51 protein-coding genes, 1 tRNA gene and 6 pseudogenes (1 of these 58 cut by a window edge) are annotated in these 57,671 nt (G+C 48.6%); 47 read left to right on the plus strand and 11 right to left on the minus strand.

Features of this window, described 5'->3' with window-relative positions; translation table 11 throughout:
* On the plus strand, nt 1-2,129 hold the 3' portion of the coding sequence (locus tag B0W44_RS03940) for an efflux RND transporter permease subunit (RefSeq protein WP_077718869.1). It extends 1,315 nt beyond the left edge of the window; 2,129 of the gene's 3,444 nt are visible here — the last part of the coding sequence; its start codon lies beyond the left edge, outside the window; its stop codon occupies nt 2,127-2,129.
* A 38-nt stretch (nt 2,130-2,167) separates the two neighbouring features.
* A complete protein-coding gene (locus tag B0W44_RS03945) occupies nt 2,168-2,383 on the plus strand; it encodes a YhzD family protein (RefSeq protein WP_149026921.1) in 216 nt (71 codons plus the stop codon).
* Between the two features lie 294 nt (nt 2,384-2,677).
* Here the strand turns inward: B0W44_RS03945 and pckA are convergent, their stop codons facing one another.
* The gene (pckA, locus tag B0W44_RS03950) at nt 2,678-4,261 is read right to left on the minus strand and encodes a phosphoenolpyruvate carboxykinase (ATP) (RefSeq protein WP_077718871.1); all 1,584 of its coding nucleotides are present in this window, start codon (nt 4,259-4,261) and stop codon (nt 2,678-2,680) included.
* Nucleotides 4,262-4,478: 217 nt separating this feature from the next.
* Here pckA and B0W44_RS03955 point away from each other — a divergent pair, with 217 nt between their 5' ends.
* Genes B0W44_RS03955 through bshB2 form a run of 6 tightly spaced genes read left to right on the plus strand, consistent with a single transcriptional unit; the run spans nt 4,479 to nt 9,773 of the window.
* On the plus strand, nt 4,479-5,636 hold the full coding sequence (locus B0W44_RS03955) for a DUF2515 family protein (RefSeq protein ID WP_169835410.1): 1,158 nt from the start codon (nt 4,479-4,481) through the stop codon (nt 5,634-5,636).
* A 6-nt stretch (nt 5,637-5,642) separates the two neighbouring features.
* Complete coding sequence (gene rnz / locus B0W44_RS03960) at nt 5,643-6,563, plus strand: ribonuclease Z (protein WP_077718873.1); 921 nt, start codon at nt 5,643-5,645, stop codon at nt 6,561-6,563.
* Nucleotides 6,532-7,050 (plus strand): acyl-CoA thioesterase, encoded by a 519-nt coding sequence (locus B0W44_RS03965; protein WP_335582651.1) that lies wholly within the window; start codon nt 6,532-6,534, stop codon nt 7,048-7,050. The genes rnz and B0W44_RS03965 overlap by 32 nt, the downstream gene beginning before the upstream one ends.
* Nucleotides 7,051-7,088: 38 nt before the next feature.
* Nucleotides 7,089-8,738 (plus strand): transglutaminase domain-containing protein, encoded by a 1,650-nt coding sequence (locus B0W44_RS03970; protein ID WP_077718875.1) that lies wholly within the window; start codon nt 7,089-7,091, stop codon nt 8,736-8,738.
* Between the two features lie 20 nt (nt 8,739-8,758).
* Nucleotides 8,759-9,085: a YojF family protein gene (locus B0W44_RS03975; protein WP_077718876.1), complete on the plus strand. Its 327-nt coding sequence runs from the start codon at nt 8,759-8,761 to the stop codon at nt 9,083-9,085.
* Nucleotides 9,086-9,110: 25 nt separating this feature from the next.
* On the plus strand, nt 9,111-9,773 hold the full coding sequence (gene bshB2 / locus B0W44_RS03980) for a bacillithiol biosynthesis deacetylase BshB2 (RefSeq protein WP_077718877.1): 663 nt from the start codon (nt 9,111-9,113) through the stop codon (nt 9,771-9,773).
* Between the two features lie 48 nt (nt 9,774-9,821).
* Here the strand turns inward: bshB2 and thpR are convergent, their stop codons facing one another.
* Nucleotides 9,822-10,403 carry an RNA 2',3'-cyclic phosphodiesterase gene (gene thpR / locus B0W44_RS03985; RefSeq protein WP_077718878.1) on the minus strand — a complete coding sequence of 194 codons (582 nt, stop codon included), beginning with the start codon at nt 10,401-10,403 and terminating at the stop codon, nt 9,822-9,824.
* Between the two features lie 502 nt (nt 10,404-10,905).
* Here thpR and B0W44_RS03990 point away from each other — a divergent pair.
* The 14 genes and pseudogenes from B0W44_RS03990 (at nt 10,906) to B0W44_RS04060 (ending at nt 20,772) form a co-directional block, all read left to right on the plus strand.
* On the plus strand, nt 10,906-12,204 hold the full coding sequence (locus tag B0W44_RS03990) for an ABC transporter permease (RefSeq protein ID WP_077718879.1): 1,299 nt from the start codon (nt 10,906-10,908) through the stop codon (nt 12,202-12,204).
* 7 nt (nt 12,205-12,211) lie between these two features.
* Nucleotides 12,212-13,135 carry an ABC transporter ATP-binding protein gene (locus tag B0W44_RS03995; protein ID WP_077718880.1) on the plus strand — a complete coding sequence of 308 codons (924 nt, stop codon included), beginning with the start codon at nt 12,212-12,214 and terminating at the stop codon, nt 13,133-13,135.
* A complete protein-coding gene (locus tag B0W44_RS04000; RefSeq protein ID WP_077718881.1) occupies nt 13,110-13,835 on the plus strand; it encodes an ABC transporter ATP-binding protein in 726 nt (241 codons plus the stop codon). The genes B0W44_RS03995 and B0W44_RS04000 overlap by 26 nt, the downstream gene beginning before the upstream one ends.
* Entirely contained in the window at nt 13,835-14,521 is a 687-nt protein-coding gene (locus B0W44_RS04005) for a TetR/AcrR family transcriptional regulator (RefSeq protein ID WP_077718882.1), read from the plus strand. Before B0W44_RS04000 ends, B0W44_RS04005 begins: the two co-directional genes overlap by 1 nt.
* Nucleotides 14,512-14,587 (plus strand) — tRNA-Arg (locus B0W44_RS04010). Before B0W44_RS04005 ends, B0W44_RS04010 begins: the two co-directional genes overlap by 10 nt.
* 833 nt (nt 14,588-15,420) lie before the next feature.
* Nucleotides 15,421-15,657 carry a helix-turn-helix transcriptional regulator gene (locus B0W44_RS04020; RefSeq protein ID WP_228441498.1) on the plus strand — a complete coding sequence of 79 codons (237 nt, stop codon included), beginning with the start codon at nt 15,421-15,423 and terminating at the stop codon, nt 15,655-15,657.
* Nucleotides 15,654-15,938: a DUF2178 domain-containing protein gene (locus B0W44_RS04025; protein WP_077718885.1), complete on the plus strand. Its 285-nt coding sequence runs from the start codon at nt 15,654-15,656 to the stop codon at nt 15,936-15,938. Before B0W44_RS04020 ends, B0W44_RS04025 begins: the two co-directional genes overlap by 4 nt.
* A gap of 192 nt (nt 15,939-16,130) precedes the next feature.
* Nucleotides 16,131-16,991, plus strand: a complete 861-nt coding sequence (locus B0W44_RS04030; RefSeq protein WP_077718886.1) for an AraC family transcriptional regulator — start codon at nt 16,131-16,133, stop codon at nt 16,989-16,991.
* Between the two features lie 203 nt (nt 16,992-17,194).
* A complete protein-coding gene (locus tag B0W44_RS04035) occupies nt 17,195-17,596 on the plus strand; it encodes a nuclear transport factor 2 family protein (RefSeq protein ID WP_169835411.1) in 402 nt (133 codons plus the stop codon).
* 361 nt (nt 17,597-17,957) lie between these two features.
* On the plus strand, nt 17,958-18,974 hold the full coding sequence (locus tag B0W44_RS04040) for an EmtA family 23S rRNA (guanine(2470)) methyltransferase (RefSeq protein WP_169835412.1): 1,017 nt from the start codon (nt 17,958-17,960) through the stop codon (nt 18,972-18,974).
* A gap of 186 nt (nt 18,975-19,160) precedes the next feature.
* A pseudogene (locus B0W44_RS04045) lies at nt 19,161-19,495 on the plus strand (DUF6359 domain-containing protein); the annotation flags it as partial.
* A 226-nt stretch (nt 19,496-19,721) separates the two neighbouring features.
* Entirely contained in the window at nt 19,722-20,072 is a 351-nt protein-coding gene (locus tag B0W44_RS04050; RefSeq protein ID WP_077718889.1) for a DMT family transporter, read from the plus strand.
* 1 nt (nt 20,073) lies between these two features.
* Nucleotides 20,074-20,388 carry a DMT family transporter gene (locus B0W44_RS04055; RefSeq protein WP_077718890.1) on the plus strand — a complete coding sequence of 105 codons (315 nt, stop codon included), beginning with the start codon at nt 20,074-20,076 and terminating at the stop codon, nt 20,386-20,388.
* A 177-nt stretch (nt 20,389-20,565) separates the two neighbouring features.
* Nucleotides 20,566-20,772, plus strand: a complete 207-nt coding sequence (locus tag B0W44_RS04060; RefSeq protein ID WP_077718891.1) for a hypothetical protein — start codon at nt 20,566-20,568, stop codon at nt 20,770-20,772.
* A 149-nt stretch (nt 20,773-20,921) separates the two neighbouring features.
* Here B0W44_RS04060 and B0W44_RS04065 read toward each other — a convergent pair.
* Nucleotides 20,922-21,263: pseudogene (locus tag B0W44_RS04065) on the minus strand (NAD(P)-dependent oxidoreductase); the annotation flags it as partial.
* A 133-nt stretch (nt 21,264-21,396) separates the two neighbouring features.
* On the opposite strand from B0W44_RS04065, the gene B0W44_RS04070 reads away from it, so the two are divergent.
* Genes B0W44_RS04070 through B0W44_RS04100 form a run of 7 tightly spaced genes read left to right on the plus strand, consistent with a single transcriptional unit; the run spans nt 21,397 to nt 29,112 of the window.
* Nucleotides 21,397-22,041 (plus strand): GntR family transcriptional regulator, encoded by a 645-nt coding sequence (locus B0W44_RS04070; RefSeq protein WP_228441501.1) that lies wholly within the window; start codon nt 21,397-21,399, stop codon nt 22,039-22,041.
* 38 nt (nt 22,042-22,079) lie between these two features.
* The gene (gabT, locus tag B0W44_RS04075; protein ID WP_077718894.1) at nt 22,080-23,435 is read left to right on the plus strand and encodes a 4-aminobutyrate--2-oxoglutarate transaminase; all 1,356 of its coding nucleotides are present in this window, start codon (nt 22,080-22,082) and stop codon (nt 23,433-23,435) included.
* Nucleotides 23,436-23,460: 25 nt separating this feature from the next.
* Nucleotides 23,461-24,723: a peptidase gene (locus tag B0W44_RS04080; protein WP_149026924.1), complete on the plus strand. Its 1,263-nt coding sequence runs from the start codon at nt 23,461-23,463 to the stop codon at nt 24,721-24,723.
* Between the two features lie 30 nt (nt 24,724-24,753).
* On the plus strand, nt 24,754-26,184 hold the full coding sequence (locus tag B0W44_RS04085) for an NAD-dependent succinate-semialdehyde dehydrogenase (protein ID WP_269466623.1): 1,431 nt from the start codon (nt 24,754-24,756) through the stop codon (nt 26,182-26,184).
* Between the two features lie 24 nt (nt 26,185-26,208).
* Complete coding sequence (locus tag B0W44_RS04090) at nt 26,209-27,261, plus strand: DctP family TRAP transporter solute-binding subunit (RefSeq protein ID WP_077718896.1); 1,053 nt, start codon at nt 26,209-26,211, stop codon at nt 27,259-27,261.
* A gap of 34 nt (nt 27,262-27,295) precedes the next feature.
* Nucleotides 27,296-27,784 (plus strand): TRAP transporter small permease, encoded by a 489-nt coding sequence (locus B0W44_RS04095; RefSeq protein ID WP_228441503.1) that lies wholly within the window; start codon nt 27,296-27,298, stop codon nt 27,782-27,784.
* Nucleotides 27,785-27,831: 47 nt separating this feature from the next.
* Entirely contained in the window at nt 27,832-29,112 is a 1,281-nt protein-coding gene (locus B0W44_RS04100; RefSeq protein ID WP_077718897.1) for a TRAP transporter large permease, read from the plus strand.
* Nucleotides 29,113-29,128: 16 nt separating this feature from the next.
* Here the strand turns inward: B0W44_RS04100 and B0W44_RS04105 are convergent, their stop codons facing one another.
* Nucleotides 29,129-30,490 (minus strand): IS4 family transposase, encoded by a 1,362-nt coding sequence (locus tag B0W44_RS04105; protein WP_077718657.1) that lies wholly within the window; start codon nt 30,488-30,490, stop codon nt 29,129-29,131.
* Between the two features lie 219 nt (nt 30,491-30,709).
* Between B0W44_RS04105 and B0W44_RS04110 the strand changes: the two genes are divergently transcribed.
* The 7 genes and pseudogenes from B0W44_RS04110 (at nt 30,710) to B0W44_RS04140 (ending at nt 36,807) form a co-directional block, all read left to right on the plus strand.
* On the plus strand, nt 30,710-31,777 hold the full coding sequence (locus B0W44_RS04110) for a tartrate dehydrogenase (protein WP_077718898.1): 1,068 nt from the start codon (nt 30,710-30,712) through the stop codon (nt 31,775-31,777).
* Between the two features lie 88 nt (nt 31,778-31,865).
* Nucleotides 31,866-32,509, plus strand: a pseudogene (locus B0W44_RS04115) (SDR family oxidoreductase).
* Between the two features lie 133 nt (nt 32,510-32,642).
* Complete coding sequence (locus B0W44_RS04120; RefSeq protein WP_077718899.1) at nt 32,643-32,927, plus strand: IDEAL domain-containing protein; 285 nt, start codon at nt 32,643-32,645, stop codon at nt 32,925-32,927.
* 128 nt (nt 32,928-33,055) lie between these two features.
* Nucleotides 33,056-34,051, plus strand: coding sequence for an ABC transporter permease (locus B0W44_RS04125; RefSeq protein ID WP_077718900.1), 996 nt, complete (start codon nt 33,056-33,058; stop codon nt 34,049-34,051).
* Complete coding sequence (locus B0W44_RS04130; RefSeq protein WP_077718901.1) at nt 34,041-34,991, plus strand: iron chelate uptake ABC transporter family permease subunit; 951 nt, start codon at nt 34,041-34,043, stop codon at nt 34,989-34,991. Before B0W44_RS04125 ends, B0W44_RS04130 begins: the two co-directional genes overlap by 11 nt.
* Nucleotides 34,985-35,743 carry an iron ABC transporter ATP-binding protein gene (locus tag B0W44_RS04135; protein ID WP_077718902.1) on the plus strand — a complete coding sequence of 253 codons (759 nt, stop codon included), beginning with the start codon at nt 34,985-34,987 and terminating at the stop codon, nt 35,741-35,743. Before B0W44_RS04130 ends, B0W44_RS04135 begins: the two co-directional genes overlap by 7 nt.
* A gap of 74 nt (nt 35,744-35,817) precedes the next feature.
* Nucleotides 35,818-36,807, plus strand: coding sequence for a siderophore ABC transporter substrate-binding protein (locus B0W44_RS04140; RefSeq protein ID WP_169835663.1), 990 nt, complete (start codon nt 35,818-35,820; stop codon nt 36,805-36,807).
* 123 nt (nt 36,808-36,930) lie between these two features.
* On the opposite strand, the gene B0W44_RS04145 is transcribed toward B0W44_RS04140, so the two are convergent.
* Nucleotides 36,931-37,251 carry a DUF3021 domain-containing protein gene (locus B0W44_RS04145; protein ID WP_237087447.1) on the minus strand — a complete coding sequence of 107 codons (321 nt, stop codon included), beginning with the start codon at nt 37,249-37,251 and terminating at the stop codon, nt 36,931-36,933.
* A gap of 72 nt (nt 37,252-37,323) precedes the next feature.
* Nucleotides 37,324-37,794, minus strand: a complete 471-nt coding sequence (locus tag B0W44_RS04150) for a LytTR family DNA-binding domain-containing protein (protein WP_077718904.1) — start codon at nt 37,792-37,794, stop codon at nt 37,324-37,326.
* A gap of 218 nt (nt 37,795-38,012) precedes the next feature.
* Between B0W44_RS04150 and B0W44_RS04155 the strand changes: the two genes are divergently transcribed.
* Nucleotides 38,013-38,210 carry a CDGSH iron-sulfur domain-containing protein gene (locus B0W44_RS04155; protein WP_077718905.1) on the plus strand — a complete coding sequence of 66 codons (198 nt, stop codon included), beginning with the start codon at nt 38,013-38,015 and terminating at the stop codon, nt 38,208-38,210.
* Between the two features lie 40 nt (nt 38,211-38,250).
* Here B0W44_RS04155 and B0W44_RS04160 read toward each other — a convergent pair whose 3' ends face one another.
* Nucleotides 38,251-39,180, minus strand: coding sequence for a DNA-binding domain-containing protein (locus B0W44_RS04160; protein WP_077718906.1), 930 nt, complete (start codon nt 39,178-39,180; stop codon nt 38,251-38,253).
* Between the two features lie 235 nt (nt 39,181-39,415).
* Here B0W44_RS04160 and B0W44_RS04165 point away from each other — a divergent pair, with 235 nt between their 5' ends.
* The 3 genes from B0W44_RS04165 to B0W44_RS04175 all read left to right on the plus strand — a co-directional run bounded on the left by B0W44_RS04165 (nt 39,416) and on the right by B0W44_RS04175 (nt 44,839).
* Nucleotides 39,416-42,022 (plus strand): M14 family metallopeptidase, encoded by a 2,607-nt coding sequence (locus B0W44_RS04165; RefSeq protein WP_077718907.1) that lies wholly within the window; start codon nt 39,416-39,418, stop codon nt 42,020-42,022.
* Between the two features lie 184 nt (nt 42,023-42,206).
* Nucleotides 42,207-43,463 carry a sensor histidine kinase gene (locus tag B0W44_RS04170; RefSeq protein ID WP_077721249.1) on the plus strand — a complete coding sequence of 419 codons (1,257 nt, stop codon included), beginning with the start codon at nt 42,207-42,209 and terminating at the stop codon, nt 43,461-43,463.
* A 140-nt stretch (nt 43,464-43,603) separates the two neighbouring features.
* Nucleotides 43,604-44,839, plus strand: a complete 1,236-nt coding sequence (locus B0W44_RS04175) for a dicarboxylate/amino acid:cation symporter (protein ID WP_077718908.1) — start codon at nt 43,604-43,606, stop codon at nt 44,837-44,839.
* 107 nt (nt 44,840-44,946) lie between these two features.
* On the opposite strand, the gene B0W44_RS04180 is transcribed toward B0W44_RS04175, so the two are convergent.
* Nucleotides 44,947-45,447 (minus strand): Hsp20/alpha crystallin family protein, encoded by a 501-nt coding sequence (locus B0W44_RS04180; protein WP_077718909.1) that lies wholly within the window; start codon nt 45,445-45,447, stop codon nt 44,947-44,949.
* Between the two features lie 190 nt (nt 45,448-45,637).
* Between B0W44_RS04180 and trxA the strand changes: the two genes are divergently transcribed.
* Complete coding sequence (trxA, locus tag B0W44_RS04185; protein WP_077718910.1) at nt 45,638-45,955, plus strand: thioredoxin; 318 nt, start codon at nt 45,638-45,640, stop codon at nt 45,953-45,955.
* Nucleotides 45,956-46,414: 459 nt separating this feature from the next.
* Nucleotides 46,415-47,826 (plus strand): annotated as a pseudogene (ltrA, locus tag B0W44_RS04190) (group II intron reverse transcriptase/maturase).
* A gap of 62 nt (nt 47,827-47,888) precedes the next feature.
* On the opposite strand, the gene B0W44_RS04195 reads toward ltrA, so the two are convergent.
* Nucleotides 47,889-48,845 carry a hypothetical protein gene (locus tag B0W44_RS04195; protein ID WP_077718911.1) on the minus strand — a complete coding sequence of 319 codons (957 nt, stop codon included), beginning with the start codon at nt 48,843-48,845 and terminating at the stop codon, nt 47,889-47,891.
* 169 nt (nt 48,846-49,014) lie between these two features.
* On the opposite strand from B0W44_RS04195, the gene uvrC reads away from it, so the two are divergent.
* The 5 genes and pseudogenes from uvrC to sdhB all read left to right on the plus strand — a co-directional run bounded on the left by uvrC (nt 49,015) and on the right by sdhB (nt 55,483).
* Nucleotides 49,015-50,793: an excinuclease ABC subunit UvrC gene (gene uvrC, locus B0W44_RS04200; protein ID WP_077718912.1), complete on the plus strand. Its 1,779-nt coding sequence runs from the start codon at nt 49,015-49,017 to the stop codon at nt 50,791-50,793.
* A gap of 100 nt (nt 50,794-50,893) precedes the next feature.
* Nucleotides 50,894-52,128: pseudogene (locus tag B0W44_RS04205) on the plus strand (aspartate kinase).
* Nucleotides 52,129-52,307: 179 nt separating this feature from the next.
* Nucleotides 52,308-52,970 carry a succinate dehydrogenase cytochrome b558 subunit gene (locus tag B0W44_RS04210; RefSeq protein ID WP_077721250.1) on the plus strand — a complete coding sequence of 221 codons (663 nt, stop codon included), beginning with the start codon at nt 52,308-52,310 and terminating at the stop codon, nt 52,968-52,970.
* 65 nt (nt 52,971-53,035) lie between these two features.
* Nucleotides 53,036-54,745: a succinate dehydrogenase flavoprotein subunit gene (gene sdhA, locus B0W44_RS04215; protein ID WP_237087448.1), complete on the plus strand. Its 1,710-nt coding sequence runs from the start codon at nt 53,036-53,038 to the stop codon at nt 54,743-54,745.
* Nucleotides 54,738-55,483 (plus strand): annotated as a pseudogene (gene sdhB / locus B0W44_RS04220) (succinate dehydrogenase iron-sulfur subunit). The gene sdhA and the pseudogene sdhB overlap by 8 nt, the downstream one beginning before the upstream one ends.
* A gap of 256 nt (nt 55,484-55,739) precedes the next feature.
* Here the strand turns inward: sdhB and B0W44_RS04225 are convergent.
* Nucleotides 55,740-56,432 (minus strand): lytic transglycosylase domain-containing protein, encoded by a 693-nt coding sequence (locus B0W44_RS04225; protein WP_228441505.1) that lies wholly within the window; start codon nt 56,430-56,432, stop codon nt 55,740-55,742.
* Nucleotides 56,433-56,531: 99 nt separating this feature from the next.
* Nucleotides 56,532-57,554, minus strand: coding sequence for an MBL fold metallo-hydrolase (locus B0W44_RS04230; protein WP_077718914.1), 1,023 nt, complete (start codon nt 57,552-57,554; stop codon nt 56,532-56,534).
* Nucleotides 57,555-57,671 lie beyond the last annotated feature (117 nt).

Genomic DNA, 57,671 nt, shown 5'->3' on the forward strand with positions numbered 1-57,671 from the left:
CCGTGTTTTTGCCGGTCGTCTTTGTGAGCGGCATTGTCGGAACGATCTTCCGCGAGTTTGCGTTCACTGTCTCGTTTAGTCTACTGGCCTCGCTCTTTGTGGCATTGACCGTCGTTCCAGTCATGGCTGCCAACCTGCTCAAAAGTCCGCGGAAAAATAAGGAGAAGGAACGGCAGCAAAGCGAGTTCTATACGAGATACCGCTCTGTGGTCAAATGGGCCCTGAATCATCGCAAATCGGTTATTGCCATTGCCCTCGTGTTGCTTGTTGCCGGAGGAGCAGGAGTCTGGTCGGTTGGGTCGGAGTTTTTGCCTGCGATGGACGAAGGGCTGTTCATCGCGGAAGTGGAAATGCCGCCCGGTACGGGTTTGGCAAAGACAGACGAAGTGACGGAAGAAATTGAAGCAATCCTGGCCGATGAACGGGACGTTCAAGACTTCCAGACGGTTATGGGGACAGCAGAAGGCGAGGCGGCGCTGTACGGTGACAGCGGGCGTCACATTGCACAAATATACGTCAGCCTCGTCGATCGGAATCAGCGTGATCGTACGACGAGCGAGATCATGAACGCATTACGCTCGGACATCGAGAGCGTACATGACGACGCAGACATCACTCTGACGGAACAAACGTCGTTTGAGGCGGGCGGCGCACCGAATACAGTTGGGTTTCTCGTGAGCGGCGATAAGGAAGTGCTGGACGACCACCTGGACGAGATCACATCGGCTCTCGAAGACGTTGCTCACGTGACTGACGTCATGAATTCAGAGGCCGAAACGCAACCAGAATTGCAAGTCACGGTCGATCGGGAAAAGGCGCGGGATCACGGGCTTGTGCCCGCTGAAGTCGTCGCGGCTGTGTCGGAAGCGATCAGAGGGGAAGTTGTGACACGAGTAGCCGATGACGAGGGAACCGAACGCGACGTATTGCTGCGGTACGATCGGTCGGTCACGGAATCGCCAGATGCGTTGAATGATTTGGACGTAGGCGGTGTCACCCTCGGAGAGGTGGCGGACATTGAAGAAGGTGAAGGTCCCACGACGTTACAGCGGCACAATTTGGAGAATGCTGTCGAGTACACAGTGCAATACCGTGATGCGACGTTTGGAGAAATGGAGCAAGCCGTACAAGCTGAGCTTGACGACTTAGATTTGCCCGATGAGTTGGACGTCATATTTATCGGCGCTTCAGAGATGCTCGATGATGCGGTAAGCGACTTGACGCTGGCGGCCGTCTTATCCGTTTTACTCGTGTTCCTCGTCTTGGCCGGACAGTTTGAATCGTTTAAGTATCCGTTTGTCATATTGTTTACGTTACCGTTAATGGTCATCGGCGTGGCGTTAGCGTTATTCGTGACTCAGACGCCGGTCGGTGTGACCGTCATGATCGGGTTGATCGTGTTGGTCGGCATTGTGGTGAACAACGCCATCGTCATGGTGGATTACATTAATCGACTCAAGCAAGCAGGGCGGATGACATACGATGCCATCGTCGAAGCCAGCGCGATCCGGCTTCGCCCGATTGTGATGACGGCCACGACGACTATTCTCGGATTACTTCCGCTGTCCCTTGGCATTGGAGAAGGGACAGAGATTCAGCAGCCGCTAGCGATTGCCGTCATCGGAGGGTTGTTAAGTAGCACATTGCTGACCCTAATCGTCATCCCCGTCGTGTACAGCTGGTTTGATCCGGAAACCCGGTACCGCTACACGTACTATCCTGCTCGTCCGCCGCGGCAGCTTCAGTATGTGGACGCAGACGATTTGGCTCTTCCTGAAGGTGACGCTGAAAGCGAAAGGACGGCTCATGAATCATCCAGAGCTCGTGAAGATGAAGACGTGCAAGGGGAAGCTGGAAAAAGGGAGAGACAGACAACCGCGGAGGATCGGGACGGGGGTCAAGGAACTCGTTTAGACGAGGCATCCTACAGTAGTCTCGACGAGCAGTCTGATACAGCGGATAGAGAAACGGAAAGCAGGGCGGACAAACAGCAGGAAACGAAAACACAGAGGACGTCCGACGATCTTTCCTGGGAAGAAGTGTTGGATTTAATGTCCCGCATGTTGGAAGTGGCGAAGAAACTGCCCTCGCGGGATGAGCGGAAAGAAAATGACGACGAAGAACGGTAATTCACTGGAAGACCATGTTATAATACAGATAAAAAGGAATGCAGAGGGGAAAGCGCATGTACCATATGACCGTTTTTGACGACGATGGAAAAAAGCTGTATGACTCACCTATCGAAGCCACTAGTGACGAAGAGGCAAAGGAAAAAGGGACAGTTTGGCTGAAAGAACACCGTCGTCAGGATGCACCGTACCGCATCTTTCACAGGACCGGTCGCTTAATTGCTTTCCACAGCCACAAAGGAAAACATGCTTGACTACCCTATGCCCCGGACGGATGATGTTGTTCTGGGGCGGTTTTTGTTGAGTCTTCAAGTGATCAACGACCGGCTTTTCCGTGTCGAAACGGAGATTGCGCGAATGTCCAAGCTATGAGGGAGCGATTCAGGTCGTACCGGCAATCGACCTCTTACGTGGTGAGACGCATTCCAAAAAGGGAATGCGTCTTTTCCGTTTGGTTGGGCCAATTTTTTCCATTTTTCGTACGCTTTTCTCCTAACCTATTCATAGAGGGGCGTTTCAAATAGAAAAACCATCTTTTAAACTGTTCTTCAACCTCGCACAGGAGGACCGGCTTTGCGGATCTTTTCCGCGACGTAAGAAAAACGTTGAAAATTGTCATGAAAACGGGCGGCCAACTCCCGCGCTTTCCGTTCGTAAGCCTCAGGGTCGGACCAGGTGTGTTTCGGGTTGAGCACATCCGATGGCACATCGGGACAATGGGACGGGATGGATAAATGAAAGTACGGTTCACGTTCAAACGGCACGTCTTCCAATGCGCCGTCAATGGCCGCACGTACCATAGCCCGCGTGTAGGCGAGTTTCATCCGTTCCCCCGTGCCGTAGGGCCCTCCGGTCCAACCGGTGTTGACGAGATAGACCTGTGTTCCGTGCTGCGCGATGCGTTCCCCCAGGAGTTGGGCGTACTCCTGAGCGGGACGCGGTAGAAACGGTGCGCCGAAGCAGGTGGAGAACGTCGCTTCCGGTTGGGTGACACCGCGCTCGGTTCCGGCCAGCTTACTCGTATATCCGGAAAGGAAGTAGTACATCGCCTGATCGGTGCTCAAGCGTGCAATCGGAGGCAGGACGCCAAAGGCGTCTGCCGTCAAGAAGACGATGACTTCTGGATGTCGTCCGATGCCCGGGATTACGGCCTGTTCGATGTACTCAATGGGGTAGGCGGCGCGCGTGTTCTCCGTCAACGAACTGTCGTCGTATACCGGCACACCGGTCTCACGGTCGATGATGACATTTTCCAAGACGGAGCCGAAACGGATGGCGTTGTATATTTGCGGTTCTTTTTCTCGTGACAAGTTGATGCACTTGGCGTAACATCCCCCCTCCATGTTGAAGATTCCTCTGTCGGACCAGCCGTGTTCATCGTCACCGATCAGACGCCGATTCGGATCTGTGGATAAGGTCGTTTTTCCGGTTCCTGACAGACCGAAGAACAAGGCGGTCCGCCCGGAGGAGTCCATATTGGCCGAACAGTGCATCGGCAACACATTTTGGTCGGGCAACAAGTAATTCATAAGGCTGAACACGGATTTCTTGATCTCCCCGGCGTACTCAGTTCCCCCTATGAGAATGAGGCGTTTGGCAAAGTGAATGATAATAAACGTCCCCGAGCGGATGTCGTCACGTTCCGGGTCGGCGTAAAAACCGGGGGCATCCACGACAGTGAAAGGTTCACGGAAGGAGTCGAGATTATCGTCGGTGGCGTTGATCAGTAATTGACGCGCAAATAACTGGTGCCAAGCGTATTCGGTCAGGACGCGAATCGGCAAGCGGTACGCAGGGTCTGCTCCTGCAAAGGCGTTCAACCCAAACCACTGGCGTCCTTTCATGTAGCGGAGCAATCGCTCGTAAATCTGGTCAAACTGGGATTCGCTGATCGGCTGGTTGACCGGACCCCAGTCGATCGCACTGTGGACAGACGGCTCATCCACGATATACTTGTCTTTAGGAGAACGGCCAGTAAATTTCCCGGTCGTGGTGGCGAAAGCGCCTGTCGCCGTCAGCTGTCCTTCACCTCGGGCTATCGCCTGTTCGACAAGGCGGGGAACAGATAAGTTCCAGGCAACGTCGAGAGAGGACAGGTGCTTGTCTATCACTTGTGTCCCTTCTTTGAGCAAAAGAAAAACCTCCTGTAACGTGTGATTAGTATGTGTGTGTTCTTAAAAATCCATTCCATCGCAAACGGTTTTAAATAGTATAACACATTTTGGATTAATATGTTACATTAAAATAAATTTTGTGCGAAATGAAGCATTTGCTGTATCGACTCGGGGATGAAAAAGGAGTGAAGGCGAAAGAAATTGTCCATACTACATGAATGTTTCATCGTTATAGGTGGAGAAGGTGTTTGATATGTGGGAATGGTTGACGCGTGCTCTCGGAGATGAAAGTACTGATGAACAGCTTGTCAAACGGTTTAGGGGTCTATTCTCTGAGAACTACGTTGGAGAAACTGCTTCCGTGCCATTTCGTCAGCTCAAAAACGACGAACGGGAGATCGTTCAATCCATTCGCAGGCAAACAGAAAAACGTAACCGGAACAATGTGACGCGGACTGCCGCCTATCTCGCATTTTTCCAACAGCACCCCAGTGTTCACTGGGCTTTCCTTGCGCACATGGTTTCGCGCAACGGCGGTTGGTGCATGACAGATGTGAAGGGATCTCTCTTGAGGCCGATTCTCCCCAAGGGAACGGCCCATTCTTTTTTTGACATGTTCGAACGTTCCAACTGGCTGATTTTCCACGATGCATACCCCCAATTGCTCCTGTACGACGAATCCATTCGCCGGGGAACGGCTTTATTTTACTTGCTGCCGCACTTTGGTGTGTCGCGTTTCATGACAGCTGTATGGCAACACTTTTGGAGGGAGAGAGACGAATCGCTGTTAACCGTTGCCCTCATTGTGAACGAACAGCAGTACATTGAGCAGCGGATCGTCCAACATTCGCATTATCGGCGCACTGTACTGCACACGGCCCGCTACAAATTGCAGTGTGCCTTTGATTTCAATCAAGTCGTCTTTCCCGTCACGGAACTAGCGGAACAACCACGCTTGGTGGGACGAACGATGCACAACTTTTCAAACGTGAAACACCGAATCAAAACGGGACGAAAATTGTACCAGATACTGTTTCATCCGAATTTTTATAGACGGATTTACGAGTGGGCCGCTTCCCATCCGCATACCGGTTCGCGGGCAGACTACTGGCCGCACCGGTTTACGGCAGAAGAACCTGCTGGACGCGACAAAGTGTACAGTCCGGCACTATCCGATGCGTGGCCGGACATCGAACACCGTCCAGCGGAAGAAGGGGATTGGTATCAAGATGCGTCAAGCCTTTCCGTCGTTCCGGACGTAACGGCCCAAAGGGAGGAAAGTTTTTATGTCACCGACGTCTACGAGCGGTCATACCGCCGACTTAAACTCATGTCGTGGCTCATGCGCGTGAAACGACATCTTGCCCGCCATCGGGCGTTTGACGGGAGGTGACCGTGGTTGGAGTTGCACTTTTTGGGGACGGGAGCCGGTGTTCCCTCGAAAACTCGAAATGTGTCGTCCATCGCGTTCTCATTACCTGAATACGGTGGGCGGATGTGGATGTTCGATTGTGGAGAAGGGTCACAACATCAGATTTTGCACACATCTCTTAGATTAAGAAAGTTAGAAAAACTGTTCGTCACTCACATGCACGGAGATCACATTTTCGGGATTCCGGGTTTACTGGCCAGCCGTTCGTTCCAGGGAGGTGAAAGCCCCCTCACCCTTTACGGACCACCGGGTATTCAACGTTATGTCGACATGTCCCTCTCCCTTTCTGGAACGCATCTGCCTTTTGAACTGGATGTCGTAGAAATGGAAGACGGCATGACGGTGGAAGATCCCCCTTTGACGGTACACATCGGCCAATTGGATCACCGCGTTCCCTGTTTCGGTTTTCGTGTAGTGGAACGGGATGCTCCGGGTAAACTTTTAGTGGACAAACTGAAAGCTTTTGGAGTTCCACCAGGGCCGGTCTATCGAAAAGTGAAACAGGGTGAGACGGTTCAATTGGAGGATGGCCGCATCATGGATGGACGTGACTTTCTCGGGCCCGTACGACGCGGTCGGATCGTCACCGTATTAGGAGACACCCGTCGCTGTGACAGAGCGGTCACATTGGCGAAACACGCCGATGTCCTCGTACATGAAGCGACTTATAGCGAAGCTGAGCGGGAGTTGGCTCGCGCCTATTTTCACGCCACGGCCGGTGAGGCAGCCGAAACAGCTGTTGAAGCCCAGGTGTCAACCCTCATTCTGACCCATGTCAGTCCCCGTTACCACGAGAAAGAAGACGTCTTGCTGCAGGAAGCCCGGCGCATTTTTACCCGGTCGTTCCTTGCGCAAGATGGGTCGTCGTTTACCGTGTCCAGGTATTGACTTAAAATATTTAACGCCGATACGCTGTTTGGTGTACAATGAGAAGCATGGAATATCGCAAGTCAAAGGGGCGAGTGGCGAGATGGAGCGGTCGATTGAGATCGAAGTACGCTCTACAGAAATAGACGAACTGGGACACGTCAACAACGCCAAATATTTGGAGTATTTGGAATGGGGGCGCGAAGACTGGTACGATCGTACAGGGCTTGGCGCGGAGCAGTTGTCGGCGAAAAATCTCGGCACAGTGCTCGTCCATCTGAAGATCAATTACCGCCGTGAGGCGCGTAAAGGCGACCGTTTACACATCGTGACCAGACCTAAGCGAAAAGGGAACACCAGTTTCGTGTTGGAACAAGACATTGTGAATGAAAATGGTCAGCTCGTCGCCGACGCAGAGGTAACTGTGGTCCTGTTTGACCTCACGAAGCGAAAAAGTGTGCCGCTCCCGGCAGAGTTCGGGCCCATTTTTGAGGAAGCGAATGACTGACGGCGCTAAGTCAAAGCCGTGTAACGGAGGGGAAAAACGTGGGGAAGTTGTGCGTGCCGTTCCTCCTGATCACCGTATCGCTAATGGCCATTTCAGGATGTTCTGGGACGGAGGTGGCGGGTACTGAGGAGGGTGAACAGGGGAAAGGACAGATCGAATCGACGTCGGTGCCGATCAAACTGACGCCGTACGCGGAAGAAGTAGGCGCTTCTCTCGAACACCCAGAAAGCCAAGTGTTGTCTGTCCGTCAATCCTTTCGTCTCGCTGGACGTGTTCGCGATGCAGAACAGCTCATGGGGTCGCACGTTTGGGTGTACTTAGATGGACCGAAAGGCGGCTCATTTGACTACTACCTGCCGATGGAAGGCGGCCATTTTGAGGGTGAGATTCGTCTGTTCGAAGGAGAAGGAGTCTATAACGTCACTGTTCGTGTTCCGGACAAGGAGACGGCCGATCGTTTTTACGATATAGCGACTTTGGAAGTGACAAACAAAAGCACTGAGATAACGCGGGATGTGGCACTGCGTCCCCCGGGCTTGGAAGCGAATCTCCGCATGACGGAGCCGGCGAGCGGATATGTCGAGGCCGACGGCACACTCTCACTAGCAGGAACAGTCGGAGAAACGTTTCATGGGCAGACGATCGTGGTAAAAGAAGAAAAAGACGGGGAGTCGTCAGAGTTGTTGCTGCCGGTCGAAGACGGGGCCTTTGCCGGGGACATTCCGCTGTACTACGGCGCTGGCCTCTACGACATTACCGTCATGGTGCCAGACTCGTCCCGGGAAGACACTTATCTCGAAGCGGCTCATCTCTTAGTGTCGAACGAGAGTACGACCGTGATGGAACCGATCACATACTATAAGCATTACTACGAACACAAGTTTCAACTGGACGAACCGAAGGGTGGCGGGTTGCAAGCAGGAGAGACGTTTCGGGTAAGCGGGAGCCTTGACCTGAATCTGGAGGAGAACCAAAATGTCGAACAGTTGATTGTGACGACGGAAAAGGATGGAGAAGAAGCGAGCTACCTCATTCCGATCCATGACGGTCGCTTCGACGGGGAGTTTTGGCTGCGTTTCGGCCCTGGAGAATACGAGGTGACACTGAACGTCCCGACGGATCCCGGAGCGGAACAGTCGTACTTCAAATTTGCCGGTGTAGCCTCTTTTCGCGTCTTAAGCGATGCAGAAGACGGGCGTTATTTAATGCCGTCACGCGGAATTCAAGCCGATGCTCCCGCAATCGAGAAGTTGGCGGAAGATTTGACACGGGGGAAAAACGGTGAACGTGAAAAAGCGAAGGCGATATATGAATACGTGGCCAAAACCGTGAAGTACGATGTACGAAAACTTGAGAACGACGCGTTCAAACTGGATGACAGTGCGTTGAAGACCCTTGAGAGCCAAAAAGGGGTCTGTCAGGATTACGCCTTTCTAACTGTGGCATTGCTGCGTTCGATCGGAATCGAATCGCGTTACATCGGGGGAACGGCGCAGTCCGGTTCGTTCGTCGAACGGCACGCATGGGTCGAGGCAAAAGTGAACGGGGAATGGGTGGTCATGGATCCGACGTGGGGCGCCGGCTACGTGCAAGATGGGCGATTCGTCGCCCATTACGACCCGCAGTACTTCGACCCTGACTCGCAAACATTCGAGAAGACGCACCGGCGGGAAGAAATTGTTTACTAAATCGATGAGGAGGACGCATCGTGATTCCGATTGAAGTAGAAGAAGTACAAAACGCAATCCAAGGGTTGACCGACAAAGACTTGTACATTCATCTGGAGACGACCGGTGGGGCGTATACGAAAAACAGCGTCAGCGCCTACATTCGAAATGCAGTGGTGCGTTTTACCGACGGGCGGATCAAAGGGGCGGGACCGTACCGCGTCGGGCTCAAAATGGAACACGGCTGGATTTATGCAGAAGGATTGACTCATTGGGAGTTAGACGATCAAAAGCGCCTCTTGTTGGCGGGATATGACGATGCGGGAAGGTTGACCGTGGCGCTGCAGTTAAGCGCTGAGCCGTTTTGATGACATAGGGAAAGGGGAGAAACAGATGACAGAACGCCGCGTTCTTGTCGTATTGCCGCATCCGGATGACGAATCGTTCGGAGCTGCCGGTGTCATTGCCCAGTTGAGGCGAAAGGGGACACCAGTTACTTACGTCTGTGCGACCCTGGGGGAGATGGGGCGGAATATGGGAAGGCCGTTTTTCGCCAACCGGGAAACACTTCCGGACGTGAGGAAAAAGGAACTGGAGAACGCCTGTGCCGTCCTCGGTATCGAAGATTTGCGCTTGCTTGGAATGCGCGACAAGACCTTGGAGTTTGAAGATCCGGATTTGTTTGCAGACCGCATTCAGGCGATAATCGACGAGTTAAATCCGTCTCGCATCATCACGTTTTATCCCGGTCACGGTATTCATCCGGATCACGATGCCTGTGGCGAAGCGGTGGTCAGGGCCGTTTCCCGCTCGCCGAAAGAGAAGAGGCCGGTCTTGCACTGTATAGCGATACGTGAAGACAGCGAGGACATTTTAGGGAAACCTGATGTCGTGGTGGACGTAAGTGATGTCTTGGATATCAAAATAGAGGCCATTAAATCTCACCGCACACAATATCAAGGGATCATCTCCCAGTTCGGCATGGAAGCAGACGAACAAAACCAAGAACTGCGCCAGTGGCTCGCCCGGGAGACGTTTTGGGTGTACGACGTGTAGCGTACTTAGGTGTCTTCAAGTATGCTTCGATTCCCGTTTTGCTCACCGTCATTCAGTTTCTGTAAAAGAGTAAGTCTGCAGCGGTTCGTACATGGGCGTTCGTCCGAGATGGGTTTGGTACAGGACGATTTCCTGCACGCGCCATTCAAGGTCCTTTGTCTCCGTAACGGTGTACGATGACAGCTGGTCGAAGGAGAAATGATCCTTCCGGTAGTGTTTCGCCAGTGTGATGTGGGGCCGGTATGGCCGCTGTTCCCGGGGAAATCCGATACGTTCCAATGTGGAGGCAACATGCTGTTGCAAGTGCGCCAATGTGTGTTTGTCACCAGTGACGTCCGCCCACAGAATGCGGGGTTTACGGCGTTGACCAAACACGTTCAGCCCTTTAAGGCCCAGTGTGAACGACGGCAACGGCGGCAACGCTTGGGACAAGTGTTGTTTCACCGTTTCCACCTGGGCGGGTGGGCAGGCACCGAGAAATTGTAGCGTGATATGGTAGTCGGAGGGATGGACCCATTTGCGGAACGGCCACTGTCGCCGCAAGGTATGGGACCATTCGGACAGAACAGATTTAATCTCGTCGGGAAGCGGGACCGCGACAAAAATGTGCGGGTGTTCAGTTTTGATCATTTTGCAACGCCTCTTTCTTTAAAAGAACGGAAAATCCGTTGCCAATCAAGGCAAAACGTCCTGTACTCACAGAGTGCACCTCGCACGAACCCACTCATGTTCCCAGTCTCGGGATGAATAGGCTTGTTCACGTATTGGATGGTGTTTCATGTCTTTTCTTGATCTGATTGCGACATATACTTATGGGCGGAGTGCGTCAAAATGACTACTCTGACAAGCGATTAGCGTTGTACTTAACGTAGCGGTAAGTGCGTCTGATGGAGTGTTTTTTAGGCAGATCTTTCTCTCATGTTAAGATAAATCCAAACGTCGATCAACACCAGGAACGCGATGGGTGACGACATGAAAAATATGTCGCATGGGGACATGTGTCGTGGTTCGCGAACAGCAGGAGAGTGAGTAATCACTATAAAATCTTCTTGACATTCAGATCAGTGTCTTTTACTCTGTTATTAGTAAGTGAGTACTCACTATTGAAGACGCTGTTGATGGAGTGACGGAGATGGGGAAGCGATTATGGGCATTGGTCAAGAAGGAGTTTATTCAACTCAAGCGCGATCGCAGAACGTTGGCCATGTTGATCATATTGCCGGTGCTGTGGCTCGTCGCATTTGGATATGCTGTTAACTTTGACATTGAAGAACTGCGGGTCGCATGGATCGATGAGGCCGATAATGAGTCAAGCAGGAAGTTGTGGGATCACTTACAGAAAAACGAACATTTTCAATTGATAGGGACCAATTGGTCGCGCAACCTGGCGAAGGAAGCGATGGAAGACGGAGAAATCGATGCAGCTGTCATCATACCAAAAAACTATGAATGGCTGTCTGCCAAAAGTAAACCCCTTGTTTGGGTGGACGGAAGCGAACTGTTTTCCTCCCAATCATTCGTCCGCTATTTTCAAGAGGCATGGGGAGATGTCCAGCAAGATCACTTTGAGGCGGTTAAATCAGATGTGCGGGAAACCATGACTGAGACTGGTGGAAGTATGGAGGTTGATGTTGGTCAACTTCCTCAGTTTCAAGAGTTGACCCGTGAAATTCCTGCTGAACAGTTGCCCCATTTTCACGAAAGTTTAAAAAGAGGGTTACAAGAACAGATACAGGATAACCTGGACAATCGGATAGAACAGGTGATGGAGATCTTCCCCAACATGTCCGAGGTGCAGCCGGAAGTGGACATTTTGTACAATCCCGACATGAAGACGGTCCACTTCATGATCCCGGGACTGGTCGGTCTCGTGCTCATTTTCATTACGACGCTCATGACAGCTTTAGGCATCGTGAAGGAAAAGGAACGCGGAACGCTGGAACAACTTGCGGTATCACCGCTGTCATCGTTTGAACTGATGCTCGGTAAAGTGTTACCGTACGTATTGATTGCCCTTGTCGACTTTTTGGTGGTGTTTGCCATCGGGGTCTGGTGGTTCGATGTCCCGTTCAAAGGAGACGTCCTTCCGTTTTTTGCTGTGTCACTTGCTTTCCTCGTCTGCAGTTTAGGGATTGGACTGCTCGTGTCGACCGTTTCAGAAACACAACAACAAGCAATGCAGCTGGCCATCTTTACACTTGTGCCACAGTTTATTCTCTCCGGTTTTGTATTTCCCCTGGAGGCCATCCCGTGGGGGATACGCTGGATCTCTTATTTAATGCCGCTCACGTATTACGTGCCCATAAGCCGCGGCGTTTTCTTAAAAGGGACGGAAATGGCGGCGTTCGTACAGCCAGCACTCATTCTAACCGGATTAGCTGTATTCGTCATACTGATCGCCAGTTTAAGATTTCGCCGGAAGTTGGGGTGAGAAGGGGATGACGTTACTCTATGTTGAAGCATTAAGTGTCCAGTACGAGCGTGAACGCGCGTTGTCGGACGTGTCTTTTGATTTAGATCGGGGAACCGTCCTTGGCGTAGTGGGTGCAGATGGAGCGGGAAAGACGAGTTTGCTTCGCTCCGTTGTCGGTTTGTTGAAGCCGTCTGCCGGTCGTGTGCACCTAAATCCCGGCACTCGACTCGGTTATGTACCGCAGCAGTTTAGTTTATACGGCGAAATGAGTCTTGAAGAAAACATGTCGTTTTTCGGAACATTGAACGGGTTGAGTAGAGGGACCCTTAAAAAGCGCATAGATGAACTACTCGAATTTACGGGTCTTGCCCCCTTTCGCAACCACTTGGCTGAAGATTTGTCAGGTGGAATGAAGCAAAAGTTGAGTCTGGCAGTCTCCCTGCTGCACTGGCCGGAGTTTGTTGTTTTTGATGAACTGACGAACGGGGTCGATCCCGTTTCCCGGCGGGAGTTGTGGGAGTTAATCGGGAAAGTGCGACAGGACGGGGTAGCGGTTCTCGTTTCCACCCAGTATTTGGACGAAGCGGAACGGTGTGACCGTGTACTTTTGTTGCACGAAGGTGAGAAGATTCGGTACGGCAGCCCAAAGGAGCTCCGCTGTACATTTCCTTACACATTGTGGGCGCTGCCGGACAGCGGTAAACGGCGAATGGAACTTGAGCTTTTGACTGAACGCCCCGGGATTGTGAATGTGTATGCCCGAGGAAATGATACGGTGTTAGCTGTCGATGACGAACAAAAGGCTCAAGAATCGTTGGAGAAGTGGAAATGTCAAGCGGAGTACCGAGGCGTCGTAGAGGAGCGTAAACCGTCGATGGAGGATGTCTTTATCGCACTCGTGGAAAAAGGGGAGGGTACTCGGGATGATTCATCTGCATCACATTCGTAAACAGTTTGGACACTTCACCGCTGTCGACGATGTCACCCTTTCTATCGAAAAGGGAACCGTTTACGGCTTGCTGGGAGCGAACGGAGCAGGAAAAACGACGTTAATAAAAATTATGTGCGGCTTACTGGATCCTACATCGGGAACAGGAACGATTTTCGGACATGATCTCGTGAGAGAGCGAAACCGAATCAAGCAGTCCATTGGCTACATGTCACAAAAGTTTTCTTTGTACCAGGACCTTACCGTAAGTGAAAATATCGCGTTTTACGCTCGCCTATACGGAATCGAAAAGCCCGAAACTCGAGCGCGGGAGTTATCGGAACAATTCGACGTTTACACTTTTAAGGATAAAGTGGTATACTCTCTGAGCAGTGGCGTGCGTCAACGAGTGGCCTTTGCATGTGCCCTCGTCCACGCTCCGAAGTTGCTGTTTTTGGACGAGCCGACGAGTGGCGTCGACCCTTTAGCCCGCCGAAAAGTGTGGAAGTGGTTGTACCGTCTCGCCGCAGACGGGATGTCGATTGTCGTGACGACGCACTATATGGACGAAGCGGAACATTGTGACCGGATCGCCTTGATGAATGCGGGGCGAATTGTGGCCGAAGGGACGCTCGACACATTGCGGAAGGGGCTTCCCGTCCAGTTACATTCATTAGAAGATATCTTCGTACACGTGATGCGAGAGGACGTGAACCGATAGTGGACCAACGCGATCAAAAAAAACAACGAATTGACCAACTATTTGACGACATCCTTAAGCCACACAACCAAATGACGGAGAAACAGCGCCGCATTTTGGAAGTGAGTCTTGAAATGTTTGCAGAGAAAGGCTATAATGGGGTTTCGACAAATGAAATTGCCCAAAGAGCTAATGTGGCGGAAGCGACTATTTTTAAACATTTCAAGACGAAAAAAGGGCTATTTCTTAATATTGTGGTACCTGCTCTGGCAAAAGCTGCTACACCAGCCATTAAGCAAACGTTGAAGGAGATCGTAAACAGCGAAAAACCGTTAAATGAACTGTTGAAAGCATTAATCCACGACAGGGTACAACTTTTCGACGACAATTGGCCGCTCGTGAAAGTTATCGTACGGGAGTCCCAGTATCATCCAGAAATATGGCAGGCCATCAACTATTATGTGGCGAATAAAGTGTATAAAATTATTGAGGAAGTCGTTAAATCGAAGCAAGAGACCGGCCAGCTGCGCCGGGACATCCCGGCTTATGTGATTGTTCGGACTGTTATTTCCAACGTATTAGGTTATGTGATGCTCAAACACTTCATCCCCGATGTCATGCAGCGTGAGCATGAAGAAACAGAAATCGGGATGGTGGTCGACGTTTTACTAAACGGGATAACGTCCAATGCGAATGGGCGCCCGTAGCTCAGGGGATAGAGCACCAGACTTCGAATCTGGGTGTCGTAGGTTCGAATCCTACCGGGCGCGCCACGATAAAGCCTATAAAATCAACTGTTAGGGTGCTTTTCCAAAAAGAGGAAAAGCGCTTTTTTATAGAGCCTCCATGTGTTTAGGTGCAAGTTTGGCTAATTTTGTAACGTTTTTTTTTTTTTTTTAACTTTTTTCACTTGAGCCATATATATCGGCAGTTTACACGTTAACCAATAGAACGATCATTCCCCGTCCGTTAAATGGTATGTAAGCTTTGTTGTAGCCACCTTTTCTTGATACTCATTCATCCGCTGTACCGAATCATGTTTAAAATCATTGTGACTGGGGTTGAAATCCAACGAAACAATTTGACAGGAGATTGAACCTTTACACCTTCCAATGTCGATAGAAAACGTGAAAAAAGGTGACCGCGTGTTGGTGCGGGTGCTATAAGAATTTGATCCAAAAAAACAAATCTGCTTGCAAATCACGCGGTGCAGTAAGATTTGAAGTGGAAAAAATACAATTATTTGTTTCGAAAAGGGGAGAAATACTTTCGTGTATCTCCGTTGGATATACAAAAAGCGTCTGATTGGTTTCAAAAGTATGGAACCTGGAGTGTTTTCATGTGGATCTTTGATCTGGAATACCCTGTTAGTTTGTGCAGGTGCTTACGTTGGGGAATCCTGATGGTGATCGTCATATCGGAGTTGATCAATCAGTTTCTTGGATGAGGATCAATGGGAGACCGTGTTCCGCACGAAGGTTCAAGATGTGCCCTTGTTTTTTGCAGTAAAATACAAAAAAGTTAAAAAACTTGACAGACAAGAGGTGTAAAAAGTATATTACATATGTAATATACTTTTTACATTTTCATGCGCGGAGGGAAGAGTTTGAAAACAAGAAAAGGGACTTTGCGCAACAACTTACACGTGTTAAGGGCTGAAAGGAAATGGACGCAGAAGTATGTCGCAGAACAACTTGGCGTGACGAGGCAGACGGTGCACGCCCTTGAAGCCAACAAATACAATCCGTCGCTCATATTAGCGTTTGAAATTTCTCAACTATACGGGAAAAAAATCGAAGACATTTTTACTTATGAAAAGAAAGGAGGGAACGAGAAACGATGATCATCCTTTATATTGTTTTCACACTCATTGGCGTGAGCAGTATCGGAGTGTATATCGGGTTCTCAACGACTGAAGGCAAGGATGAGAGGGGCAGCGCCATTCTTGCCAAAGCCGCTCAAATTGCTTTCGTTTTTATTTTTCTGGGCTTTGCCTTCCATCTATTATACTTTGAGTTCTCCAATCCATCGGTAGAAAACATTAAAGCGACGATGACAGTGTGGATGAGTTTAGTTTTTGCGAGTTATGCCCTAGGAATTCTGATTTATCGCAGAAACATGTGACTGATGGCGATTATGATGTCAATGATTTTAGAAAGTCGCAAATGGTTGAGCTTCTTGGATTCAATAATGGTATCTCTAATTCCGAACGTTTTGTTGGGTGACGGGTAGGCACATCAACTGTCCGACAAGAGCTCAAAATGACAGGCAAATTGTCAAGCTGGCTGGTAACATCGTTGTAAAGGAGTGATCCGTATGTCATTAGTAAAATCATTACAAAAAGCGATTGAATACATGGAAGACCATCTGTTAGACGACATCACCATCAAAGATATTGCCAAACAAGCACATCTGTCTCCTCATCATTTTCAACGCACTTTTGTCATTCTGACGGATGTCACTGTTGCAGAATACTTGAGGAGGCGCCGCCTGACTAAAGCAGCTCAAGAGTTATTGAACAGCGATACAAAAGTCATTGACCTTGCCTATAAATATGGATATCAAACACCTGAATCCTTTGCCAAAGCCTTCTACAGGCAACACGGGCTGACGCCCAGCGAAGCGCGTAGAAGAATGGGAAGCTTGCAATCGTATAACCGCCTGACGATACAAGTGAATTTGAAAGGAGCCGAACCGATGCATTATCGTCTGATAGAACGAGATGCCTTCCAGATCGTAGGGGTGAAGAAGTCGTTTGAATGTAACGAAAAATTCGATCAGACTAAAGAGATCAGTCGTTTTTGGGCTCAGATTGGCCAGGACGGCACCATTGACCGATTGTTAGGCTTGAACGATGGCCAGATAAAGGGTTTAATTGGGGCGACAGTGGATTATGACGAAAGGGGCAATGAGATTGAGTATTGGATAGGCACTGAATTCAAAGGGAATACACCTGATGGATTCGACAGGTACGAAGTATCTTCCGTAAAATGGGCGGTTTTTGAAGCTGTGGGACCTGTAACCGTTGTGGTTCCGGAGACATGGAAAAAAATATATTCAGAGTGGTTTCCGTCCAACGATTATGCACATAGCAGTGCACCGTCCCTGGAAGTATATCAAAGCCCTGACCCGTCCAGCCCCACAGCCAAAACTGAAATCTGGGTCCCGGTCAAATAGGCGAAGAACGTACCTAAATGACTTTTTTGATCGTAAAACCCGACAGAGCTCATTCGTAGCCTCGATTGAAACGTCGGGATCATGTGTTTGAAAATTTTGTCATATGTTTACGAAAATGGTGGAATTTGAAACAATAATGTCAAACAACAGTATAAGGACTCAGCTCATACGCAATACATTACCGGAAAAAGGAGAAGATATCGGTGACGGCTCATTCTGAAAACATACAGGTAGAATGCGCGGAGAATTGTGGAAACTCTCCTAAAAAGAGGCTGCTTAAGGACCTTACAATCGCTTTTGCCAAAAGTGACATACGATTCTGTGTTGATTGTGTCGCGGATGACGTTGTTTGGCATATCGTCGGTGATAAGAGGATTCGGGGAAAAGGTGATTTTGAGACAGCCCTGAATCAAATGAAAGATCGTGAGGTCCAACAAATGCATATTCACAACATCATCACACACGGAAACACCGGCTCTGTAAATGGCACTTTGATACTAAACGATAAGCAAAGCGTCGCTTTTTGTGATGTATACAACTTCAAAGGGTTTGGCAAAAATTCAAAAATTAAGTTAATCACCTCGTATGTTGTTAAAACATCTTAAATTTGTTTAAGGTATTATAGAAAATTCACGCTATCTTTCGATAGTTCTGTTAAACCTGACCGTCAACTCTGGTCATTTGATTTTTAAAATACGGTGTTTTAAGATAGCAGTAATATTAAATGGGTGGAGCTGTTCTATTCACGATGATGACAGTGTTCTTGACAGTTATTCGGCAATAACAAATCGAATCACAATGTTACTTGAAAAAACCTTGATAGATGGGATGCATTTGTCGTGGAAATTCAAGTGTCAACCGACAATGAACCATAAGCTTAGCATGAGGTCGTGATGGATCCTGACACGGTTCATGCACGGCTTTTTTGTGTTTTCTAAACGGGGTTCAAAAATCGGAGGCGTTAGTGTGACACTTTATTTTGCGAGCGTACTGCCTGGATTAGAAGACGTTTTGTCAGATGAAATAAACCACAAACTGATTGATTCTGAAGTCATTCAAATAAACAGAGGGAAGGTTTTCTTTACCGCTGCTGAGTCCTTTACCTGCTTCAATTCTTTAAGGTCTGCAGATAACTTGTTTCAAGTCCTTGATCAATTTCAAATTGGTCCACACAAAAAGCATTTGTCACAGGTCCGGGAACGCATATCTCAATTGGATTTAGGTTTTATGGGCCGTAAAGATGCATTTTGGGTCAATGCGAGCCGTAAAGGAAAACAAACCTACAGTCGTTTTGAAGTCGCCAAAGAAGCAATAGAGGGGATACATAAGCGTTACCCTGATTGGAAGATCGGAACGTCTCGAAATCATCAGATAGAATTCAGAATCGACGTTGAACACCATCACGTGATTTTTTCACTTCGGTTGACAAAGGCTACGTTTCGCTTCCGCAATCAGAGGCGACGGTTCTCTCCTGCGTCCTTACGCCCTCCTGTCGCTCACGCAATGGTGTGGCTGTCAGAACCCGCATCGACAGATGTTTTTGTAGATCCTTGTTGTGGGTCAGGAACCATTTTGTCTGAACGAGGTGCGTACCCTGCCGATGAGATAGTAGGTGGAGATATATCTGACGAAATCACGAAGATAGCCAAAAGTAATCTCGACGGTTTGGAAGTGGTAGTGCATGTGTGGGATGCGCGGAAATTGCCTTTTTCAGACGGTTGTGTCGATAAAGTTGTTACGAATCTTCCGTTTGGGAGACAAATTTCTCCCGATGGGGATTTACAGTTGTTTAATCACCAAATGATGCATGAAATCTGGAGAGTCCTGAAGCCGAACGGGAGAGCCGTTATTTTGTCTGACAGTGCCAATCAATTGTTTTGGGAAGCAGAGCGGTTAGATCTTTACTGTCTGAAATCTTATCTGTTGAGTTTGAAGGGTTTGAATCCTACCTTGTTTGTGTTTGAAAAACAAGGAAGAACATAGAAGGCTGTAAACCTACAGTGGTCGCAATGACGACTTATTGGATGCAAGGCCTGAGTGAACAACATTTTTGTCTACTTTCACCTGTTTATTAACACTACTTTTACACCCCGTTCACCAACGGAGTTGTTTTACTCTCTATAATGTGAAACGAAAGAGATGGGATGGCCACCCTGTCGTTACATAGCAGGCGGTCCAACCTATGCATTTACCGGCATTGCGCCAGAAAACAAACAGGACGGCGGACAACCGGGCGGGAACATCCGGGTCGTTTTTTATACAATCCTGACCGAGTCTCGTTAACAGAAAAGCCGAAAGGTGACGCGACGGCGCCAGTCGGTGTCGATGAAAACGGGCTCTCGCTTAACCCAGGGTGCATCGATCCGACAAACGAAGCGTTTACCGACTCCCGTAAACCACTAGCGGCAGAATTTGAATTCAACGGCGAACAGATTATCGTCATCGCCAATCATCTGAACTCAAAAGGTGGAGATGATGGCCTGTTCGGGGAGACGTACTCCCCGGGACGCACTGGCAACAGTGCGTCGCTTTTTTTTCGCCATTTTGATCTTCCGATACCCTGTTCAAGCGGTGGGTCTTGTGATACATTAGCGTCTAAAAGAGATACCTTCACTTGTGTGACTGTCACATAAAAAAAGCTGCGCTTTACCATGACGCTTTCTTCACAAGGGTTTTTGCATCGTGGAAAGGATACAGTATCATATGCATACAGCAGAAGGAGAGAAAGGGATGGCGTGGTTTTACGTCCTGTTGGCGGCTGTCGTGGAAGTTTTTTGGGTGATCGGGTTAAGGTACTCCAGCACGATTTGGGAATGGATCGGAACGGCCATTGCCATTGTGTTCAGTTTTTACTTTATTATTAAATCGAGTGAAAAACTGCCGTCCGGGACCGTGTATGCCGTGTTTACCGGGTTGGGTGCTGCAGCGATTGTCACTCTGGACTTTGTGGTGTTTGATGCGCCTTATTCGGTGGGGAAGGTTCTGTTTATCGCCCTTATAATCACGGGGGTGATCGGTATTAAGTTCACGACAGACGAAAAGGAACGCAAAGCTGAATCGTCAGATGAGGGAGGCAAATAATGTGGCCTGGATTTTTCTCGTTATCGCCAGCTTGGGAGAAATATTCGGAGTCATGAGCATCAACCTCTATTTACAAAAGAGGTCATTCGGACGGGTTTTGCTCATCTGTTTGACGTTCAGTTCCGGATTCGCTTTTTTGTCCCTCGCAATGCGGGACATTCCGATGGGGACTGCCTATGCGGTCTGGACCGGACTCGGTGCGGCGGGAGCCGTGCTAATGGGCATTCTGTTTTTCAAAGAGTCGGCCGACTGGAAGCGCCTGTTCTTTCTCTGTTGCATCATCGTTGGCGCGGCCGGACTGAGGCTGTTGGAATAGTTGTGCTCGGGCTTGAACAATAAAATTAATACAACAATTAACGAATTTTTACACCATATTAACACAAAGAGCCCCTCCCACCTTTAGAATAGTATCAGTGGTGGTTCAAAAATTAGAAAGAATCCTTTTGAACACACCGTAAAAAAGAAACAACTTTATTTAAGGAGGTTGCTCATCGTGATTAAAAACATTGCCAAGATTGTAACTGTTGCCGGTTTGTCGCTAGCGTTACTCGCGGGTTGTGGTCAGTCTTCGGAGGACGATGCGACAACAGAACCGACGGAAACGGAAGACACGACGACGGAGGACGCTGGAACGGAAGATGTCAACGGCACGGAAGGTAATGAAGCTGAAAGCACTGAAACGGAAGATAACGGTTCGTAAAGACAGCGAAAGGTTTAGGAATTCTTTATGTGGCGAAAACGTCTAAACATGTGCAAGCCAAAACCCAGTACCGCTAAGGTATTGGGTTTTTCTGTGACTTCGAAACAACGTCGTATTTACTGCTTTAAACCGGGTTCATACGTAAGTCCTCAGTCCACCCAGACATCGGCGTTAATAAGATTCGGTGGTTTAATTCCGTTTAAACCCGCTTCAAGATTTTTGGCTGCTAGCTGAGACATTTTCAATTCCGTTTCATGTGTAGAAGAACCGATGTGGGGTGTTGTGACCACATTTTGCATCTTTAAGAGCGGATTGAGCGGATCAACGGGTTCTTGTTTGTATACGTCTAATCCAGCAGCAAGTATTTCTTCTTTATCTAAAGCATCGATTAAATCTTCGACAACCGTTCTGCCGCGTGAACCGTTGATGAATATGGCCGATTTTTTCATCAATTTAAACTCCCTTTTCCCGGTAAGCCCTTCTGTTTCAGGAATACGTGCTTAAAAAATTAAAAAATGGTTGACAATAAAAAATAAAGCGTATATGCTAAATTTAGTCGATTGTCGACAATCGACGTATTACCGTATAAGCGTACGACTTGTACAGATGAGGGGAAGAAATTCGATGGATCAACCGCTTGTCCACAAATCTCTCAGCCAATTTATTGCCGACCAATTACGCCGCGGTATATGGAACCGGGACATTCAGTTTGGTGAGCGTTTGCTTGAAAGTGAGTTGGCTGAAAGGTTTGAAGTCAGTCGCAGTTCAGTAAGAGAAGCGCTCATGATTCTCGAGCATGAAGGTCTCGTTAAGAGCAAGACGAGAAAGGGAACTTACGTCACCGAGTTTTCTGCTGAGGATCGACAAGAAATTTTGGAACTGAGGACATTGCTGGAGACCTATGCGTTTAAACGTGCGTTGCCTCGGTTAGAGGAAAAACACATAGAAGACCTTGAAAAAATACTTGAACGCATGAAAGTGAAGACAACAGAAAAAAATTGGAGTGACCTGTTTGATCTTGACATGCAATTTCACCACTACATTGTAAAAGTTTGCGGAAACTCACGACTTATCAGTATATACGACTCCATCCATGTCCAAATTAGAACATTTCTCGCCCACCTTGATCAGTATTACTCGAGTCACGAGTCGTTTTACGAAGAGCACAGGGAGTTGTTGGACGCCCTCTTAACACGGGATTCCAACATCATTGACAAAGCGGTTCGACAGCACATTGAGTATGTCGAAGAACAACTGCTCAACTTGTAAACAAAATCAAAGTCTAGATAAGAGGAGGATGTATCAATATGGGAGAAAGGAAATTTGCGAACGTTCAAACTGAACTGCCTGGTCCAAAGGCGAAGGAATGGCTGAAGAGAAGGCTGAATATCGTTCCGGACGCAGTTAGTTACGGGGTGCCGACGTTTGTCCAGTCAGCAAAGGGGGCCATTCTTCATGATGTCGACGGTAATACGTTCATCGATTTTGCTGGAGCGATCGGTACGATAAATATTGGGCATTGTCACGATTCGGTAGTCGAAGCACTCCATGACCAAATTGATCGCTACATACACACAGGATTTAATGTGATGATGTACGATCCGTATATCCAGCTCGCGGAGAAGATGGCTGCCATCTCTCCTGGTAATTGTGAGAAAAAAGTCATGTTTTTCAACAGTGGGGCGGAGGCAGTTGAAAATGCGGTAAAGATCGCCCGCAAATTCACGAAAAGAAACGCCGTTGTTTCCTTCACTGGCGGTTTTCATGGTCGCACCTTAATGGCGATGTCTTTGACTGGAAAAGTAAAGCCTTACAAGCACGAGTTTGGTCCGTTTGCACCAGAGATTTATCGGGCACCCTTCCCATACGCGTACCGCCGCCCAGAAAATATGAATGAAGAGGAGTACATCCGATTTGTGCTCGATCAGTTAGACGACTTTTTTTTACGTGAGGTTGACCCTAATCTGGTAGCAGCTGTCATCATGGAACCCGTGCAAGGGGAAGGCGGCTTTATCATCCCTGGAAAACAATTTGTGCAGGAAGTGTACGAACGTTGTAAAAAGTATGGCATTTTGTTCATTGCCGATGAAATTCAAACCGGGTTCGGACGTACGGGACGGTACTTTGCCGTGGAGCATTACGGAATTGAACCAGATTTGATCACCATCTCTAAATCAATGGCCGCTGGCTTACCGATCAGCGGCGTCATCGGTCGAAGAGAAGTGATGGACCAGGCAGGTTCTGGCGAATTGGGTGGCACTTACTGCGGCAGCCCCCTCGGATGTCGGGCCGGTCTCGCTGTGCTGGAAGCGATGGAGCAGGAAAAGATGAATGAGCGAGCCACGGAGATCGGGGAAAAAGTGATGCGTAAATTTAAAGCGATGTACGACCGTTTCGATGTCATCGGTGATGTGAGAGGGCTGGGCGCTATGTGTGCTCTTGAGCTCGTTAAAGACAGGAAAAGCAAAGAGCCTCATAAGGAATTGTGTAACCGCATTTTACAAGAAGCTTATACACGAGGTCTTATCGTTCTAAAAGCTGGGGTGTTTGACAACGTGATCCGCCTGTTAATGCCGCTCGTCATTACAGACGACGAATTGGAGGAAGGATTAAGTATTCTGGAAGAATCGATAGAAACTGCCCTCGCTTTGCAATTAAACTAAACCGGTGATGGGGTGTTACGACGCGATGTTTCATCAAAAGATAAAGGATTATATAAAAGAGCATCGGGAAGATTACATTGCCTTTTTGCAGAAACTCGTGCAGCAACCAAGCACAGTCGGCAACGAGTTGGGAGCCCAACAACTGTTGGCGGAGCGTTTGAAATCCCAGGGATGTGAAGTGGATATTTGGGAGCCGGATTACAGCAGATTGTCACAACATCCTTATTTCAATTCGACTCGTGCAGACTTTACAGGAAGCCCGAATGTCGTTTCGGTCATTAAAGGGACAGGTGGCGGAAAATCGATCATTCTCAACGGACACGTCGATGTCGTCCCTGAAGGTGACCGGAATACGTGGACAGTTGAACCGTATTCGGGAGAAATCAAGGACGGGAAATTGTACGGTCGAGGATCAACCGATATGAAAGGCGGCAATTTGGCGATATTGATTGCGTTTGAAGCCTTATGTAATCTCGGTATCCCGTTGAAAGGAGACGTCATTTTTCAAAGTGTCATAGAAGAAGAAAGTGGAGGATCGGGGACGCTGGCTTGTATCGAAAGGGGATATCGCGCGGATGTGGCCTTAATTCCAGAACCTAGTGAAATGCGCATATTCCCGAAGCAGCAGGGTTCTGTCTGGTTCCGGGTCACAGTTGACGGACAGTCGGCGCACGGCGGGACCCGGTACGAGGGTGTCAGTGCTATTGAAAAAGGTTGGATCGTTTTTAACGAAATCATGAAACTTGAGAAAAGGCGGAATGACCGCATAACAGATCCAATGTATGCTGACAATCCGATCCCCATTCCGATCAATATTGGAAGATTTGACAGCGGTTATTTCCCTTCTGCCGTGCCGGATAGAGCGATCATTGAAGGCAGATATGGAATTGCACCTGGCGAAACGATCGACGCGGCCAAACAAGAATTTATGCAATGCATGGCTACATTAGACCAAATCGACAGTTGGTTTACCGAGCACCCTGTACAAGTGGAATGGCCTGGACTGCGCTTACCGCCAGGTGGTATTGATTTAGAGCACCCGTTCCTTGGTGTACTCACCCAGAACTTTAAAAACGTAACAAAAGAAGATCCGAAAATGGAAGGGTCGACGTGGGGAACGGATGGCGGCTTGTTGACGACTGTGGCCGATATCCCTTCAGTCATATTCGGTCCGGGTACCACGCACATGGCCCATTTCACTGATGAATATGTAGAACTGGATAATATTTTTGAATGTGCTGAAATTATTGCGTTGTCGGTTATTGAGTGGTGCGGTGTTCGTATTTGAGTACATGAATTTCAAGATGGGGTGAAAACAGTGAAAAAAGCGTTAATGTTTATTAATGGTGAATGGGTGGGCGATAAACTCGATACGTTCAAAGTCGTGAACCCTGCGACTGGAGAAGTGGTAGGAACCGTTCCTTCCGGTGGTTATGAAGAAGCGGCGCAAGCCATTGAAGCTGCAGATGAAGCCTTCCCCAGCTGGTCGCAAGCGACGGCATATGAGAGAGCGACTTTCTTAAAGAAATTTCACCAGTTGATTCTGGAAAACAAAGAAGAATTAGCTCAAACGATGACATTAGAGATGGGAAAACCGATCAAAGAGTCAAGGGGGGAAGTGGAATACGCTGCAACATTTATTGAGTGGTTTGCCGAAGAAAGCAAGCGGGTGTACGGAGAAACGGTTCCGTCACATGTGCAAAATAAACGACTTAACGTTTGGAAGAAACCGGTCGGAGTTGTGGCGGCTATTACCCCGTGGAACTTTCCGGCTGCCATGCTCACGCGCAAAATGGGACCAGCCCTTGCGGCGGGGTGTACGGTCGTTGTTAAACCTTCGAGTGAAAGCCCTTTAACAGCCGTTAAACTGTTAGAACTGTGTGAGCAAGCTGGTTTCCCCAAGGGCGTCGTCAACCTTGTGACGGGATCCTCCTCCAAGATTGGGAAAGCCATCATGGAAAACAGAAAAGTCCGTAAAATTACGTTTACTGGTTCGACTGAAGTTGGGAAAACGTTGATCAGACAGAGTGCCGATCAAGTCAAGCGGTTGTCCCTGGAACTCGGTGGGCATGCCCCGATGATTGTCTTTGATGATGCTAATTTAGATGTTGCTGTAAAAGCTGTCATCGCTTCGAAGTTTAGAAATACCGGACAAACGTGCATTTGTGGTAACCGCATATATGTTCAGTCGGGAATATACGAATCATTTTTGGAGAAATTTGCCGATAGCGTGAATCAATTGACAGTTGGTAATGGGATGGGAGAAGAAGTGGATATCGGTCCTTTAATTAATCACGCGGCATTGGAAAAAGTCGAACATCACGTCCAAGATGCCCTTCATAAAGGGGCTGCACTTGTAACGGGAGGAGAAAAAATCTTGAATGAAGGAGGCGGCATTTATTATACGCCCACCGTTTTGAAAGATGTCAATAAAACCATGATCGTGATGGAGGAAGAGACGTTTGGCCCTGTCGCACCCATTCAGAAATTTGAATCTGAGGAGGAGGTGATCGCGTTGGCCAATGATACACCGTATGGTTTAGCGGCATATGTCTTTACAGAAAATGTAGCCAGGGGAACGCGCGTCATTGAACAACTGGACTTTGGCATCGTTGGTTGGAATGACGGGACTCCTTCTGCCGCCCAAATTCCATTCGGAGGGATGAAGGAGAGCGGTATCGGCAGAGAAGGGGGACATGAGGGGATTGAGGCGTTCCTGGAAACTCAGTATGTATCAATAGGGATTTAAGAAAAAAACGGGAGGAACAAGGGCATGAAAAAATGCAGGGTTTTATTTTCTAAATTAATATTGGTGCTATTGTTAGTAGCGTGGTTAAGTGCATGTGGCCAGTCAGCTAGTGAAAGCAGTCAAGAGTCCGACGCGCCGTCCGAAGAAAACACATCGTCAGAAAAGTATAAGATATCAGTCGCACACACTGTTCCTGAAACGGGGTCCACTCATTTAGGAATGGAAAAGTTTGAAGAACTTGTGGAAACAAATTCAGATGGACAAATTGAGGTTGAGATTTATCCAAACGGTCAGCTTTACGCTTCTGAACGGGAAGCTATCGAAGCCGTTCAAGCTGGTTTGATAGAGATGACAGTGACGGCATCAGCGCCTGTTGCAGGGTTTAAGAGCGAATTTTTGGCTTTAGATTTACCGTTTTTATTCTCTGATCATGAGACAGCTTATGAAGCGTTAGACGGCGAACTAGGACAAAAGTTGCTGGATCTTCTACCTGATGTCGGTTTAAGAGGTTTGGGCTACGGTGAAACGGGAATGAGGCAATTTACGAACAGCCAACATCCGATCGAAAAGCCGGAAGACTTTAACGGACTAAAAATACGTACGATGGAAAACCAAGTACAAATCGAGACGTTTAATGCATTAGGTGCTACAGCTGAACCGTTTGCGTTTGGGGAATTATACAGTGCGTTACAACAAAATGTATTCGATGGGATGGACAACCCGCTCAACTTGATCCATCAGATGAAGTTTTATGAGGTACAAGATTACTTGACGGTAAGCAACCATTCGTATACTGCGACGGTAGCTTTCATAAACGATAACTTTTTCACTCAATTACCTGAGGAATTACAAGGCGTTGTTCAAGATGCTGCACTAGAAGCTCTAGATTACCAACGTGGCCTTGCCAGACAACAAGATGACGAAGGTTTGGAAGTGATTAATGAAAACATGGAAATTAATGAACTAACCCCAGAACAACGGAATACGTTTATTGAGGCACTGGAACCGGTGTACTCCAGTTTTGAGGAAGAAATCGGCGCCGAAATCCTTGAGCTTGCGCGTTCGTATCAGAAATAATTTTCAGCTTTTTTTGAGGGGATGACTGTAAGTTATGAGTGTTGGAAAAGTGAACTGGAAGAAGCTGTTAGATGAGCACATCGAAGAAGTGATTCTCGTTTTGACGATGACCGTTATGGTCGTCGTCATCTTTGCCCAGTCTTCTTCCAGATTACTATTTAATTCTGCGGTAAGCTGGGGCTCAGAACTGGCTCGCTATCTCCATATTTGGCAAATATGGATAGGGGCCAGTCTTGCCATTCGTAAGGGGAACCACGTCCGGGTAGATATTGTAGTGAAAAAGTTCCCGAAAAAAATTGTGCTTTACTTAAACCTATTGGCATTGTTGTGTTGGTTTGGGTTTGCTGTATTTTTAGCCATTTCGGGGATGAACTTTGTTTTCCGTATGATGGATAGCGGACAGACAAGTGCCGCTATGCAACTACCGATGTGGATGGCCTATATTGCGATCCCTTTGGCGGGGTTGTTAATGGCGATCCGTTTGGTTCAACAAATTTATTTTCTGTTCAAGGGTGAAAAATAATTTACGATTTACACTTCAGTTTGTTTCCGATATGAGGAGGCTTTCATGTGGTCACCTTAGTCTTGTTTGCTGCTTTTTTTCTATTGGTTTTCATCGGTGTACCGATTGCGTTATCCCTCGGTTTATCTTCGCTAATTACGATCGTATTCACAACGGATTTATCACCTGACATCATCGTTCAAAAGGCGTTTGCCTCTCTAGATTCGTATCCTTTACTGGCCATCCCCCTTTTTATTCTCGCCGGGGAATTAATGAGCGGGGGCGGTATTTCCAAAAGATTATTAAATTTAGCTAATGTGTTAGTCGGATACATCGTTGGAGGCCTGGCGATGGCCACCGTAGTGGCAAGTATGTTTTTTGCTGCGATATCAGGGTCAGGTCCTGCCACTGTTGCAGCCATTGGATCATTTATGATACCGGAAATGAAACATCGTCATTACGCTCCAGGGTTTGCTGCAGCAATTACAGCGGCAGCCGGTTCACTCGGTGTCTTAATCCCACCCAGTATCCCGTTTGTCATGTACGGGGTGGTAGGAAGTGTGTCCATCGGGGCAATGTTCTTGGCAGGCCTCGTTCCTGGTCTAGTCCTCGGCTTATGTTTGCTTATCGTTTCATACGTGACCGCGAAGAAAAATCATTACGTCGGATCTGGCATGAGACCGACTTTCAAGGATGTATTACAAGCCATTAATGAAGCGAAGTTAGCTTTATTGATACCCGTCATCATTTTGGGCGGCATTTACAGTGGGTTATTTTCCGCGACTGAATCAGCAGCTATTGCAGCAGTTTATGCTTTCATTATAGGTGTATTCGTTTACAAAGAGTTTACTTGGAAAGGTTTATACCGGAGTATAGCTTCAGCTGCTTTAACGAATGCTGCAACAGTCATTATCATCGGTTTTTCGATATCGTTTGCCTATCTCATGACTCGGGAAAGAGTGCCTTCCGTCATCGCCGATTTTATAACAGGCATTTCTGATAGCCCAATTATGATTATGATTATCGTTAATTTGTTTTTATTAATTGTCGGCATGTTTATCGACACAATATCGGCTATTATCATTTTAACCCCTATTCTGTTGCCTGTCGTCACGGGTGTTGGAATTGATCCAATTCATTTTGGTGTGATTTTGGTGACCAATCTCGCCATCGGGTTTGTGACGCCACCGCTAGGTGTGAACTTGTTCGTTGCCACAGGTATTGGAAAAGTGCCGTTTGAAACCATTTCAAAAGCGATGGTCCCCATACTATTGTCGATGCTCGTCGCATTATTGGTTATCACATATGTTCCGCCTTTATCCACGTATATTCCCAGTTTGGGGAAATAAATCAATTGTTAGTAACTCAACTTTCGCAGCTCAATTTTGGTAAATAAGCCTTGATATAATTAGGCAAAACTACAATCCATTTACGTAATTGACTTTCGATGAATTTTTTAATCTTTTGATTTACATTTTGAAGTGCATCTTCAAGAATTTCAATGAGTAGTTGAAGTGCAAAGGCCCAATCTAGTTCATCGATTTCATCACAAAGTTCATAAAAAATGCCGCCTAATGTTCGATAATCTGTACTTACTCGGTTTTGCCAAGACAAAACAATGTACCTTGTAAACACAATAGTGGTATGGCTGATCATGGAATCATAAGATCTTCCTTGGAACTCTTTTTGGAGTTTCAATAAGGATTTGACTGTTTTGAAGAATACTTCAATATCCCAACGTATCCCATAAATACGAATGATTTCTTGATCCGATAAAGTACAGTCTGTACTCAAAATAGCTAGCCACTGTCTCTTTTTATTACGATTACGGATAAATACCACTTTAACAGGTACGCCATTTGCCATCGTTGTGTGAATAGAGCGCAAAATACCCTTTTGATGTTGTGATGGTTTAGCTGTTTGGTATAGTTTTTTTAGGCTCACCCATTCACCGTTCACTTGATATCTTTGTTTTGTATCCTTCACCATTCCAATAACATCCAACCCTTGATCCACAATGGACTTGATCAAAGGCTGTTGGGTAAACCATGTATCCATTAAAACGTATGAGGCATCGATTCCTTGAGAAAGTGCCCGTTTAATCATATTGGGAATAACTTCCGGCGCTTTTTGTAAAGCTTCGACACGCCGCTTATAACCGGATGTACGCTTATCGATTCGGTTATCAATCCCATTGATTTGGGAATTCGTAGAGCTTAATAAAGCAAAATCAATAGGCAAAAATGTAGCACCATCTGACCAGCCGAGTGTAAGCATACGAAATCCTTTGTAATAACGCATTTTTTGAGAAGAATGATCGAAACAGCGAGCAAGCAGTTCAACCTTTTTACTGCGATTTCGTTCATAAGATGAGTCGTCCACGATCAGCACTTTCGGACGGTCGTGTCTCGTTAAACTACTTACCTTCATAATGGTGAAAGTACTCAAAACAAGTAAAAACCTGCGCCAATTGTATTGAGGGTTATTTAAGAAGCGATAAATAGCGTTTTTTTCCGGCAAATCTTTAGCTTTTTTACTTTGAAGAAGTCGAAACAAATTTTTGCCTTCAAAAACCAAACTAAAAACTAGCTGGAATAAATAGGCGCAGGAATAACCGAAACCCTTGTTAATTCCCACTTTCCTTAAATATTTTAAGATTTCAAGTTCATCAAATATAGCTTTTACTTCTTTTGGTAGTTGATTGTTCAGTCTGTTATTCGTTATCATAATAAGAGACACCTCACCTGCTTTTGGTAATGTTTTTTCTGGACAATTAAACTATACCAAAAGTTGAGGTGTTTTTTTTTGCAAATTTTTATGTCAAGAAGTATTCGAAACAACCAACAAACCCATTAACCGTAAGGCTTAGAAATCCAATTTACTGTGAGAAAGTTGAGTTAGTAATAAGCTTTCGATGCACTTGATCATGGAAAGGAGACAATAGTGATGAAAGTATACGACATTGCTGTGATTCCCGGGGATGGGATAGGGAAGGAAACTGTCCCCGTGGGGCAGAAAGTGATGGAAACCGTTGCAGACATTCACGGTGGCTTGAAGTTTAATTGGCACTCATTTGATTGGGGGTGTGAGTACTATCTCAAAAAAGGCCGGATGATGCCCGATGACGGGATCAAGACATTATCCCAGTTTCATCACATTTTCCTCGGTGCTGTCGGTAATCCCCAGGTACCTGACCACATTTCGCTATGGGGATTGTTAATTCCGATACGTCGGCAGTTCCAACAGTATATCAACTTAAGACCTGTTCAAGTGCTCAGAGGTTTGACTTCTCCCCTTAAACAGGTAGATGCGACCATCAAATTTATTATTGTACGCGAAAACACTGAGGGTGAGTATTCTAGTGTCGGCGGGATTGTCAATAGGGGATTGGAGAGCGGTGAAACGGCACTTCAAGTCTCTTCTTTTTCTCGTACAGGGTGTGAACGTGTCATTCGATATGCGTTTGAACGGGCTAAACAAACGGAGCGCAAACGATTAGTCGCGGCTACTAAGTCGAACGGCATCATACATACGATGCCTTTTTGGGACCGTATTTTTAAAGAGATTGCGGCCGAATATCCCGACGTTGATGCCGAATTGACCCACGTAGACGCACTGGCAGCCAAGATGATACTGAAACCGCAGGCGTATGATGTCATTGTGGCTTCGAATTTATTCGGAGACATTTTGTCCGATCTCGGGGGTGCCGTTATGGGGAGTATCGGTATTGCACCTTCTGCCAATTTAAATCCTGAAGGACGCTATCCTTCCATGTTTGAGCCGGTACACGGCTCGGCTCCAGACATTTCGGGTAAAAGTATTGCCAATCCCCTTGGGCAAGTGTGGACAGCGTGTTTGTTATTGGAGCACATCGGGGAATACTCGTTAGCCCGACGCGTGCTTGACGTTGTCCAGGACTTGCTGGAAGAACGGATTGTAACGCCGGATTTGGGTGGAAGATATAAGACGAAAGATGTGGAACACGCATTGATCACGCGGCTGAAAAACGTATAGATCGTTCCCCTGTGCCCCTTTGCTTCACGCATTATTATTTGAAATAATACTGATGAACAGGATTTTATGTCAAAAGGGGGATGCTGAGGTGAACGTGTTCGTTGTAGGAGCCAACGGGCAGATCGGACGACACCTCGTACGGTTGTTAAGAGAAAGCGAACGACATACAGTGAGAGCGATGGTGCGGAAGGAGGAGCAAGCCGAATCTTTGCGGCAATCGGGGGTAGACGTTGCCGTTAGAAATCTGGAAGGCCGTGTTGATGAGATTGCGGATGCGGCTAAAGGGTGCGACGCCGTCGTGTTTACAGCAGGTTCCGGCGGGCACACGGGGCAGATAAAACGCTGTTAGTCGATCTCGATGGGGCAGTGAAGACGATGGAGGCGGCTGAAAAGGCGGGGATTCAAAGGTTTGTCATGGTGAGTGCCCTGCAAGCGCACCGGAGGGAAAACTGGAATGAACGCATCAAACATTATTACGTGGCGAAACATTATGCCGACAAAATGTTGGAGCGAACCAGTTTGACGTATACAATTGTCCGTCCTGGCGGGTTGCGAAACGAACCGGGAACGGGGCTGGTCTCGGCAGCTGAAAACTTGAAAAGGGGAACAGTGCCGCGGGAAGATGTGGCCCGGACGATTTTAGTCGCCTTGGACGAAAAATCGACGTATTACCGTGGCTTTGACCTCGTTTCCGGCGACACTCCGATTCCTGAGGCGTTAAAATCCATTTAACTGGATCCATTGCGAAAAAAGGAGGTCATGCGTTTCTCTGTTAGATTTTTTGACAGGATAGGCAACAAGGAGCGGCATCTTTTGTAACATAGTGTATAGAACCATTGTCTCGCAATTAGAGGGGGAGAAACATTTGCGTGTTTCTGACTGGGTTTACGTTTCGCACGACGGGGTGAGGATAACAGGGTTTATTGTAGAAATTTGGGAAGCGGTCGTCAAAATACGCATTACAGATCCCAAAAACCGGGGCAATGTGTTAATGGTGAAAAAAAGCGATATTCAAGAAGCGAAACACGCCCTTCACTCTCAGGACATTCGATCTCTCATTGATCTGGCCCTTGAATTGAAAGACGAGGAATGGTTTAACCAGTTAGTTCGTGAGTTAAGGAAACGGAACGAGCTAGAAAAAACGACGTAATACGGGTCTACGGTTTGCTTTACACGGGCAGGTTGAAAGTCCTGTCTTTTTTTGTGTGCCAAAATACAAACGCTATTGTTGACGGTTATTTATGGGGTGGTATAATGTTTTATAGGGATTAATTGATAATGAATTTCATTATTGTCCGTAATGAAACTAGAAGGAAGAGTCATGAAAAAAGATATTTGATTGTCGCCCTCATTATGTTATCGACGCTGTCATTGTTTATCGGTGTTTCGTCCTTATCGCCAGCAGATCTTTTCGGGCTGACGGCCGAAAAGGCGCAAATTTTATTCATCAGCCGGATTCCCCGTCTCGTCAGTATCATTATAGCCGGCATGAGCATAAGCATTTGTGGGCTCATTATGCAACAACTCAGCCAAAATAAGTTCGTCTCTCCGACAACGGCTGGGACGATGGATTCTGCCAGATTGGGCATTTTGGTGGCCATGATCGTATTCCCGGCTGCCGGAATATTGCAGAAGATGGCCGTGGCCTTTGCTTTTGCCCTGCTTGGGACCCTTTTGTTTATGAAAATATTGGAGAAAATCAAATTTAAAAACTCGATATTTATTCCCTTAGTCGGATTGATGCTAGGAAATATTATCAGTTCGATCGGGACCTTTTTCGCGTACAAGCACGATTTGATCCAGAGCATGAACACCTGGTTTCACGGCGACTTTTCGATGATTATTGGCGGGCAATACGAATTAATTTATGTGAGTCTCCCTTTTGTTCTGTTAGCGTACCTTTTTGCCAATAAGTTTACAGTTGCTGGCATGGGGGAGGATTTTTCAAAAAATTTAGGATTGCACTACAGGCGAATTGTCAATCTCGGGTTGATTATCGTCGCCCTCGTGACGTCTTCCATCGTCTTGACAGTGGGGATGATCCCTTTTTTAGGGCTGATTATTCCGAATATTGTCAGCATCTATCAAGGGGACCACTTGAAGAAAAGCCTTTCTCACACCGCTTTGTTAGGGGCAGTTTTCCTCTTGTTTTGTGACATTCTCGGCCGTGTCGTCATTTATCCGTACGAAATATCGATCAGCTTAACGGTCGGGATCATTGGAAGCGGTATTTTCATCTATCTGCTGGTGAGGAGAAGGGCTTATGCATCTTAGGGTAAAAACTGGGCTGCTAGTGATCATTGCCGTCTTGTCGATTGCTGCTTATTTGTTTGTCAACATTGGCAGTAACTGGAGTTACGCCCTGGCGCGAAGAGGAGGGGAGATCCTTGCCATCGTATTGACTGGAGGTGCCATTGGGTACTCCACGTTAGTGTTTCAAACGATTACGAACAACCGAATTTTAACTCCGAGCATTATCGGCTTGGATTCCCTGTACTTGTTAATTCAAACCGTTGTCATCTTTTTCTTTGGCTCTTCTACGCTGGCCGTGATGGACAGCCAGTTTAACTTTGTCGTTTCCGTCGGGCTGATGATTTTGTTCGCCGGTGTGCTGTACAAAGTCTTGTTTAAGCGGGAAGGGCAAAACATATACTTTCTGTTGTTGATCGGGCTGATTTTTGGCATTTTGTTTGACAGTATCGCCTCGTTTATGCAAGTGCTGATCGACCCGAATGAATTCCTCGTCGTTCAGGACAGAATGTTTGCCAGCATTAACAATGTCAACCGGGAACTGCTCTTCATCTCGACGCTGGCTATGCTGGTCGTCATTGGCTACAGCGCCCGATTTTTTAAATTTTTAGACGTCCTTTCGTTAGGGAGAGATCACGCGGTCAACTTAGGGATCGACTACGATTATGTCGTGAAACGGTTGTTGCTCGTCGTTGCCGTTCTCGTCTCTATCGCGACGGCTTTAATCGGACCGATCACATTCTTAGGGCTACTCGTCGTGAATGTCGCCTACGAGTTTTTAAAGACATACCGGCATCGGTATTTAATCGCCGGATCTGTGCTGATCAGCGTGACGGCGTTGGCGGGGGGACAGTTCATTGTGAAAGAAGTGTTTACTTTCTCCACTACGTTGAGTGTCATTGTCAACTTTATCGGCGGGATCTACTTCATCTACTTGCTGTTAAAGGAGAATCGGTCATGGTAAGTGTAAAAAACGTGTTCAAAAGGTACAGCGGCAAAAATGTCGTGGACAACGTATCCGTCACGATCCAGAAAGGGAAAATCACTTCTTTTATCGGGCCGAACGGCGCCGGGAAAAGCACGCTGATTTCCATGATCAGCCGCCTGATCGCAAAAGACGGCGGCGAGATCTACATAGAGGAAAAAGAAATCGGCAAGTGCAAGAGTCATGAGCTTGCCAAAAAAATCTCAATCTTGAAGCAAACCAACCACATTAACTTGCGCTTGACAGTGAGGGAATTGGTGAGCTTCGGGCGTTTTCCCTATTCCCAGGGAAGATTGACTCAAGACGATTGGGACCATGTGGACAGCGCCATTCAATACATGGGCCTGGAGGACATACAACACAAGTACTTAGATCAGCTGAGCGGCGGGCAAAGGCAAAGGGCCTACATCGCCATGGTCATTGCCCAGGATACGGACTACATTCTGTTAGATGAACCGCTGAACAATCTGGATATGAAACATTCCGTCCAGATTATGAAGACGTTGAGGCGATTAGTAGATGAGTTGGGCAAGACGATTGTGATTGTCATCCACGACATTAATTTCGCTTCCGTGTACTCGGACTACATCGTGGCGTTGAAAGACGGCAAAATTGTCAAAGAAGGACCAACGGAGGAGATCATCAACCAGCCGGCACTAAAAGAAATTTACGATATGGACATTAGTGTCCGGGATATTAACCGCTGTAAAATTTGCGTGTACTTCTCCTAAAAAAGTAATTGAAAATGATTCTCAATATCATGTATAATGTACTCAGTCAAAATACATGCATGGAGGTCATCATGATGAAAAGAGCGGTGTGGCTCCTTGTCGCACTTGTGGCGATCATAGCGTTGCTTGTGGCTTGCGGCACCGACAGTGCCGATGAGGCGTCTGCAGGAACCGGGTCCGATGTAGAGTCGGAACAACCGCAAGCGGATTCTCTGCAACCCCAAAGTGAAGAACTGACGGTCACTCACGAATTAGGTGAAACAACCGTCAAGAAAAACCCGGAGACTGTGGTCGTCTTTGATTTTGGCATACTGGATTCGCTCGATAAACTGGGAGTGGAGGTAGCAGGTGTCGCCCAGGACAGCCTTCCGCCTTACTTGTCGCAGTACGAAGCAGACCCATACGAAAATATTGGGAGTCTGAAAGAGCCTGACTTTGAGAAGATTGCTGAGATGGAACCGGACCTTATCATTATTTCCGGAAGGCAGACAGAAGTGTATGACCAGCTTGCCGACATCGCCCCGACGGTATTTATGGGGGTCGACTTTGAGAATTACATCGAATCTTTTAAACACAATATGACCACACTTGGTGAGATATTCGACAAGCAGTCCGAAGTAGAAGCTGAGTTGCAAGCGATAGACGACGCCATCAACGCTTTGCATGAGAAAGCTTCTGCCAGTGGCAAAAACGCGTTGATCGTGTTGACCACTGGAGGCAAAGTGAGCGCCTACGGTCCTGGCTCCCGCTTCGGGTTTGTCCATGACGTCTTCGGGATTGCAGCTGTTGATGAGAACATTGAGGCATCCACCCACGGACAGAGCATTTCGTTTGAATACATCGCAGAAAAAGATCCAGATTATCTGTTTGTTATCGATCGAGATTCCGCCATAGGTGAAGGGGAGGCGGCGAAGCAAGTCATAGAAAATGACTTAGTGAAAAAGACGAAGGCGTACCAAAACGACAATATCATCTACTTGGACCCAAATAACTGGTACCTGTCCGGCGGCGGCCTCGTATCTGTTATGGAAATGGTGAAAGAGGTAGACGAAGCGATCCAATAGGAAATCCACAGCATGCTTCGTGACATAGCGTAGAGTGGTCTCATTCTACGCTATGTCTTTTGATGGAAGTGGATTGACAAAGTGCCGGCGCGCTCTCAGCGTACTTCCTCTGGGGAGACGGGGTTACTTTTTCACTATTTCATTCATAGACTGTGCCAATCTCTTGTAATACCACCACGCACAAAACCAGAACAGCACGTATATTGTGAGAAAGATGAGTAAGCAGGTCATCATCACGCCCCTATCAAGCGGGATCCAGTTTAAACGAATGGCGGTGGGAAAAAAGACGGCGAGGGACGTGAGACCGTGAATGACCGTTTGCTTTAAGCGACTCCACCTTTCGATGTCGAACATGAGTGATGACAGCCCAAAATATATTCCGAGCGCGAGACTGACCGCCATATCTGTCCACAATTTAGAGACGGGGACTTCAATGGCTAGCACGTTCAAAACCGTGAGGACGATGAAAAAAAGGATCCCCCGAAGCTCGTACCCGCTATCATCCGCTTCAACACGTTAATTCCCATGTGTCAAACCTCCTGAAAGCAATTTTTCCTTTAATTGGGCGACATACTTCCGTGAGACGTACTCTTTGTTGCCCGATGTAAAGTGCACGCACAAGTTGCCGTTAAACGCCAATTCAAACCGCTGAATGCGGTTCAGATTTCCAATGACGGATTTGGAAAAGCGTGTAAATTGATGCGGTTCCAGCAGGGATTCTGCTTCGTACAGTTTCATTTTGAGTTCAATCCGCTGCTTTTGTACAGCGGCATACACTTTTCGATTTTCAGCATACACGTAGTCGATCTCGTTTGGGTCGAGCAAGACCGACTGTTCCGCATCGATTCCTAAGAGCCGGATCGGCTTCGTGCTTTTCACCATTCTGACTAAAGTCTCCAGCTCTTTTGTCCATTCTTTCGCCTGGATGGTGACAGTCGTTTCTTCGTACTTTTCGCTAATGTCAATGTGAACGTTCAATGTGTCCATCACCCCGATCTGTCTATCACCAGTATGATCGATGGGTTCTTTTTTCGCTACGTCTTTATCATAACCTGTACCGTGTTGGGATTGAAATGTCGAAAATCTCGGATGAAAGGGGACCGGCCCTTCCGTTAAAGGAAGCGTGGGAGGCGGCGAGAACGTGTTGACAGAGGGGAAGGGGTGCGGTACTTTAACATATAAAGCTGACTGAAAGGAGTTTACATATGGCTGACGTCACGATTAAAGTACGGGATAACGGTCCGTATATTGTATCCGGGGATGTAGAATTAGTGGACGCTGAAGGCAATCGCTTTGAAACGAAGCCAAAATTTTCATTGTGTCGCTGTGGTCTATCTGAGAACAAACCTTTTTGTGACGGCTCTCACAAAGAAAATTTTGAAAGTCGTGTTCGGGCTCGATAATCCCACACCAAAGGCGGTTCCGGTTTCCAGGGGAACCGCTTTACGAATGTTCTGTTGAGGTGATGTGCTGTTTTGCTTCAAAATAGAGGGCTTGAATGAACTTTCTCGCATTGATTCGAACGCGGGAAGCAGATGACGGTGCGTTGTGTTTAAGCTCAGTCATTCTATCCCGTACAACTGTAAAATCAAAAAAGACGGTCGCGTAACGTTCGAATGTCGGATTGGAAAAATCGGTCAGTCCGAGAGAAGCCAAGTGGTTAAGTGCTTGATAAATCGTTCTGCGCACTCGTTGCTGGGATGCTTTAACCTCTCTGTTTAGTTCTTCTGTGGTCGCCTTTCTTCCAAGATTTTGACGAGCGATTTGGGTAAACACCTGTTTGAGGGGAGGTAAGCTGTTCGTCAGCACTTCATCGCTTGCAATGTAATTTAAAATGTCGATTAAGTCTTTAGCCCCTTTTTCACCGATGACGCCTAACTCAGAGAGGATGATCCGCCCCGATGTCGTTAACTGCTGGGTAAAAGAGTGTCGGCTGTCATACGCAGGCGCACTTGGCTGAAGCACGTTGCTTACAGATAAGTGGATCTCCCGGATAGACCTCTCTAAACGTATGCGTTCAGTTACTTTTTTCACGACCGACTGTACTTCTACTCTGTTAATGGGCTTGGTAATAAAATACTCTACTCCGAGCGAGTAGGCTTCAGCGACCAATTCTTTGGCTTCGACTTGGGAAATCATGACGTATTTTCCTTTGAATGCACTTCCAATACTGCGGATAGTTTCAATTCCGTCCCGTACAGGCATTAAGAGATCAATGAGTACAATGTCTACTTGCTTTAGGGACAGCAGGTGTTCGTCTAACATTGAGCCGTTTTCTGCCTCTCCCACGACCTTTCCAAGGTCTCCATCCTCGATAATTTCGGTCAACATCGAGCGGATGGCCACATCGTCATCAACGATATAAAAACGCATGACATCGTTCACACCTTTTGAATCCACGGTAAAATTCAGACGGATGATACGACGCGTGGTTGGATAAGTTGTAGTTTATCGTTAAATCATGTAGTTTTCAATATAGGATGAATGTATGTCCATGACTTCAAGTGGTACCACCCGCTAGAGGCTGTGAAGGAGGTGACACGCGAGAATCTTGTATCGTGTCACGTGGTAGCATTCCGCTGAACAAACATTAGAGGGGGTTGAGATAGTGAAAAGATCGATTGTCGTGTTGTTATCGGCTATTTTACTCATGACACCCGTGATGACTGGAGCTTTAGCCAGTCCGAGTCAAGAGGCAGACGAGCTGAGAGCGGCGGCGCAACCTGAACTAGAAGAAGGGAAACGGGTCCGTATTCTCGTGCCGGGGAGCGACGTCTTTTACGAGATGCAAAGTGCAGGGTACGATTTCGCCGGCGGTATAGAACGCCTCCCTGAAGGCATCGAAGTGGACGCGATTCTCACGAAAGAACAGCTAGACGCATTGCCAGATTTCGGTGCCAAATTGGCAGATGAGGGCGCTTCCACACAAGCTTCCCCTTCACCGCATATTAAAAAACGTCCACGTGCCGCACAGAGCACCGACACCGTCGTCATCGGTCGGGTCGACTGGTTTACGACAAAAGGACAAGGGTTTTTGTCTGTCGAAGCGAAGTCTTCCGCTGAAAGTGACGCTGACTTGACACTGTCCTGGGACAGTGGATCAGTACAGATGGATGCTTTCGTCGACTCCGGCGAATACATGTATCACCGCATCTTGGCGAAAGTGGATGGACCTCGGCCCGATACGGTCACAGTGACAAGCTCCTTTGGGTCTGAAGCAACTGCTGCAGTGAACGACTGGCTCTACTCCGTCGAGGCAGATATTGACCGACCGGGGTATCAGTACGGTTTTATTGACGGTTACATGCATCCTACCGAAATTTATGATCGCATCGAGCAGTTAGCCGCAGAACATCCAAATATCACCGAGATTGTCGAGCTGCCGAACAAGACGAACGGTTACCGGCGGCACGCTCAAGCGCAGTTTGGCTCAGGTGTCGAAAACGGGGATCTCGACAGTACATTTTACGTAACATCGAAGATGTACGGCCATGAAGGTGGCAATGATATCACCGTGGCGTTAATCGGTCAGCCAGGATTGGACAAGACTACCGTATCTGTCGACGGAAACGACATTACAGTACATCTTGCCCAAGACAGTGATTCTTCAGAGATAGTGAGTACGGCTGCTGAGGTCGTTGACGCCATCAACGCCCATTCTGAGGCGAGTGAACTTGTGACTGCACATTTGTATCGCAACGGGGATGGCTCTGGTGTAGTCAGTGAAGCAGCGGCAACGAGGTTGTCGGACTTCTTGAGTGCACCAGAAGACATCTCCCGCGAGCCGTTCACGATTCGAGCCCTGCGCATTGGTCAGAACCGCGACGGATCGAAACCCGGCGTCCTCATTCAAGCTCAGGATCACGCCCGGGAGTGGGTGACCCCTTTAGTCGCCCTCGAGGCGGCCGAGCGGCTCCTCGCGAACTACGAGCATGACGAAATGACCAGGCAAATTGTAGAAAATGTGGACATCTTCATCATACCGTCGAACAACCCCGACGGCGCTCACTACAGTTTCTTCGACCGGAACATGCAACGCCGCAACATGACCAACCACTGCGGTCCGGAAAACTCCGATCCCGGGCGGCGCGGGAACTGGGGAGTTGACCTCAATCGAAACTATTCAGTCGGTTCCATTTTTGACGGTTACAGCGGCGGTTCTTCCGACTGTACCTCTGATACGTATGCCGGTCCTGGTGAACTGTCGGAGCCAGAAGCGCAGAACGTCGTCTGGTTGGCAGAAAATTTCTCAAACATCAAGTTCTTTATGACCGTGCACAGTTATGGCGGCCAACTGTTTTGGCAGCCGGGGGCTTACATTGCCGAAGGTCGGATTACGACACCGCGCCCGCCGCTCAAGGACGAGCAGTACTACTGGGAAATGGCCGAACAGATTTTGTCCAACGTCAAAAGCTTGCGTGACTCCGTCGTGCAGCCGCGTAACGTGGGCGGATCTGCCGATGTCCTCTACTCTTCAGCCGGAAACGTCCGCGAGGAGCTTTACAACAACTATGGCATTTATTCCTTCGGCTGGGAGATTGGCGGGTCGCAGTGGGACCCGGACCAAGATAGATGGGTGGGGGCAGGCGGATTCCAACCCGAATGGCAAGAGGCGAATCTCCAGTACCAGGAGTACGCGAGCGGTGTGATCAAAATGTTTGAGATTGCGATGGAGTACGGGATGGACGAAGATCCTGCCACCACGCGGCTGATGCAAGACCGTCAACCCGACGGTACAGTCAACGTTACGTTTTCAACGAGTGAGCCGGCGGCGATCCACTACACGACAGACGGAAGTGAACCGACGCAAGATTCACCGACTTACGAAGCCGCCGACATCCGCGAGCCCGGAGAGGTCATTCAGGTGGCTGAAACGACGACCTTTCGCTGGATATCGGTAGATGTTAAAGGGAATACCGAAGAGGAAAGGGCGTTCACCGTGCAAGTCGATATAGATGCTGACGGCATGACGAAACTCGTCGACCAGTTTGAGCAGGAAGGCGAATTGAAGAACCGTGAGGTGGCGCGGTCTTTACACGTTCACTTGACGGCTGTGCATCGCTTTGAAGAGCAAGGGGCTGCCGATAGAGTGGTCAAACATATGAAAAACTTTATCCAGTTGCTGGATCACCACAAAGATCAAGGATTAGTGTCCGACTACGCCTATCACGTGTTGAAAGATGATGCCGACTACGTGATAGACAAGTGGCAATAAGATCCCCTCACCGCCCCCCTGGCGACCGATCGTACGCTGTCGCCAGGGGGAATTCTTTTTGAGACAAAAAAGGGTTTGCCTTTGCTAAAATATATGTAAGTGACAATCGAACACAGCGGTGATTACATTGAAGGAAGCAACGGTGTTGCGCCATTTAACGAGGGAAAAGCGCATATTTTTCTCCATGCTGGTGATCGTCCCTCTGGCAGGAGAGTTAAACTTTTATCCGTTTAACGATGCGTTCCGGGTCAGTTTTGGCACCCCGACTTTTTTCTTCTTCTTGTTGTTGCTGCGCAAAATTCACCCCGTCGTATCGGGGGGTCTCGTCGGTTTTCTCGTCGTAGAGTTCCGCATCCTCCTCGATTTCCTCTTTCGCGCACAAGAATTCGCCGATGCGTTTCAGTCACGGTACCCTACCTTTTTTTATTATGTGACGTTTGCCCTTCTTTTTTACTTGACGAAAGTGAACCGCTTTCATCACAAACCGGTCGTCATCGGGCTGCTTGGAATTCTCGCAGAGGTGTCCGCCAGCCTTGCAGAGTTGACGTTTCAATACATTGCCTTTTCATCGGTGTTTACGTTAAGTGACGTGCACAAGGTGATCGTCATCGCCATTTTCCGCAGTTTTTTCGTCGTCGGTTTTTTTAATTTGATGAACCTGTACCAGACGAAAATAAAGGAAGCCGAAGTGCGGAAACAAAACCTTCACTTGCTCATGGTGACGTCCAACTTATACGTTGAAGCTTTTCAGCTGAAAAAGACTTTACAGAGTACAGAGGAAGTGACAAAATCTTCCTACCACCTGTATCGCCAGTTAAAGAGTTACAGCACGGCATCTCCTTTAGATTTCCCGGAGGAACTGTGTCAACAAGCGTTAAAGATTGCCGGTGAAATACACGAGATCAAAAAGGATAACCAGAGGATTTTCGCCGGTCTTTCAAAACTCATTTCGGATGAACAATTCGCAGAGTATATGGATATGTCGGAGTTGATGACGATCATCGTCCAAGTCAACCGGAAGTATGCCGATTCGTTGGGGAAAACCATCCGGTTTGTACTGGATATCGAGGACTGCCATACTCACTACCACGCTTACAGCATTCTGTCTATCGTGAACCATGTCGTCGAGAACGCCATCGAAGCGATTGAGGATACAGGTGTCATCACCCTTTCCGTGAGCAAACAACACCGTTCGGTACTGTTTCGCATCGGTGACAACGGACCCGGCATACCTCACAAACATCTGCATCTCATTTACAAACCGGGATTCACTTCAAAATATGACCGCGATGGAAATCCATCCACAGGGATTGGACTGTCTTACGTCCAAGAGATGATCGCAGGCCTTGGAGGTGATGTTAATGTTCAGACAAGGCCGCATGTGGACGGATCTGTCTTCACTGTCCGACTGCCTGAGGCCAACTTGGTACGGAGAACGTAGCAGACTTTTGGTTGTTTCCTGTTTCTTTTTGTCGTTTAGGCGATACAATGACCTAAACGTATAGACTGGCACTTATACAGATAAGAGGTCTTAAAGAAAGTATTCGGCCATACATTTGTGTAGAAAGGGAGGAGAAGAAGATGAGAGGCAATTTATTGACACAAATTTTTGCTGCCTTTGTCATCGCCATCATTCTCGGGGCTATGGTCGGTCCGGCCATCGAGGTTGTGAAACCGTTAGGGGACTTATTTTTAAACCTCATCAAATTCATCATGGCTCCACTCATTTTGACCACGTTAGTCGTCGGAGTGGCGAGTACCGGGAACCCGAAAAAACTTGGACGCATCGGCGGGAAAACGGTCGTGTATTACCTCGTGACAACGGGCATTGCGGTCGTCATCGGTTTAGCATTCGGATTTTTATTTTCTCCTGGCAGCGGATTAGACCTTACTGTTTCTGAAACGGAGGCAGTTGAACCTGGAGAGGCGGAAGGATTCATTCAGACGTTGCTCGGCATTATTCCGACCAATCCGTTTAGTGCCTTAGCTGAGGGAAATGTGTTACAAATTATTTTCTTTGCCATCTTTGTGGGGGTTGGCATTACGGTTGTAGGAAACAAAGCGCAACCGGTGCAACAGTTTTTTGAAGGGTTTGCCGAAATTATGTACAAAATTACTGGAGCGGTTATGCGCCTCGCACCGATCGGCGTATTCGGCCTCATTGCACCTGTCGTCGGAGAGTACGGCCTGTCTGTGCTGATGCCGCTGTTGAAAGCCATTACGGCCGTAGCCGTCGCGTGTATCGTGCATGCACTCATAACGTATTCCATTGCTGTCAAAAAGTTTGCCAGCATGAATCCGTTCCAATTTTTCAAAGGCATATCACCAGCGGCGCTCATTGCCTTCAGTACGTGCAGCAGTTCAGGAACGCTGCCGGTTACGTTGAAAAACACCCAGGAAAATTTGGGGGTATCTAACCGAATCTCCAGTTTCGTTCTCCCTCTGGGAGCGACCATTAATATGGACGGGACCGCTATTTATCAAGGGATTGCGGTCCTGTTTATAGCCCAGTTTTACGGGTTGGATCTGACATTTGTGCAATTGTTAACCGTCGTACTGACGACGGTATTGGCCTCGGTCGGCACGGCCGGCATTCCAGGGGCTGGAATGATTATGCTCACGATGGTGTTGAGTACTGTACAATTTCCGCTGGAAGGGATCGCGCTGATCGCGGGCGTGGACCGCATTTTAGACATGTTCCGCACATGTGTGAATGTCGTAGGTGACGCATCGGCTGCAGTAGTCGTCGCAGGGTCAGAAGATGAGCTAGAAGGTCAAGCGACAGAGAAGCAATCTTCACCCTCTGTTCCGATGTGAAGTATTATATCCTTACGAAAAATGGGCTGCCCAGAAAGTCAGAACTGCTGATTTTCTGTAGCAGCCCTTTTCTTTAAAGGGGACCCTCTCGGAGTGCGGTTCCTCTTTCAATGAAAGCGAACGTTGAGACGCCTCCCTTTGTCCGCCTTGACTTTGGGAAGGCGTATTTCCAACACGCCGTTTTCGTATTCAGCTGACGCCTTGGCATCGTCTACTTCCGCCGGCAGGGATATGACTCTGTGAAACCGACCCACGTATCGCTCAGTGTGATAATAGTCGGGTTCAGCCGGTTGGTTGTCGTTTTGTGGTTCCCTTTCTTTCTGTTGAGACGTCTCCAAATGTCCTGGTTGATTTTTGCGTGTGCGGCGTATCTCGCCTGTTAAGACGACTTGTGTCGGGAGCACTTGAATGTCCAGTTCGTCTTCTTGTGTCAAGCCGGGTATCTCGGCCTCGACAATCACTTCCCGATCTGTTTGGGAAACATCGACACGCGGTCCGAAACTGAATGTCTGCTGGGCCCAGCTGGGGAAATTGTGGTTCATCCATCGGTTCATCTCTTCGCGCAACGATTCCAATTGACGAAACGGCTCAAAAGGAACTAATGCCATTTGAATGTTTCTCCTTTCAACTGTGAGATTTTCGCGTATTACACTGTCAAACGTATTGTGCCAAACAGCTGGAAGGTGTATGAATGGAAATTAGAGGAATTGATCGAGATAAGGCGATTGGATATTTACTTTGAATGATGGTATACTGTGAGAGTAAATTGTAGGAATGATAAAAGGAGGAACTGCTCCCATGGCCATCGTGAATGTGACCGACCAATCGTTTGCAGCAGAAGTGGAAAACGGCGGTACGGTTTTAGTGGATTTTTGGGCGCCCTGGTGCGGACCGTGCAAAATGATTGCACCGGTGTTGGAGGAAATTGACAGTGAGGTTGGAGATAAATTAAAAATCGCCAAGTTGAACGTCGACGAAAACCCGGACACTTCGGGTCGTTTCGGAGTGATGAGCATTCCGACCCTGATGATGTTTAAAGACGGCGAAGTCGTTGAAAAACTGGTCGGATTTCAGCCAAAAGAACAGCTGATGGACGTTTTGAACAAACATATATAAAAAGGGAAAGCGGTAGGTCCCAGACTGAAACGTTCGGTCTGGGACCTTTTCTGTACGCCCAGCATGGGCGTCATCTATAGGGTGAAAGTCCCGAACGGGGGCTGGCGAGCGCCTACCGTAGTCAAAGGCAAGGGTGTCCGTCGCGAGGCGGAATCTGAAGGAAGCCGGAGACAAACGCACGGGTCAAGGTACACGAACTGGATTTGAGGCAGGATTAGTCGGATGAGTTGCCAGAACACAACGAAATCCAAAGCCGCCAAGGGCTCATCCTGTAAACTCCAGTGATCGCGGGCGGAAAGATGACGCTCTTATCTGGGGAGGCCTGCGGAACACGCGAAGTAACATCGTAACCGCAGTCGAGAGGCTGCGCTGAATCCGCAGGAGTCAGCAGAGGCCATAGTACGCAAGTACGGGGCGCCGGAAAGCGGAAGGGCCGAACCGAAAGGAGAGAGGAAACCGATGCGTTCGAGAGAAGAGCGCAGACAGCAGAATATCCCGCAAGGGAGCTGCCAACAGAGAGCAGCGGTGAAGCCGCGAGGGTATGTTGGAGCGCCGAGCTCTTCTCCGGCACAAGTCGCCCCTTCCTCTCGCGAAGACCATAACGACTTGCTGGACAGGATGCTTGAGAGAGAAAATCTCTTGCTCGCATACAAGCGAGTGGTCCGAAACGGAGGAGCGCCCGGAGTGGACGGAGTAACGGTAGCTGAACTGCAGGCTTACCTGAACACACACTGGGCACAGGTGAAAGCAGAGCTCCTAGCGGGAACCTACAAACCCGCGCCAGTCAAACGGGTGGAAATCCCCAAAAACCTGGAGGCGGCGTGAGGCTTCTAGGGATCCCGACCGCGATGGACCGGCTCCTCCAGCAAGCCCTGCTGCAAGTGATGCATCCGATCTTCGATGCTCACTTCTCATGGGACAGCTACGGCTTCCGACCAGGGAAGCGAGCCCATGATGCGGTCCTTCAAGCCCAGCGCTATATCCAGAGTGGATACAGATGGGTTGTGGACTTGGACTTAGAGAAGTGCTTTGACCGAGTAAACCACGACATGCTCATGGCGAGGGTAGCAAGAAGGGAGAAGGACAAGCGAGACCTGAAACTCATCCGGGTGTACCTCAACGCCGGAGTCATGGTCAACGGAGTATGCCAACGGACAGAGGAAGGGACGCCGCAAGGCGGACCGCTGAGTCCGCTTCTGGCCAACATCTTGTTGGACGACCTGGACAAAGAACGAAAGAAACGCGGGTTGCAATTCGCACGTTATGCGGACGATTGTAACATCTTTGTCGCTAGCAAGCGCGCAGGGGAACGCGTCATGGAATCGGTGATTCGCTTTGTAGAGGGAAAGCTGAAACTGAAAGTGAACCGAGACAAAAGTGCGGTAGACCGCCCCTGGAACCGGAAATTCCTAGGGTTCAGTTTTCTGCCGGACAAACAAGCAACGATTCGGTTAGCCCCGAAGACCATCTCCCGATTCAAAGATAGAATACGTGAGATGACGAGTCGTTCACGGGCGATCTCCATGGAAGAGCGAATTAAACGGCTCAACCGCTACATCATCGGTTGGGTCAGGTACTTTCGACTGGCATCGATGAAGACGCACTGTGAAAGATTCGACCAATGGATTCGGCGCAGACTGAGGATGTGCCTATGGAAACAATGGAAACGGGTCAGAACCCGTCTTCGTGAACTTAGGGCCCTTGGCGTACCAGAATGGGCCTGCTTCATGATGGCCAATTCCCGCCGAGGACCATGGGAAATGTCCCGGAACACAAACAATGCCCTTCCGACTTCCTACTGGGAAGCGAAAGGGCTGAAGAGTATGCTTTTTCGTTATATGGAACTTCGTCAACCTTTTGGAACCGCCTAGTGCGGACCCGCATGCTAGGTGGTGTGAGAGGACGGGGGCTAGCCGCCCCCTCCTACTCGATTTTACGGAGATGCTTCCCGGTCGAGCTTTGAACTTTCCACTGGAGAGGGGGCTTCCGGACCTGATCGAAGCGATCCAGGTGTTCCGTCTGACGGCGGGTCGGGATGAATGACGCGCAAGTAGCGAAAGACGAGTGTGGAAATGACAATAACTTGCAGAGCGCTATTGACCGGAAACATTAAAATGAGACTGAGAAAACTGCGTAGTGGGTGAACTTCCGCGTAAGGATCTAGCGGATTGATCCCACTTATGAGGCCTTCCAACACGAGTGTGACGATCCCTCCTGCCATCGTTATGGCGAATAAGATAAGGGCCGATAGTGCGACTTGGCCGAATTTCGTTCGAAAAGCGTGAAACGAAGCGGACAGAGCCTCGAACACGCCTTTATTTTTAGCAATCAGGACAGCAGGAGCGTGCAGGACGACGAGTCCGTAGACGATGTACAGAACGATCGTTAGAAGGAACAAAATAATGCCCCAAGCCACTCCCCACACTGTTTCTGTAAAAAAGAGCAATACGCCGATGACAACTGGAATCAACGGCAGCACTGCCAGAAGAAGTGTGACAAGATGTAATCCCAGCATCGGGAAGAGGCGGCGAAATCCGTAGCGAAAGTACGTCCCGACCCCCGTTTTGTTTTTTTGAATGCTATCTGCCACAACGCCGATTGAACCGGCACTTGTGAAGGCGGAGGTCAGCAGTGAGATCAAGATGAAGAAAAGCAGAAACAGTATCCCGACGACGACCATTCCGGGATTTAGTAAAGTTTCCAGTATGGCTTCAGGGCTGCTGTTGAACGGGTCGATACCGCTAAGTCTCGCGAGGACGATGGCTGCGAGCATGAAAGTAAAAAAGAAGGTGATGACGATCACTGGGATCGCGGCAGCTAACGTTCCGACCATAAAACTGCCCCATATTTTCAGTCCATGGCGATTCAGCATATCAAAATACGAAGTCACGACTCTTCCTCCCGATGTTTTCTCCATTCAGTACACGTAAAGACGCTGTTCGTTTCGACCGCTTTTAAGATCGATTTCACATCTCCTTACACACTATTACCTTAACACAAAACGTGCCGGACTCTCATCTTTGATTAATGTGGTAGGATATAGAAAGGAGGGAACAGTGATGGAAGCACGCATGGCAGAAAAGCTGTCACTCTTGCCCGATCAGCCAGGTTGTTACCTGATGAAAAGCGAAGACGGCGACATCCTTTACGTCGGCAAGGCGAAAAATTTGCGTCATCGCGTCCGCTCCTACTTCGTTGGAGCCCACGACACGAAGACGGAGCGTCTCGTACAAAAAATTGCCGACTTTGAATACATCGTCACAGAGAGCGCGACGGAAGCGCTCGTATTGGAATGTAATCTAATCAAAAAACACCGCCCTCGCTACAACGTCATGTTGAAAGACGACAAGTCTTACCCGTACATCAAAATTACGAATGAAACCCACCCCCGTTTGGAAGTGACGCGCAAGGTAGTGAAAGACGGCGGGAAATATTTTGGACCGTATCCGAATGCGAGTGTGGCCAACCATACAAAAAAACTGTTGGATAAGCTGTACCCGTTGCGCAAGTGCCGTACACTCCCCAACCGGGTGTGCTTGTACTACCATATGGGTCAATGCTTGGCGCCGTGTGTACGTCCGGTGGATCCGAACGAGTACGGCTCCATGATCAAAAAGATTGTGCGTTTCTTAAACGGCGGTCACAAAGAAGTCCGCAAAGAACTGGAACACAAAATGAAGCAGGCGGCAGAGGAATTGAATTTTGAACGGGCACAAGAATTGCGCGACTTGATTCGAAGCATCGACGGTCTAGAAGAAGAGCAGCGGATGAGTTTTCTGGACGACAAAGATCGGGACGTGTTCGGTTATGCGGTAGACAAAGGTTGGATGTGTGTGCAAGTGTTCTTCTTGCGCCGGGGTAAGCTCATTGAAAGGGATGTGTCTATGTTCCCGTACCACGGAGAGGAGAAAGAAGATTTTTTAACGTTCGTCACCCAGTTTTACTATGAAGAGACGGCTTTGCCGCATGAAATTAACTTGCCGGTCGAAGTGGACAACGATTTGCTGTCAGAGTGGCTGAAGGTGAAGGTACACACACCGCAGCGGGGGAAAAAACGCCAACTGGTGCAGTTGGCCAACAAGAACGCCAAGCTCGCATTGGATGAGAAATTCCGGCTCATTGAGCGTCAACAGGAACGCACCGTCGTCGCTGTCGAGCGGCTGGGGAAAGCGATGGGAATCGGAAAGCCGCATCGCATAGAAGCGTTTGACAACTCCAACATTCAAGGGAAACACCCTGTTGCGGCGATGGTTGTCTTTGTGGATGGAAAGCCGGAGAAACAGGAATACCGCAAATACAAAATAAAAAGCGTGACAGGTCCCGATGATTACGAATCGATGCGGGAAGTGATTCGCCGCCGGTACACGAGGGTGCTAAAAGAAGACCTCCCTTTGCCAGACCTCATCGTCGTCGACGGCGGGAAAGGCCAGATGTCTGCAGCACTGGACGTGCTGGAAAACGAATTAGGTCTGTTCATTCCTGTTTGCGGATTGGTCAAGGACGAGAAACACCGAACCGCTCAACCGATGATTGGCGACCCACCGGAACCTGTTCCCTTAGAGCGGGACAGCCAGGAATTTTATTTGCTGCAACGCATTCAGGATGAAGTGCACCGCTTCGCCATCTCCTTTCACCGCCGGACTCGAACGAAAAGTCTTGTGCAGTCGAAACTGGATGCCATTCCGGGAGTTGGAGAAAAGCGGAAGAGGAAGTTGTTGAAACGCTTTGGTTCGTTGAAACGGATACGCGAGGCGAGTATCGACGATTTTAGGGAAATTGGGATTGGAGACAAACTCGCGAGGACGATTAAAGAAGCGTTACAAGATGAGACAAAATAGTTGTCGATCCAGGCGACCTGTGGTAAGATGTCACCAAAAAAATTAAGTGAACGGACTACAAACATTTCCGGTGTGCGGGAAAGGAGTTTATTTGTTTATTATGGGGATTGTCGTGCAAAAGTTTGGAGGTACATCCGTAGGGAGCATCGAACGCATACGCAAAGTCGCCGAACGTGTCAAAGGAACGCGCAACGAAGGGCACCAATGTGTCGTCGTTGTTTCTGCTATGGGGAAATCGACCGACGAACTCATCGAAATGGCGAAACAGCTGTCTCCTTCCCCGCCAGAGCGCGAAGTCGATATGTTACTGACGACCGGAGAGCAAGTGTCGATCTCTTTGTTGACGATCGCCCTGCAAGAATTAGATGTTCCGACACGATCGTTAACCGGTTGGCAGGCTGGCATTGAAACAGACGAAGTGTTCGGAAAAGCTCGTATTACGTCCATTCAGACTGACAGGTTGAGACCGTATTTGGACGCTGGTGAAGTGTTGGTCGTAGCTGGGTTTCAGGGGCAGTCCCCCCGTCGGGAAATTACAACGTTAGGGCGGGGTGGATCGGATACGACAGCTGTTGCACTGGCAGCGGCGCTGGAAGCGGACTACTGCGAAATCTATACGGATGTGGCCGGGGTGTTTACGGCGGACCCCCGCATCGTACCGTTTGCACAGAAGCTGGATGAGATTTCGTTCGACGAGATGTTGGAACTGGCGAACCTGGGCGCAGGTGTGTTGCACCCGCGTGCAGTAGAGTGTGCCAAAAATTTCGGAGTCGAACTCGTCGTAAGGTCAAGCTTTACGGACGAACCGGGAACACGAGTAAAGGAAGTGTGTGAAATGGAACAGCAACTGAAAGTGCGCGGCGTCGCCCACGACCTTGATGTGGCGCGAATTAAAGTGTTGGGATTGCCGAACGAGTCTGACAAAATGGCTGATCTCTTCAGTTTATTGGCACAAGCCAACATTAACGTGGACATTATCGTACAAAGTGAACACGCCGCCGATACAATGGACGTCTCCTTCAGCGTTCAAGAGGCAGAAGCGGAAAAAGCTGTTCGTGTGCTGGAAGAGTGCCGGGATGAACTGGGATACGAGCGCGCCCTGGTCGAATCGGGACTGGCGAAGGTCTCCGCCGTCGGAGCCGGAATGGTGACGCATCCAGGCGTTGCGGCGACCATGTTTAAAACGCTAACGGATGCCGGCATTCCCATTAAAATGGTCTCAACGTCAGAAATTAAAATCTCGTGCGTCATTCCCTCGACAAGGCAAAGGAAGCTGTACAGTTGGTACACACTGCTTTTGCCTTAGACGCGAGTAGAGAAGCCGTTGAAAGCTGATGCTGCATTTTATAGAGCCTAAAGTCCACTATAAAGAGTAACGGATAGACGTTACTCTTTTTGTGTCGTGGACCTTTTGCTTGCGTTCCTTGACGCTCTAGAATCTTGGGAGTACAATGAACATGTTAATGAACATGTTGCAGTCGTACGTTTCTCATATCTTGAAGGAGGACAGAACGTTGGCAGAGAGCAAAAGTTTTGTGAGCCGCAGGCTTCATTCCCTGCTGGGAGTCATTCCCGTTGGAGCTTTCTTAGTTGTACATTTGATCACGAACTATTATTCGACGATGGGCGAAGAAGCCTTTCTAAAACAGGTGGAACTTTTGGAAAGCCTTCCGTTTTTGCTCGCCATTGAGTTCGTGTTCATTTACATACCGATACTGTTCCACGGGATATACGGGCTCTACATTGCCTTCCAAGCGAAAAACAACGTCTCGCAATACGGGACCTTCCGCAACGTCATGTTTATGTTACAGCGTATCACAGGAGTTATTACGCTCATTTTCATCATCTGGCACGTTTGGCAAACGCGCATGCAAGTGTTTTTCGGCAACTTAGAGCCGATCCACTTTGGCACCCGCATGCACGAAATTTTTTCTAACCCTGTTTGGATGGTACTGTACGTGATCGGTTTAATCGCTTCCGTCTTCCACTTTAGCAACGGATTGTGGTCGTTTCTCGTTTCATGGGGCATTACTGTCGGTCCGCGGGCGCAGCGCGTCGCCACGTATGTGTGCGGAGTCATCTTCGTCTTGATGACGTATGTCGGCATCCGCGCGATCTTCGGTTTTCTCGACCCGGAATTTGCGTCAGTGAGTTTAACATTGCTGTCTACAAGGTAAGGGGATTTCAGTTGAATGCGAAAATAGTCATTGTCGGAGGCGGGCTCGCCGGCTTGTCTGCTGCAATGAAAGCTGCAGAAGCGGGTGCGGATATAGACTTGCTGTCCATTGTGCCGGTTAAAAGATCCCACTCTGTATGTGCACAGGGCGGCATTAACGGTGCAGTTAATACAAAAGGTGAAGGAGATTCGCCGTGGGAACACTTTGACGACACCGTATACGGAGGAGACTTCCTCGCGAACCAACCACCGGTTAAGGCGATGTGTGAAGCGGCTCCCGCGATTATACATTTGATGGACCGGATGGGGGTCATGTTTAACCGGACCCCAGAAGGTTTGCTGGACTTCCGCCGCTTCGGCGGAACGAAACACCACCGCACGGCTTACGCCGGCGCCACTACCGGCCAGCAGCTCCTCTACGCGTTAGATGAACAAGTGCGGCGATGGGAAGTTGCCGGGCGGGTGACCAAATATGAACACTGGGAATTTGTCGGTATCGTCCTGGATGATGAAGGCGTATGCCGCGGCGCCGTAGCCCAAAACTTGAGGAACATGGAATTCAAGGTGTTCCGGGCAGATGCGGTCATTCTGGCGACTGGCGGACCGAGTATCATCTTCGGCAAGACGACGAACTCGATGATAAATACTGGAACGGCGGCCAGCGCTGTGTATCAGCAGGGGGCCCGTTACGCAAACGGCGAGTTTATTCAAGTGCATCCCACCACGATCCCTGGCGATGACAAGCTGCGCCTCATGTCCGAGTCAGCGCGCGGGGAAGGGGGGCGCGTCTGGACGTATAAAGACGGCAAGCCATGGTATTTCCTGGAAGAGTGGTACCCGGAGTACGGTAACCTCGTGCCGCGCGATATCGCGACGCGTGCTATTTTCAAAGTGTGCGTGGAAATGAAACTCGGGATTAACGGGGAGAATATGGTTTATCTCGACCTGTCTCACATGGATCCAAAAGAGTTGGATGTAAAGCTCGGCGGGATCTTGGAAATATACGAAAAGTTCATGGGCGAAGACCCGCGCAAAGTTCCAATGAAGATCTTTCCGGGCGTGCACTACTCCATGGGCGGTCTCTGGGTCGATTACGATCAAAAGACGAACATTCCCGGGCTGTTTGCCTGCGGTGAGTGTGATTACTCCATTCACGGAGCAAACCGCCTCGGCGCAAACTCCCTTTTGTCCTGTATTTACGGCGGTATGCTCGCCGGTCCGAAAGCGATCGAGTACATTAACGGACTGGAAAAGTCCGCATTGGACATGGACTCGGGCATTTTTGACCGGGAATTGAAACGGCAGCAAGAAGTGTACGACAACATAACGAAGATGGACGGTGACGAAAACCCGTATAAACTCCATCAAGAGCTCGGCAAAATTATGACGGAGAACGTGACGGTCGTTCGCTACAATGATAAATTGAAAGAAACAGACGACAAAATACTAGAACTGATGGAGCGTTACAAGCGTATCGGCATCAGCGATACCGGTAACTGGAGCAACCAGGTAACAACTTTTACGCGGCAGTTGTGGAACATGCTCGTCCTGGCCCGCGTGATTACCATCGGCGCTCTCAATCGCAACGAAAGCCGTGGGGCGCACTACAAGCCGGAGTTTCCTGAGCGCAACGATGAGGAATGGCTGAAGACGACGATTGCGATGCACACGGAAGACGGTCCCCAATTTACGTACGAAGATGTAGATACGTCGCTGATCAAACCTCGAGAACGTCGCTACGACGTTTCGAAACAGGGGGCGAAAGCAAATGGGTAAAACGGTCCAATTGATTATCACCCGACAAAAGGATCGGGACAGTGAACCTTATAAAGAAGAGTTTGAAATTCCGTACAGGGAGAACATGAACGTCATCAGTGCGCTGATGGAGATTCAGCGGAACCCTTACAACAAACAGGGGGAAAAGGTGGCGCCGGTCGCTTGGGAAGCGAACTGTCTGGAGGAAGTGTGCGGCGCCTGCTCCATGGTGATCAACGGACGTCCCCGTCAGGCGTGTACCGCTCTCATCGACAAATTAGAACAGCCGGTACGCATTGAACCGATGCGCACATTTCCAGTGTTGAGGGATCTCATCGTCGATCGAAGCCGCATGTTTGACGCCCTGAAACGGGTGAAAGCGTGGATACCGATCGACGGATCGTATGACTTGGGACCGGGACCGCGCATGGCCGAAACGAAGCGGCAGTGGGCGTACGAGTTGTCCAAGTGCATGACGTGCGGTGTCTGCCTGGAAGCATGTCCGAATGTGAACAGCAAATCGAATTTCATGGGGCCGTTTATCGTCGGACAAGTGGAGTTAAAAATCTCCATCCGACAGGTGAGATGAACAAAGAAGAGCGCATTGAAGCGCTGATTGGGGAAGGCGGTCTGCAGGAATGCGGTAACTCGCAAAACTGCGTACAGTCTTGTCCGAAAGGGATTCCACTCACGACGACTATCGCGTCGATGAACTGGGAAGCCACGAAATTTTCACTGAAGAAATGGTTGAGCAATTAGTCTATGCAGCAGCTCCCTAAGGGGGCTGCTGTTTTTTGACGGGGATTTCCTCGGCTTGCTGGGTGGCCGGTCCGTCTGGACATTCATTTTATAGACTGGTTGTTCTCACTGGTAAGCACCGTGTGTCGGCGTTGCGTTTCACGCCCGTTAATACGACCGAATGTGATTGGTGCCCGTTCTGTTGTGAAATGACGACACCCCCTTGCTGAAAGGTTTACGTTGTAAGCAAGGGGGTGTCACCATTAAGCGCACTTCGTTATGCCAATGCTAAACGGTCCTTTAACACGCGGTCGACGTAGTGACGGGTTTCGGCAAAAGGCGGAATCCCGTTGTAGCGGTCGACGTTGCCCGGTCCGGCGTTGTACGCAGCGAGGGCCAATGCCGTATTGCCGTTGTAACGGTCGAGCATTTGCCGCAAGTAGCGAGTTCCGGCAAAGACGTTTTCCATCGGGTCAAATGGGTTTTGAACACCAAGGGAACGGGCGGTCGTCGGCATGAGTTGCATCAGGCCTTGTGCTCCTGCGTGGGAGACGGCATTCGGGTTAAAGGAGGACTCGTTTTTGATGACACTTTTAATGAGCGCGAAGTCTACGTCGAACGCTTCACTTGCTCGCCGGATAATCCCGTCGAAGTCAAGCGGTTTCCTCGCGTCACCTTGCACGTTCAACGGCTGAGCGTCAACCGGTTTCGTACCTTTTGCCGCGTATGGGCGCGTTGTTAACTCCTCGAATGGTCCGTGAGTGTTTACATGTAAACTGTTGCCGTACATCTCGTACATCCGCCTGTGTTCTGTACGCCGCCAATCCGAATGTTGCATCATTTGCTGCGTCAATAACGTGTGAAACGATTCTGCAACGGGTTGCTGCGACCATTCTGTACGCGTGATTTTACGCGGGTGGGACGTTTGGGCGTTTAGATAGTAAATCGGCTGATGGTGGATGGGTTCCATGTCAAAACACCCTTTCGTACCGATTATGTAATATTATCGGCATTTCGTCCCAATTTGTACAGCGTCTATATTAAAAAATAGTCAGCTCCGTCTGGCGCGTCAGCGGGAAATTCCCATTTCTAACTCGTTGGCTGTTCCGAGGTCGATTTTTTCTTGAGTTAAATTGATTTTAACGATTTCATCTTGCACTGCCTCCGGTTTACGAACGTCTATGGATATTCCAGATTTCGGAAAAGAGTGAGCATCTTTTTTCAGTTCGCCGAGAAGGACTCCTACAATTCCGTGTTCATTGACAAGGGCGATATCCTCGGTGTGGGCGGGAAGAACGATCGTTTCCTCTGAGGCTTCGCGCATGCGGGAATGAGCTTCGACACTCCGGCGGAATGCCTCGTGTCGTATAGGGTGGTCGCCGCTCAAGAAGAAGCGGTCTCCGTAAAACAGGCCGACAGATAGATCCATCTGACGGTTTATGTTAGGCAACACGATCACGTCGATCGGCGTGTCTCCGAGGGGCAGGGTAGACTGTTCTTCCAACGGATGGCTCTCGCCCTGAAATCGTTCATCTGACGGCACATAGTACGGGCTCCCCGTCTTAGCTGCAAGTCTCGCCGCTCCTGACACGTGATCGCGGTGGAGGGTTGTGTCTACGACACATGAAATGTCGACACTTTCGGCGTGGGCCAAGCCCAAATAGTAGTCGATGTGGTACGAGGGGTCGACGATCATCGCTTCATCGCCTGATGTCACCATATACGACAGGCATCCCCGCGACAGGCGGTGGATTTGCCACACTTTCACCTGTTCATCGAAGCCGACAACTACTGGATGGTAGAATTGGTTCCATGCCAGATGCCCTCCAGCCAAATAACGGACTGTCCACCCTTTGTTCGCTATCCTTTCCGCATACTGCTGGCACGTATCGCTGTCGTGGCAGACGAGAAATATTTCTGCCCCGTCGGGAAAATCAGCGTTGGCGGGGGATTGTTCGCGCAGTTGGGTCAAACGTTCCCCTTGGAACAGCCACTGCCGCGGACGATGATGCGTCACTTCTTGAATCGCGATCATTTTGTTCCGTTTCATCTCACGGGACAGTTCTTCTACGCTTAAACTTTCAATCGTCATCGTGGTGGTTCACCTCAATTTGTCGATTGGTTTTCTCGAATTTTTAGTTAGTTTTCTCGAACGGCGTGGATTCATGCAACAAATCTAGATTTGTCGAATAGGGCAAGCCGCTCAAGG

It is taken from the genome of Novibacillus thermophilus (assembly GCF_002005165.1).
GTDB classification, from domain to species: Bacteria; Bacillota; Bacilli; order Thermoactinomycetales; family Novibacillaceae; genus Novibacillus; species Novibacillus thermophilus.

Bases quoted from the DNA above. Each gene is read 5' to 3' on its own strand.
- B0W44_RS04130 (WP_077718901.1), top strand. From the start codon at position 34,041: ATGCATCTTAGGGTAAAAACTGGGCTGCTAGTGATCATTGCCGTCTTG.
- B0W44_RS04050 (WP_077718889.1), top strand. From the start codon at position 19,722: ATGGCGTGGTTTTACGTCCTGTTGGCGGCTGTCGTGGAAGTTTTTTGG.
- B0W44_RS04125 (WP_077718900.1), top strand. From the start codon at position 33,056: ATGAATTTCATTATTGTCCGTAATGAAACTAGAAGGAAGAGTCATGAA.
- B0W44_RS04180 (WP_077718909.1), bottom strand. From the start codon at position 45,447: ATGGCATTAGTTCCTTTTGAGCCGTTTCGTCAATTGGAATCGTTGCGC.
- B0W44_RS04225 (WP_228441505.1), bottom strand. From the start codon at position 56,432: ATGGAACCCATCCACCATCAGCCGATTTACTATCTAAACGCCCAAACG.
- B0W44_RS04170 (WP_077721249.1), top strand. From the start codon at position 42,207: ATGCTGGTGATCGTCCCTCTGGCAGGAGAGTTAAACTTTTATCCGTTT.
- B0W44_RS04095 (WP_228441503.1), top strand. From the start codon at position 27,296: ATGAGTGTTGGAAAAGTGAACTGGAAGAAGCTGTTAGATGAGCACATC.
- B0W44_RS04030 (WP_077718886.1), top strand. From the start codon at position 16,131: ATGTCATTAGTAAAATCATTACAAAAAGCGATTGAATACATGGAAGAC.
- B0W44_RS04090 (WP_077718896.1), top strand. From the start codon at position 26,209: ATGAAAAAATGCAGGGTTTTATTTTCTAAATTAATATTGGTGCTATTG.
- B0W44_RS04105 (WP_077718657.1), bottom strand. From the start codon at position 30,490: ATGATAACGAATAACAGACTGAACAATCAACTACCAAAAGAAGTAAAA.
- B0W44_RS04230 (WP_077718914.1), bottom strand. From the start codon at position 57,554: ATGACGATTGAAAGTTTAAGCGTAGAAGAACTGTCCCGTGAGATGAAA.
- B0W44_RS04000 (WP_077718881.1), top strand. From the start codon at position 13,110: ATGATTCATCTGCATCACATTCGTAAACAGTTTGGACACTTCACCGCT.
- B0W44_RS04135 (WP_077718902.1), top strand. From the start codon at position 34,985: ATGGTAAGTGTAAAAAACGTGTTCAAAAGGTACAGCGGCAAAAATGTC.
- B0W44_RS03995 (WP_077718880.1), top strand. From the start codon at position 12,212: ATGACGTTACTCTATGTTGAAGCATTAAGTGTCCAGTACGAGCGTGAA.
- trxA (WP_077718910.1), top strand. From the start codon at position 45,638: ATGGCCATCGTGAATGTGACCGACCAATCGTTTGCAGCAGAAGTGGAA.
- B0W44_RS04070 (WP_228441501.1), top strand. From the start codon at position 21,397: ATGGATCAACCGCTTGTCCACAAATCTCTCAGCCAATTTATTGCCGAC.
- B0W44_RS03990 (WP_077718879.1), top strand. From the start codon at position 10,906: ATGGGGAAGCGATTATGGGCATTGGTCAAGAAGGAGTTTATTCAACTC.
- B0W44_RS04155 (WP_077718905.1), top strand. From the start codon at position 38,013: ATGGCTGACGTCACGATTAAAGTACGGGATAACGGTCCGTATATTGTA.
- B0W44_RS04025 (WP_077718885.1), top strand. From the start codon at position 15,654: ATGATCATCCTTTATATTGTTTTCACACTCATTGGCGTGAGCAGTATC.
- B0W44_RS04140 (WP_169835663.1), top strand. From the start codon at position 35,818: ATGAAAAGAGCGGTGTGGCTCCTTGTCGCACTTGTGGCGATCATAGCG.
- B0W44_RS03945 (WP_149026921.1), top strand. From the start codon at position 2,168: ATGCAGAGGGGAAAGCGCATGTACCATATGACCGTTTTTGACGACGAT.
- thpR (WP_077718878.1), bottom strand. From the start codon at position 10,403: ATGATCAAAACTGAACACCCGCACATTTTTGTCGCGGTCCCGCTTCCC.
- B0W44_RS04110 (WP_077718898.1), top strand. From the start codon at position 30,710: ATGAAAGTATACGACATTGCTGTGATTCCCGGGGATGGGATAGGGAAG.
- B0W44_RS03965 (WP_335582651.1), top strand. From the start codon at position 6,532: ATGGGTCGTCGTTTACCGTGTCCAGGTATTGACTTAAAATATTTAACG.
- gabT (WP_077718894.1), top strand. From the start codon at position 22,080: ATGGGAGAAAGGAAATTTGCGAACGTTCAAACTGAACTGCCTGGTCCA.
- bshB2 (WP_077718877.1), top strand. From the start codon at position 9,111: ATGACAGAACGCCGCGTTCTTGTCGTATTGCCGCATCCGGATGACGAA.
- B0W44_RS04150 (WP_077718904.1), bottom strand. From the start codon at position 37,794: ATGGACACATTGAACGTTCACATTGACATTAGCGAAAAGTACGAAGAA.
- B0W44_RS04160 (WP_077718906.1), bottom strand. From the start codon at position 39,180: ATGCGTTTTTATATCGTTGATGACGATGTGGCCATCCGCTCGATGTTG.
- B0W44_RS04175 (WP_077718908.1), top strand. From the start codon at position 43,604: ATGAGAGGCAATTTATTGACACAAATTTTTGCTGCCTTTGTCATCGCC.
- B0W44_RS04080 (WP_149026924.1), top strand. From the start codon at position 23,461: ATGTTTCATCAAAAGATAAAGGATTATATAAAAGAGCATCGGGAAGAT.
- uvrC (WP_077718912.1), top strand. From the start codon at position 49,015: ATGGAAGCACGCATGGCAGAAAAGCTGTCACTCTTGCCCGATCAGCCA.
- sdhA (WP_237087448.1), top strand. From the start codon at position 53,036: ATGAAAGCTGCAGAAGCGGGTGCGGATATAGACTTGCTGTCCATTGTG.